The 57,671-nt window shown below is 51.0% G+C and carries 50 protein-coding genes (1 of these 50 running past the window's edge); 29 read left to right on the top strand and 21 right to left on the bottom strand.

Features of this window, described 5'->3' with window-relative positions; translation table 11 throughout:
• Positions 1 to 117: 117 nt before the first annotated feature.
• The 7 genes from ABD028_RS09570 to ABD028_RS09600 all read right to left on the bottom strand — a co-directional run bounded on the left by ABD028_RS09570 (position 118) and on the right by ABD028_RS09600 (position 6,773).
• Positions 118 to 726 carry a hypothetical protein gene (locus ABD028_RS09570; RefSeq protein ID WP_343844477.1) on the bottom strand — a complete coding sequence of 203 codons (609 nt, stop codon included), beginning with the start codon at positions 724 to 726 and terminating at the stop codon, positions 118 to 120.
• A gap of 6 nt (positions 727 to 732) precedes the next feature.
• Positions 733 to 1,383 (bottom strand): hypothetical protein, encoded by a 651-nt coding sequence (locus tag ABD028_RS09575; protein WP_343844478.1) that lies wholly within the window; start codon positions 1,381 to 1,383, stop codon positions 733 to 735.
• Positions 1,384 to 1,408: 25 nt separating this feature from the next.
• Entirely contained in the window at positions 1,409 to 2,917 is a 1,509-nt protein-coding gene (locus ABD028_RS09580; RefSeq protein WP_343844480.1) for a PKD domain-containing protein, read from the bottom strand.
• Positions 2,918 to 3,000: 83 nt separating this feature from the next.
• Entirely contained in the window at positions 3,001 to 4,005 is a 1,005-nt protein-coding gene (locus ABD028_RS09585; protein WP_343844481.1) for a helix-turn-helix transcriptional regulator, read from the bottom strand.
• Positions 3,989 to 4,879 (bottom strand): helix-turn-helix transcriptional regulator, encoded by an 891-nt coding sequence (locus ABD028_RS09590; protein WP_343844482.1) that lies wholly within the window; start codon positions 4,877 to 4,879, stop codon positions 3,989 to 3,991. Before ABD028_RS09590 ends, ABD028_RS09585 begins: the two co-directional genes overlap by 17 nt.
• A 198-nt stretch (positions 4,880 to 5,077) precedes the next feature.
• A complete protein-coding gene (locus tag ABD028_RS09595) occupies positions 5,078 to 5,761 on the bottom strand; it encodes a class I SAM-dependent methyltransferase (RefSeq protein ID WP_343844484.1) in 684 nt (227 codons plus the stop codon).
• 100 nt (positions 5,762 to 5,861) lie between these two features.
• Complete coding sequence (locus ABD028_RS09600) at positions 5,862 to 6,773, bottom strand: NAD(P)/FAD-dependent oxidoreductase (protein WP_343844486.1); 912 nt, start codon at positions 6,771 to 6,773, stop codon at positions 5,862 to 5,864.
• Between the two features lie 123 nt (positions 6,774 to 6,896).
• On the opposite strand from ABD028_RS09600, the gene ABD028_RS09605 reads away from it, so the two are divergent.
• Positions 6,897 to 7,325, top strand: coding sequence for an RrF2 family transcriptional regulator (locus tag ABD028_RS09605; protein WP_343844488.1), 429 nt, complete (start codon positions 6,897 to 6,899; stop codon positions 7,323 to 7,325).
• Positions 7,326 to 7,327: 2 nt separating this feature from the next.
• On the opposite strand, the gene ABD028_RS09610 is transcribed toward ABD028_RS09605, so the two are convergent.
• Positions 7,328 to 8,155 carry an aminotransferase class IV family protein gene (locus ABD028_RS09610; RefSeq protein ID WP_343844490.1) on the bottom strand — a complete coding sequence of 276 codons (828 nt, stop codon included), beginning with the start codon at positions 8,153 to 8,155 and terminating at the stop codon, positions 7,328 to 7,330.
• Between the two features lie 102 nt (positions 8,156 to 8,257).
• Here ABD028_RS09610 and ABD028_RS09615 point away from each other — a divergent pair, with 102 nt between their 5' ends.
• The 6 genes from ABD028_RS09615 (at position 8,258) to ABD028_RS09640 (ending at position 12,921) form a co-directional block, all read left to right on the top strand.
• The gene (locus tag ABD028_RS09615; protein WP_343844492.1) at positions 8,258 to 9,175 is read left to right on the top strand and encodes a LysR substrate-binding domain-containing protein; all 918 of its coding nucleotides are present in this window, start codon (positions 8,258 to 8,260) and stop codon (positions 9,173 to 9,175) included.
• A 131-nt stretch (positions 9,176 to 9,306) separates the two neighbouring features.
• Positions 9,307 to 9,930, top strand: a complete 624-nt coding sequence (locus ABD028_RS09620) for a CPBP family intramembrane glutamic endopeptidase (protein ID WP_425542095.1) — start codon at positions 9,307 to 9,309, stop codon at positions 9,928 to 9,930.
• A gap of 77 nt (positions 9,931 to 10,007) precedes the next feature.
• The gene (locus ABD028_RS09625; RefSeq protein WP_343844495.1) at positions 10,008 to 11,063 is read left to right on the top strand and encodes an agmatine deiminase family protein; all 1,056 of its coding nucleotides are present in this window, start codon (positions 10,008 to 10,010) and stop codon (positions 11,061 to 11,063) included.
• Entirely contained in the window at positions 11,056 to 11,943 is an 888-nt protein-coding gene (locus tag ABD028_RS09630) for a carbon-nitrogen hydrolase (RefSeq protein WP_343844496.1), read from the top strand. Before ABD028_RS09625 ends, ABD028_RS09630 begins: the two co-directional genes overlap by 8 nt.
• Before the next feature lie 192 nt (positions 11,944 to 12,135).
• The gene (locus ABD028_RS09635; protein ID WP_343844498.1) at positions 12,136 to 12,543 is read left to right on the top strand and encodes an SRPBCC family protein; all 408 of its coding nucleotides are present in this window, start codon (positions 12,136 to 12,138) and stop codon (positions 12,541 to 12,543) included.
• A gap of 72 nt (positions 12,544 to 12,615) precedes the next feature.
• Positions 12,616 to 12,921, top strand: coding sequence for an NIPSNAP family protein (locus ABD028_RS09640; RefSeq protein ID WP_343844500.1), 306 nt, complete (start codon positions 12,616 to 12,618; stop codon positions 12,919 to 12,921).
• 76 nt (positions 12,922 to 12,997) lie between these two features.
• Here the strand turns inward: ABD028_RS09640 and ABD028_RS09645 are convergent, their stop codons facing one another.
• The gene (locus ABD028_RS09645; RefSeq protein WP_343844503.1) at positions 12,998 to 13,933 is read right to left on the bottom strand and encodes an NADP-dependent oxidoreductase; all 936 of its coding nucleotides are present in this window, start codon (positions 13,931 to 13,933) and stop codon (positions 12,998 to 13,000) included.
• Between the two features lie 144 nt (positions 13,934 to 14,077).
• Between ABD028_RS09645 and ABD028_RS09650 the strand changes: the two genes are divergently transcribed.
• Positions 14,078 to 14,527, top strand: coding sequence for a DUF3592 domain-containing protein (locus ABD028_RS09650; RefSeq protein ID WP_343844505.1), 450 nt, complete (start codon positions 14,078 to 14,080; stop codon positions 14,525 to 14,527).
• 92 nt (positions 14,528 to 14,619) lie between these two features.
• Entirely contained in the window at positions 14,620 to 15,027 is a 408-nt protein-coding gene (locus ABD028_RS09655; protein WP_343844506.1) for a GFA family protein, read from the top strand.
• Positions 15,028 to 15,189: 162 nt separating this feature from the next.
• On the opposite strand, the gene ABD028_RS09660 is transcribed toward ABD028_RS09655, so the two are convergent.
• Positions 15,190 to 16,029 carry a LysR family transcriptional regulator gene (locus ABD028_RS09660; protein ID WP_343844507.1) on the bottom strand — a complete coding sequence of 280 codons (840 nt, stop codon included), beginning with the start codon at positions 16,027 to 16,029 and terminating at the stop codon, positions 15,190 to 15,192.
• Positions 16,030 to 16,139: 110 nt separating this feature from the next.
• Between ABD028_RS09660 and ABD028_RS09665 the strand changes: the two genes are divergently transcribed.
• Both ABD028_RS09665 and ABD028_RS09670 read left to right on the top strand, forming a co-directional pair.
• Complete coding sequence (locus ABD028_RS09665) at positions 16,140 to 16,838, top strand: FMN-dependent NADH-azoreductase (RefSeq protein ID WP_343844509.1); 699 nt, start codon at positions 16,140 to 16,142, stop codon at positions 16,836 to 16,838.
• A gap of 113 nt (positions 16,839 to 16,951) precedes the next feature.
• Complete coding sequence (locus tag ABD028_RS09670; protein WP_343844511.1) at positions 16,952 to 18,550, top strand: peptide ABC transporter substrate-binding protein; 1,599 nt, start codon at positions 16,952 to 16,954, stop codon at positions 18,548 to 18,550.
• A 35-nt stretch (positions 18,551 to 18,585) separates the two neighbouring features.
• Here ABD028_RS09670 and ABD028_RS09675 read toward each other — a convergent pair whose 3' ends face one another.
• Positions 18,586 to 19,653 carry a DUF3083 family protein gene (locus tag ABD028_RS09675; protein WP_343844512.1) on the bottom strand — a complete coding sequence of 356 codons (1,068 nt, stop codon included), beginning with the start codon at positions 19,651 to 19,653 and terminating at the stop codon, positions 18,586 to 18,588.
• A gap of 294 nt (positions 19,654 to 19,947) precedes the next feature.
• Between ABD028_RS09675 and ABD028_RS09680 the strand changes: the two genes are divergently transcribed.
• The 3 genes from ABD028_RS09680 to ABD028_RS09690 are packed head-to-tail and all read left to right on the top strand — an operon-like array spanning position 19,948 to position 24,234.
• Entirely contained in the window at positions 19,948 to 22,329 is a 2,382-nt protein-coding gene (locus tag ABD028_RS09680; protein WP_343844513.1) for a patatin-like phospholipase domain-containing protein, read from the top strand.
• 13 nt (positions 22,330 to 22,342) lie between these two features.
• A complete protein-coding gene (locus tag ABD028_RS09685) occupies positions 22,343 to 22,702 on the top strand; it encodes a hypothetical protein (protein ID WP_102795602.1) in 360 nt (119 codons plus the stop codon).
• A 5-nt stretch (positions 22,703 to 22,707) separates the two neighbouring features.
• Positions 22,708 to 24,234: a peptidoglycan-binding protein gene (locus ABD028_RS09690; RefSeq protein WP_343844516.1), complete on the top strand. Its 1,527-nt coding sequence runs from the start codon at positions 22,708 to 22,710 to the stop codon at positions 24,232 to 24,234.
• On the opposite strand, the gene ABD028_RS09695 is transcribed toward ABD028_RS09690, so the two are convergent.
• The gene (locus ABD028_RS09695) at positions 24,222 to 24,395 is read right to left on the bottom strand and encodes a hypothetical protein (protein WP_172449272.1); all 174 of its coding nucleotides are present in this window, start codon (positions 24,393 to 24,395) and stop codon (positions 24,222 to 24,224) included. The genes ABD028_RS09690 and ABD028_RS09695 overlap by 13 nt on opposite strands.
• 87 nt (positions 24,396 to 24,482) lie before the next feature.
• On the opposite strand from ABD028_RS09695, the gene ABD028_RS09700 reads away from it, so the two are divergent.
• Both ABD028_RS09700 and gloA2 read left to right on the top strand, forming a co-directional pair.
• The gene (locus ABD028_RS09700) at positions 24,483 to 26,387 is read left to right on the top strand and encodes a M1 family metallopeptidase (RefSeq protein ID WP_343844519.1); all 1,905 of its coding nucleotides are present in this window, start codon (positions 24,483 to 24,485) and stop codon (positions 26,385 to 26,387) included.
• Between the two features lie 50 nt (positions 26,388 to 26,437).
• Entirely contained in the window at positions 26,438 to 26,821 is a 384-nt protein-coding gene (gloA2, locus tag ABD028_RS09705; protein ID WP_343844521.1) for an SMU1112c/YaeR family gloxylase I-like metalloprotein, read from the top strand.
• 43 nt (positions 26,822 to 26,864) lie between these two features.
• On the opposite strand, the gene ABD028_RS09710 is transcribed toward gloA2, so the two are convergent.
• From ABD028_RS09710 to ABD028_RS09745, 8 genes are all read right to left on the bottom strand, one after another.
• Entirely contained in the window at positions 26,865 to 28,499 is a 1,635-nt protein-coding gene (locus ABD028_RS09710; protein ID WP_343844523.1) for a methyl-accepting chemotaxis protein, read from the bottom strand.
• A gap of 104 nt (positions 28,500 to 28,603) precedes the next feature.
• Complete coding sequence (locus ABD028_RS09715; RefSeq protein WP_343844525.1) at positions 28,604 to 29,098, bottom strand: lysozyme inhibitor LprI family protein; 495 nt, start codon at positions 29,096 to 29,098, stop codon at positions 28,604 to 28,606.
• Positions 29,099 to 29,166: 68 nt separating this feature from the next.
• The gene (locus ABD028_RS09720; RefSeq protein ID WP_102795594.1) at positions 29,167 to 29,556 is read right to left on the bottom strand and encodes a VOC family protein; all 390 of its coding nucleotides are present in this window, start codon (positions 29,554 to 29,556) and stop codon (positions 29,167 to 29,169) included.
• A gap of 43 nt (positions 29,557 to 29,599) precedes the next feature.
• Positions 29,600 to 30,403: a DUF6597 domain-containing transcriptional factor gene (locus tag ABD028_RS09725; RefSeq protein ID WP_343844528.1), complete on the bottom strand. Its 804-nt coding sequence runs from the start codon at positions 30,401 to 30,403 to the stop codon at positions 29,600 to 29,602.
• A 115-nt stretch (positions 30,404 to 30,518) separates the two neighbouring features.
• Entirely contained in the window at positions 30,519 to 31,403 is an 885-nt protein-coding gene (locus ABD028_RS09730; protein WP_343844530.1) for an EamA family transporter, read from the bottom strand.
• 147 nt (positions 31,404 to 31,550) lie between these two features.
• A complete protein-coding gene (gene ppk2 / locus ABD028_RS09735) occupies positions 31,551 to 32,318 on the bottom strand; it encodes a polyphosphate kinase 2 (protein WP_343844531.1) in 768 nt (255 codons plus the stop codon).
• Positions 32,319 to 32,517: 199 nt separating this feature from the next.
• Complete coding sequence (locus ABD028_RS09740) at positions 32,518 to 34,710, bottom strand: TonB-dependent siderophore receptor (RefSeq protein ID WP_343844533.1); 2,193 nt, start codon at positions 34,708 to 34,710, stop codon at positions 32,518 to 32,520.
• 168 nt (positions 34,711 to 34,878) lie between these two features.
• On the bottom strand, positions 34,879 to 37,902 hold the full coding sequence (locus tag ABD028_RS09745; protein WP_343844535.1) for a TonB-dependent receptor: 3,024 nt from the start codon (positions 37,900 to 37,902) through the stop codon (positions 34,879 to 34,881).
• A gap of 226 nt (positions 37,903 to 38,128) precedes the next feature.
• Between ABD028_RS09745 and recC the strand changes: the two genes are divergently transcribed.
• The 3 genes from recC to recD are packed head-to-tail and all read left to right on the top strand — an operon-like array spanning position 38,129 to position 46,847.
• Positions 38,129 to 41,416 (top strand): exodeoxyribonuclease V subunit gamma, encoded by a 3,288-nt coding sequence (gene recC / locus ABD028_RS09750; protein ID WP_343844537.1) that lies wholly within the window; start codon positions 38,129 to 38,131, stop codon positions 41,414 to 41,416.
• Entirely contained in the window at positions 41,413 to 44,946 is a 3,534-nt protein-coding gene (recB, locus tag ABD028_RS09755; protein ID WP_343844539.1) for an exodeoxyribonuclease V subunit beta, read from the top strand. The genes recC and recB overlap by 4 nt, the downstream gene beginning before the upstream one ends.
• Positions 44,940 to 46,847 carry an exodeoxyribonuclease V subunit alpha gene (recD, locus tag ABD028_RS09760; protein ID WP_343844541.1) on the top strand — a complete coding sequence of 636 codons (1,908 nt, stop codon included), beginning with the start codon at positions 44,940 to 44,942 and terminating at the stop codon, positions 46,845 to 46,847. Before recB ends, recD begins: the two co-directional genes overlap by 7 nt.
• Before the next feature lie 12 nt (positions 46,848 to 46,859).
• Here recD and ABD028_RS09765 read toward each other — a convergent pair whose 3' ends face one another.
• Positions 46,860 to 47,396, bottom strand: a complete 537-nt coding sequence (locus ABD028_RS09765; RefSeq protein ID WP_343844543.1) for a DUF2062 domain-containing protein — start codon at positions 47,394 to 47,396, stop codon at positions 46,860 to 46,862.
• Positions 47,397 to 47,588: 192 nt separating this feature from the next.
• On the opposite strand from ABD028_RS09765, the gene ABD028_RS09770 reads away from it, so the two are divergent.
• The 10 genes from ABD028_RS09770 to ABD028_RS09815 all read left to right on the top strand — a co-directional run.
• Positions 47,589 to 49,832 (top strand): DNA internalization-related competence protein ComEC/Rec2, encoded by a 2,244-nt coding sequence (locus ABD028_RS09770; protein WP_343844545.1) that lies wholly within the window; start codon positions 47,589 to 47,591, stop codon positions 49,830 to 49,832.
• A 121-nt stretch (positions 49,833 to 49,953) separates the two neighbouring features.
• Complete coding sequence (gene msbA, locus ABD028_RS09775; RefSeq protein ID WP_343844547.1) at positions 49,954 to 51,708, top strand: lipid A export permease/ATP-binding protein MsbA; 1,755 nt, start codon at positions 49,954 to 49,956, stop codon at positions 51,706 to 51,708.
• A complete protein-coding gene (gene lpxK / locus ABD028_RS09780) occupies positions 51,702 to 52,673 on the top strand; it encodes a tetraacyldisaccharide 4'-kinase (protein ID WP_343844812.1) in 972 nt (323 codons plus the stop codon). The genes msbA and lpxK overlap by 7 nt, the downstream gene beginning before the upstream one ends.
• Positions 52,663 to 52,860, top strand: a complete 198-nt coding sequence (locus ABD028_RS09785) for a Trm112 family protein (protein WP_102795583.1) — start codon at positions 52,663 to 52,665, stop codon at positions 52,858 to 52,860. The genes lpxK and ABD028_RS09785 overlap by 11 nt, the downstream gene beginning before the upstream one ends.
• Before the next feature lie 4 nt (positions 52,861 to 52,864).
• The gene (kdsB, locus tag ABD028_RS09790) at positions 52,865 to 53,623 is read left to right on the top strand and encodes a 3-deoxy-manno-octulosonate cytidylyltransferase (protein ID WP_343844550.1); all 759 of its coding nucleotides are present in this window, start codon (positions 52,865 to 52,867) and stop codon (positions 53,621 to 53,623) included.
• Between the two features lie 11 nt (positions 53,624 to 53,634).
• Complete coding sequence (locus ABD028_RS09795) at positions 53,635 to 54,297, top strand: SDR family oxidoreductase (protein WP_343844552.1); 663 nt, start codon at positions 53,635 to 53,637, stop codon at positions 54,295 to 54,297.
• A gap of 183 nt (positions 54,298 to 54,480) precedes the next feature.
• Positions 54,481 to 55,134 carry a PilZ domain-containing protein gene (locus tag ABD028_RS09800; RefSeq protein WP_102795960.1) on the top strand — a complete coding sequence of 218 codons (654 nt, stop codon included), beginning with the start codon at positions 54,481 to 54,483 and terminating at the stop codon, positions 55,132 to 55,134.
• A 150-nt stretch (positions 55,135 to 55,284) separates the two neighbouring features.
• The gene (locus ABD028_RS09805) at positions 55,285 to 55,920 is read left to right on the top strand and encodes a PilZ domain-containing protein (RefSeq protein WP_343844554.1); all 636 of its coding nucleotides are present in this window, start codon (positions 55,285 to 55,287) and stop codon (positions 55,918 to 55,920) included.
• Positions 55,921 to 55,993: 73 nt separating this feature from the next.
• Complete coding sequence (nagZ, locus tag ABD028_RS09810; protein ID WP_343844556.1) at positions 55,994 to 56,986, top strand: beta-N-acetylhexosaminidase; 993 nt, start codon at positions 55,994 to 55,996, stop codon at positions 56,984 to 56,986.
• Positions 56,976 to 57,671 carry the 5' portion of an SLC13 family permease gene (locus ABD028_RS09815; RefSeq protein WP_102795579.1) on the top strand. 672 nt of this gene lie beyond the right edge of the window, so the window shows 696 of its 1,368 coding nt (coding positions 1-696); its start codon is at positions 56,976 to 56,978; its stop codon lies off the right edge, out of view. Before nagZ ends, ABD028_RS09815 begins: the two co-directional genes overlap by 11 nt.

Genomic DNA, 57,671 nt, shown 5'->3' on the forward strand with positions numbered 1-57,671 from the left:
AAACTGCGCGTATTTGATCAGACTTTAAGATGATTTACAAAGTTTGATCCCGCCCTGGAATGTGCATAGTTTGGTAGACACGCATACAGATCAATAGATCTCACCTTATTAATCTATTTATGTCTTTGAGCTACTTTTCAGTTTACTTGCGCTGCGTCGGACGTGCAGTTTTTCAACTATGGACCCCAGAATCAGGATGAAAATTAAATAGATGCTAACTGAACCACCACTAGAACCAGTATGCGCACCGGTGTTTGTATCTCCTAGTTCCTTCTCTACATCTGCATCGGTATAGTTAACTGATTCAATTAAAAAAAGTTCGGCGACATCATTACCACCAGTGTTGAGGACAAGTTTAAGATTGCCGAATTGCATTTTTACGCTGCTTATGTCCAGGATCATATAATCAATATTATTAGATTGCTCCAATATGCCGGATTCAACATCAATTTCATTATTGTTGAAATAGGCGTGTAAAGTGACAACTTCTGGGTTACCTGTAAAGGTGAATGGTAAAATAAGGCTGTCCTCATCTGGCAGTGTTACTGCCATGACCAAAACTGCTTGTTCAGGAATACCATTAATGTCGAGTGCGGTCTGCATCATTATTCCATCAGCAGTATAAATATCCTGTGATTGTGCAACAGCATCGAATACATTGATTGAAATAAGAACTAAAAAGCACTGTGATAATTTAGAGTGCCAATGTTTGATTGTATCTAACATGTTTTTCTATCCTCTTATCCCAACTGAAATGGCTTTTTTTCTTACGGGTATGGTGTTGCGAGATTCTGTATCAATAAGAATCAGTCCGTGAATTTTCTGCAAAATAAGATTGATAACACTGGATGACACGGGTTTGGGCTCCGATGTCAAAGGATTTGATAATGTCATACTGTAGCGATAAGTGTATTCGCATCTGTAATTATAGTTGCCTGATTCATCTGAATAAGTGGCGTAAGCAGAATGTTTGTATGTGCCAAACACTTCATTTTGATATTTGTTGCTATCAAATAGCCCTGAGAATTCATACCTGTTTACATAGGTACTGTTGGGTGAACCAGTATCAGAGGGCCGTTCATATGCAGCGGATATTCTTCCTACGACCAACCCATCCGTGGCAACTAGTGAATAATAGCTACCTGTTGTACTATTCTTAGCGTTGAAGCGATAAAACTCTACTGAACCGGTTTGTGTATTGATGTCCAAAAAATCAGAGTCGGAATAAGTAGCACCTATGCTTTCATATCCACAATAATCTAAGTCACCACTTTGAGAGATTAGATGTATGTTTGAAAATCCACTGTCAATAATTTCAATGGCATGCAAGGAATCTGAAAAAAGTAATAGCATGAAATATATGGATCTTTTTACAATATTCATGTTCCGCCCCTAATTTTTAAACTTACTACTTAGCCTGCCTGACGCGACTCAAAACAATGGGGTCATCTCCTTCCAGCCCGATAACAAAAGAAATGGCGTCGTTGGAAAATGCCACCTTGGTAAAGGTGAGGGATTCGTTGCCTTCCTGCACGCCGCCGTTGGCATCGTCATATATATCTGCAACAAAAGACAGGGTTTGATTCTGGCTGTCGTAGTTATAGTGGCCCGCTTCCATACCGTTGGTTTGCAACTCGTCGTTATCATTGGTTATCAGCGCCTCATGCCACATAAATCGGCCGTCAGCCAATAAGGTCAGCGCGAACACTTCATCATCACCGTAAAAATAGGTGCCAACGACGTTGTTATTCAATGCATTGATCTTGGTGGCGCTGAGCGCACCTTCTTCAGGAATAACGAGGTTAAGTGCTGAGGATGTGGCTTGAACTTGGGTAAATGACAAGCCGCTGCCATCGGCATTACCGCTTTGCGAAATGCCGCCATCGCCGTTGCCATCCATAATATCCACCATCAGCGTGATGGTTTGTGTGGTGGCATCATAATTGTAGTGACCAGCCTCCATACCATTTGGTGCTTCGCCATTGGCCTCATTCCACAGAAAAATACCTTCGTTGGTTAGGGTAAGGGTGACAAACTCATCACCTGCAAAAAGCCAGGAGCCAACAATGGAGCCAAAAGCAGTGCCACTATTCATTAGCTGGGTTTCAAAGTGGCTTACCGCTGTTTGGCTATCAATAAGCTCATTGATGACATTGTCCTGCCCACCGTTTGAGACCACTGAAAGTACTGATGGCGACGACGCAAATTCCGCCACGGACAGCGTAAAATCCACTTGCCTGGCGTTATCTTTTGCCGTCTGTGTGATGGTGATGCCATTTTCTGTTGCACCGTCCTGATCCAAACTTTGCAACAGGCGGATGATATTAATCACCTCGGGATCCGATGTGTCCGAAGTATTCGCTAAATCAAGCGGTGTCAAGATAGCGGACGCATTGGCAGAGGGAAAGATGAGATCGCCAACATGGAATGTAACCGTCTCACCCGGTATGTACTCGTACTGCCCGTTTTCATCCGTCACACCAGACAAGGTTTCGGTTTGATAAGAGATATTGATGACTGGACTATCCAACAATACGCCTTTGGATTCAGTGTTGCTGACATTCACAACAACTGAATCGGTGGCGGTTGCCCCATCGTCGTCAGTCACTGTGACCGAAAAGGTCAAACTGGTATCCATATCGACGCTGGGCGCCATAAAACTCAGTTGGGCGCTGTTGTCACCATTTAAGGTCACAGCCTCTCCAGAGCTTTGCGACCAGGCATAAGCGCTGACACTGCCGTCACTGTCTGACGCTGTGGCGTTGATCGTCACGGTGCTTCGTTCATTCACACTCAGATCGGCACCGGCATCCACAGCGGGTGCCTGATTGGGTGTCGCTGTTTTAGGATCATCCCCGCCCCAACATGCACTTAACGAGCAGGCCATAGCGATATAGGTAAGGTGTTGTAGTTTCATTACATCAATCCCTGGTCGAATAGCGTTATGCAGCAAGTCTTGTGCAAAACCAGGGGATTGGATATAGGTAAAACTAGCTAGTGCTAATTCACATCTTTACTCAGTAACAGCGCAACGGTGGATAAGCGGTTTTTGGTGCCTAAGTGCTGATACAGTTTTTTGAGGTGATTGCTGACCGTAAACGGACTGATATTCATATGCTGGGCGATGGACTTGTCAGACAGCCCTTGTTTAAGAAAATGGCAGACACGGATTTGTTGTGGACTTAACCCGGCAAAGGGGATGGTTTCCAACTGCAGTTCAACAAAGGTATGACGCTTGATTGCCTTAATCGGAGTGCCATCCTCCAGCGCCAGGATAACAACCTCGCCCTCAAGCATAGCCGGTAAGGTAATTTTATCCTGACCTGTTCTTTGCAACATGGCCAGAAACGCCGTCTCGGCTTCCAAAATATTACCGCGTATATCGGTAATGGCCCGATACACTCCTTGATGATGCTGCTGACGGCTAAAACTGGACAAAATATTCATCGTCATTGCTTCGGCCAGGTGAGGGCTGACCAGTTGCTTAATGATTTTGTCCTGTGCGCTGAATGTGTAATTACCGTACCCCATCCGGTAAAGTGAAATGACATTTAATTTATCCTGACCATCGCATTGATAAATGGTGGTCAGGGTATTGTTCAGCTCGAATTTTTTGCCATGAATTTGATAAACCAGTTCTTGAATGTAAGTGTCCCAACTGGAGAATACTTCGGGGATCATTCTGAAGCTTTGATTTATATGTTCTACAGCGTATTTCGCTACGGGATCTTCATTCAGCATTTCGGTGGACAGCAAGCGGTTATAGTTTTCCATAAAACCGGCAGGAATATTAAAAAGATAGGTTTCTGCCCGGGTAAACGACTCCTCAACCCCTTTGCGATAAAACCAAACACCACTTTCAAACTGGATAAACTGTTGTAGTTCACTTAAGCAATATTGGCGAAATGCATCAGCATCCAGTTGCCCGGCCTGGCGATACACGCTGGCAATATAATGTGATAGTTGGACTTGTTGTTCATGAGTAAGCTCAGTGTCTTGTGGCATAGCCGGCCTTAATTGCTTGTACGCGATTATGTACGCCCAGTTTTCGGTAAAGGCTGGTGAGGTGGTTGTTCACTGTTGAAGCTGAAATATTCAGCGTACGGGCGATTTCTTTATTGGTTTGGCCTTGTGTAATACAAGCCAGAACGTTGTGTTCGGCTTGGCTTAACAGCTCGCCGCTATTGGCTTGTATTACCACACGGTAAAGCTCACCGACAGTGTCCACACAAAGGCAGTGCGCCAGCTCTGGTATTGGCAGGCGCTGCTGGGCGGCGTTTATCGGCAGCATAATGCGGTTAGCATTGATATGGTGTTTCAGCAGATCGGTAAAAGAGGGAGTTGCCTCAATAATGTGCAGGTGTTTGTCCAGCAGCGCTGTCAGCGCTGGCGCTTCATCTAAACGCTGAAACAACGCGCAGGACAGACTCTCTACCAGATGCGGCACCAACAGGCTTAGCAGTTGGATGTCATTGCCGCTGAATTCAGCGCTCTGGGGATTTCGTAGCAATTTAATACGTTGACTTGCCAAGCTTTCTGCACGCCGGATTGTTATGTCTATCTGGTGTGGTGTTTGATGCAAGGTTACACCTTGACCCATCAGGGAGTTGACAGGCTGGCAGATGGGGGCGCTTGAAAAAGTCGGAAGATGAGCTGCCAATGGGTTAGTGGGTGAGCTTAATGATTCAATCTGCTCAATGCGCCAACTGAGCACGGCGCCCAGGCTTTTGTTATTTTTATCGTGGTAATGCCAGTCAATATAATCAAAGGGCAGTAAATACGTTAACCACTGACATAGATGGAGACGAAAGTCCTGCATATCTCCATAATACGCGCGCTTGTATAACGCCTGGATATACGGATTACATTCAGTCAGCATGTTGCACCGTCCCCATCGAACTTGTTCATAATAATATGAATTATCGAATGAAATTCCAGTTTAACTGGAAGTTGGTTGAACCTGGTCCGGCCTGTTGCGGCGCAACCTATCGACATCAGGAATGACGAGTTTCTGTCGATGATGCTGTGTTAAAAGTATCGGTTCTATTCCCACCTGGACATTTGGCTTTTAAGTCAGCTAAGGGCTTTTTCTTGAGTACCATCCACAAATCAGCATGGCTTGGTAAAAAGGTATGCAATTCGCAAAGCCTGCGGCGGTGAGTAACGCCTGCATTTGTTGTGGCGACGCGACTGCAACCTGCTTCCCCAAGTAGGACGTATCGGTATGTAGTCCAGCTTGTTGATGCAGGGCTTGCCATTGCAGGCAGATATCTTTGAAGCTATCTGCCTGCAAATCCCAGCACAGATCGGCATTGATCATTATGGCACCGGGCTTTAAGCGCCGGGCAATGTGCTGGTAATAAGCCAGTCGCTCGGCTGCTGCGAGAATAAAATGCGAAACCAGAATACTGGTGGCAGCGTCAAACGGGGTTGTATCCGGCATGTCATGCAGGTAACCGCTAAAAAAAGTGCAGCGCTGCGCTATCCCTTGCTGTTGGGCTTTTTGCTGGCAGCGGGCCAACATGGCCGCCGCCGGGTCTACCAGGGTGAAATGCCAGCCGGGAAACGCCCTTGCCAGATACAGCAATTCTTCGCCGGTGCCAGCGCCCACACAAAGCAGGTGGGCATCTTCGGGTAAGCTGGCAAACAGCGCCTGCATCTGCCAATGCAGTGCGTCTTTTAGAGGCTGCATATGGGCGCGGCTACTATCATAGCGTGCCGCCATATCTGTATTAAATGCCTTATCGAGTATGCTTTGCATGGACTTTGTTTACCTGATTCAAATACTTGTTCATCGCCAAGGCGCACAGGGACTTAGCGTGGTTTCTGTTCCTGTCACTGTTACTCTTAGCGCTGACACTTTATTTACTGTCTAGCTGCATCTGGATCAGGGCATGGTGCACATGGACCCCGGTCATCACCCCTGAAGCGCTGGCCAGTGTGGCGTTTTGCATTGGAATCGCCATATCACCGGCGGCATAGACGCCAGCCACCGTGGTTTGCTGACATTCATCCACCTTCACCACCGGCCCCATAAAACCGGGCTCAAAGGCACAACCAAGCTGCTTTCCTAATGTACTGGCCATTTGTGTGTTAGGGCCCACATACAGGGCCTGTATGGGGAGCTCACGGCCATCGGCCAGTCGCACGGCGAGGATTTGCGGGGCCGTGCCAAGTAACTCAATTACCGGGCTTTCTTCTATCTGTACGCCGCGTTTTTCCAACATTTGGCGTGCGTCCGAATCCGGTGAAAACTGCCCTTGAGTAAAGTAGGTGGTGGGGCCCCAGTCGGGTGCCAGCTTAGCCTGGTGAATAGAAAACTCGCTGGTGGCCAGTACGCCCAAAGGGACGTTTTTATTTTCATAGCCATGACAATAAGGGCAGTGGATGACGGTTTTGCCCCAACGTTCAGGCAAGCCAGGGATATCCGGCAATTCATCCTTAACGCCGGTGGCCAGAATGACTTTGGCGGCAGCCATATGCTCACCATTGGCCGTTTCTGCACGAAAGCCTGTGCCGACTTTTTTCACATCGACCACTTCAGCTTCCAGTAAAGAAAACCCCGGATAAGCCTGCAGTTTGGTCAGGGCTTTATCGCGTATGGTAGCCGGGCTCTCGCCATCCAACGTGAAAAAGCCATGCGAATGAGCAGCAAAGCGGTTTCGGGGCTTGGCGCCGTCGATAACCAGTACCTGTTTTTGTGCCCTGACCAGCTGCATGGCGGCAGACAGACCGGCAAAGCTGCCACCGATAATCATTACATCAAATTTCATAACAAGACCTCTCTTTAAGTAACTATTAGTGTTACATGAAATGCTTGTATTGTTCAACACAAGAAACATTAAAGGTTACATAAGGCTGTGGTAGCATATGGAAAATTCTTTAAACAGCCAGTTATGCGCAAAGACAGCCGCCTTTCCCGGGTACTTCATGCCTTGATCCATCTGCATCACTATGGCAAACCCGCAACCTCTGACGACTTAGGTAAGATGCTTGGCACTAATCCTGTGGTGGTGCGCAGAACCATGGCGGCACTGCGTGAACAGGGCTATGTGAGTGCGTTGAAAGGGCACAATGGTGGTTGGTCGCTGGCGAAGCCGCTAACCGAAATCACTTTATATGATGTGCATAAGGCCCTGGGCGAGGGCTCGGTATTTACTATTGGTCTGACCGACGAACATAACAATTGCCTCATCGAACACGGCGTCAACCAAGCCTTGCGTGACGTGATGCAGGAAGCCGAAGCACTAATGTTGGCGCGTTTTAAGCAAGTAACGCTGGCCAATCTGGCAAGCGAGTTTGACAAACACAAGCTAGCTGTTTAGTTCTATGCAGGGGAGCTTGGAATGATTACTCTGGGCTCCCGCTCAAACGCCCGGCGTAATAACGCAGAAAATTCAGTGGAATCTGGTACGGCATGTTCATCTATCTGATAAACGGGCAGAGCCGGGGTCCAGGAATTCATCAATACTGCACCTTGCATACTGGCAAGATCGGTTAAATTAACTTTTCGCGTTTGCTGAGGAACATGCAATTCACTTAGCTGTCTTTGCACTATACCCATAGTTGTGCCAAGCAAATAGTCCGCTTTGGGCCAGATAACCGACTCACCATCCCAAAAAGCAATATTCCAGATAGAGCCTTCACTGATAAAACCCAACTGGTCGACAAATACCGCATCATTAAACCCCTGCTCTGCTGCCTGGCGCAAATAATAGGTTTTAGCGACTTCCCCCGAATGTTTGATATGTGCGAGATGCCGTTGGTGTATGAAGGATTTAAGTGCAAAAGGTCCGCTTGGACCATCTGATGGCGGCAAGGTGCGAACAAACAGGTGCAGCTGTTCACCTTGTATATTGGCGGTAAATTCTCCTGCACTTGAGTAGAGTGTGGCTAGCAGCGAACAATCAGTTGGGCTGGTACTCACAGCGTCGGCCAGATAACGGCAGATGCGTTTTTCCGACATCGTATTGGCAAAGAGTGCTAGGGATGCCTGTTGCAGGCGTTTTAGGTGTAAGTCCAACCCGCGGATACGGCCATCTCTGACCTGCATGGCAGTAAAATGGGCAAAGCCTGCAAAAGCAAGGCCTGTTAGTGGCTCGGCAGTTGCCGGTTGGCCGTTAAGGGTGGTGACAAATTCAGCCTGCGCAAACATACAAGAACTCCAAGGTGTAAATACAGCTGCCATGATGAGGATTTGACGCGACGAAGAGAAACGAGTATTTCTCAATACATCATTAAGTATTCTTTGAAGATCATGCTGAGTCGATTATTGCCAGGCACCGGTAGTTTGCGGATTTTAGACGCTGCAGCACGGCATCTGAATTTTACCCGGGCCGCCGAAGAAGTGGGCTTGACACCGGCCGCCGTCAGTTATCAGATTAAGGAAATTGAGGGGCGGCTAGGTGTAGTGCTGTTTGAACGGACCAGCCGCAGTATTAAAGTCAGCGAAGCCGGTAAACCGCTGTTGACGGCCGTCGCTGAGGTGTTAGCGCTACTGGATAAGGCAATTGCAGAGATAACAGCACCGCAGGCCAATAATGTTTTGCAAGTGTCACTGCCGGCGCGTTTGGCAACCAATTGGCTGATGCCAAAATTGGCCGATTTTAAGCAGTTACACCCTGAGATTCAGCTGGCTTTGGATATTACAGATGATGTGCGGGATTTGGTACCGGGAGGGCCTGATGTGGCAATACGTTTTGGGCGCGGGCAGTATTTACGGGGAGAAGCTATAAGGCTCACGCAGACCCGTTTGCTCCCAGTTGCAAGCCGGGAGTTATGGCACGCTGCCGATGATCTGGAGTCCTTGGCCGATTTAACAACTCAAGGCTTTTTGTATGTGGACTGTCAGGTGGAAGGGTTGCAATGGCCGGACTGGTCACAGTGGTTTGCGGCGGCCGGGCTGTCAATCGCCACCAGGGTAAGAACGCAGAAGTTTTCCGATACCAGTCACTTAATTCAGGCGGTACTGGCTGGTGGTGGAATTGGCCTGGTTGAACCTATGTTGGTGGGCGCTGAACTGGCAAACAAGCAGTTGATTGCGGTTTCCAAGGTGGCCGTCTCTTTACCTGTAAGCTATGCCTATTACCTGCTTATTCCGACGTCATCTGACCACAAGTTTGGGGTATCAGCATTCAAACAATGGTTAGTCGCGCAGTTGGCTGATACAGAATAGAGGCAACAAACGAGAGTTCATTGAATATTTTCTAGCGCATCCACTCGCCGGGTTGGTAATTTTTGTATATACCTAATAGGGGTATGACAGTTTTGTGACCAATAGGTGACAAGGTGAATCGCTGGCTGGAAATGTTCTGTTTGTTTGGGCTGGTGCCACTGTTGGTGGCGTTTTTTTCCGCTTATTCGGTTAAATGGCTCATTCCCATACTGTTGGTCATTGGATTTTTATGTTTATGGCTGCTGCTGAACGATCCAAGATTTAAGCGCTTCCGGCTCTGGCATCTGCAAGGATTAGGTCACTGTCTGCGTCATCAATTGTTGCTGTTTGCGCCCCTGGCATTAGTCATTAGTGTGTTGGTCTATCTTTGGTTGCCGCAGTTTTTTCTATGGTTACCAAGCAAAGATCATCAGCTTTGGTTACTGACGCTGGCCATTTATCCGTTGGTATCGGTGCTGCCGCAGGAACTGGTGTTTCGCACCTTTTTCTTTCATCGCTATAAACATATTTTGCCTTCCAAATTGGGTCGTTTGGGCTTAAGTACATTCAGCTTTGCCCTGGCCCACGCCGCTTACGGTAACTGGGTTGCGGTTGTGTTGTCCGGGGTTGGCGGCCTGCTGTTTGGTTATCGGTATATTCAAACCCGCTCTACCTTAATTGTGGCCATTGAACATTCGTTATGGGGGATGTTCTTGTTCACTATTGGCCTTGGCGTCTACCTGATGCAAATAGAGGGCATAGGCTTAATCAATTAGGCCATTTCCGATGGCATTGAATACGCTAACGTCTATAATCGGCGGCAATGACCATCCGTAGTGGAATAGCTGAATTTATGACCGATTCTCGTCGATTGCTGCCCGAATGGGCGCCGCAGGAAGCTGTGATTCTGGCCTGGCCTCATCAGGATACCGATTGGGCACCTTGGTTGGAAAAAGCCCGTAGCTTATACCTTGAGCTTATTGCTGCCATTAATCAGGCCAATTGCGGGGTGTTACTGCTGATTCGCGAAGCCGATATGGCCGACTTTCAAACCCGCGCCGCTCACTGCCAGCAAGTGTTGCTGCTTAAAGCCAATCCTAATGATACCTGGCTGCGTGATTATGGCTTTTTGACCTGTGCCTCTGAGCAGGGTATGCAGCCGGTGGAATACCAGTTTAACGGTTGGGGCAATAAATTCGATGCCCGCCGCGACAATCTGGCTAATCGCGATATTCTGGCCAGATTGTGTAAATTGCCATTAATCAGTACCGAGATGGTGGCTGAAGGCGGCGCGCTGGAGATAGACGGTGAGGGCCATTTGCTGTCCACTGCCTTATGTCTGCTTAACCCAGAACGCAATGGCGCGATGAGCCTGGACCAATACCAGGCGCAGTTTAAGGAGTATCTGGGAGCCAGCCGGGTCAGCATCTTCGAACATGGCCATCTGGAAGGGGATGATACCGACGGGCATATCGATACCCTGGTGCGTTTTACCCCGGATAAGGGCCTGGTCATTCAATCCTGCTTTAATCGCCCGCAGGATGCGCATTTTGACGGCTTGCAAGCGCTGGTGGACGAATGCCGCACGGCATTACCTGACCATCAAGTATTTGAATTGCCTCTGCCGGAAATCTATAGCGCCGAAGGCGACAGATTACCGGCATCCTATGCCAATTACCTGATTAACAACCAGCAGGTGCTATGTCCCATATACGGCCAGCCAGAAGACAAGGTGGCGCTGGAGGTGCTGACTAAAGCCTATCCGGCCCATAACATTGTGGCATTGGATTGCGCGGTGCTGGTACAGCAATACGGCAGCTTGCATTGCATTAGCATGCAGGTGCCCCAAGGTACATTAAAAGATGACGTGATGGCGCAATTGCGCAAGGGAGTAACTGTTTATGGCTAAACTTAAAGTCGGCCTGGTTCAGCAGGCCGTGGCAAATAACGACAAGCTCAGTAACTGGAACAACAGCGCCGCACAGGTGCGTAAGCTGGCCGCTGAGGGAGCCGAATTGGTGATGTTGCAGGAGCTGCACAGCACCCTGTATTTCTGCCAGGAAGAGAATACCGACTATTTCGATTTGGCTGAACCTATTCCCGGCCCTGCCACCGAGTTTTTTGCCGCCCTGGCTTTTGAGCTGAATATTGTGCTGGTCACCTCGCTGTTTGAAAAGCGCGGTTCGGGCCTGTATCACAATACCGCTGTGGTGTTTGACCGCAAGCAAGGCATGGTGGGTAAATATCGCAAGATGCATATTCCTGACGATCCCGGTTTTTACGAGAAGTTCTATTTCACACCCGGCGATCTGGGGTTTGAACCTATTCAAACCAGTGTCGGTAAGCTGGGCGTACTGGTGTGCTGGGATCAATGGTATCCGGAAGCGGCCCGTTTAATGGCTATGCGTGGTGCCGATATGCTGTTTTATCCCACTGCCATTGGCTGGGATATGACCGATACCGCGGATGAACGCGAGCGTCAGCACACCGCCTGGCATACCATTCAACGCGCCCATGCGGTGGCCAACTCGCTGCCGGTGATTGTAGCCAACCGTACCGGCTTTGAAGCCTCGCCCATTGAGGGCGACCCGGGTATTCAGTTCTGGGGCCAAAGCTTTGTGGCTGGTCCGCAAGGTGAATTACTGGCCCAGGCCAGCAGTGATAAAGAAGAAACTTTGCTGGTGGAGCTGGATCTGGCCCGTACCGAAAACGTGAAACGTATCTGGCCCTATTTCCGCGACCGGCGCATTGACGCCTATGAAGATCTGACCCGTCGCTGGCGCGACTAAACTCGCTTCGTGCTCCCCCTATAGGGTGGAGCACTTGTTTAATTTCAATATGCTAGCTTGCTGCTTGCTGCTTGTTGCAGAGAATATTGGGGGAATTTCCCCTGCCCAGTCGAAATACAGCATTTCCAGCCGACAATAATGGGATTAGAAGGGCACCACGGTGGCGCTCGTTGTTGATTAGCAGGAGATATGATGAAAATTACTATAGAAACTTTGGTAAACGCCTCTTTAGCTCAAGTTTGGCAAGCCTGGACAACACCCGAACATATTACTCAATGGAATTTTGCTATTGATACCTGGTGTTGTCCCAGAGCGGAAAATCAACTGGTGGTTGGCGGTGCTTTTAACTACCGGATGGAAGCCAAAGACGGCTCAATGGGTTTTGATTTCTGCGGCACTTATACGGTTGTTGAGCCTCAAAAACTGATTCGCTTTAATCTGGGAGATGAGCGTGAAGTCAGTGTGGCGTTTCTGCCTACAGAGCAGGGTATCAAGGTCACTGAAACCTTTGAAGCTGAAGATGAGAACTCTGCCGAACAGCAGCGTCAGGGCTGGCAGGGAATATTGGATAATTTTAAGGCCCATGTAGAGGCTAACTGACAACGCCTGAAGCGCTGACCTTATTTTGCCCTAAAGCAGCGTGTCGGCATGGAACTATAGAGGAAGAATAAAGTGGTAACTTGTTTTCTGCGTTATGTTATCGACCCCAATAAGCTGGAAGAATTTGAAGCCTATGCCAGGATGTGGATCCCGCTGGTCAATAAATTTGGTGGGCAGCACAACGGCTATTTTCTGCCTTCAGAAGGGGCTAATAATATAGCGTTGGCGCTGTTTACTTTTTCCAGTCTGGCAAGCTATGAGCAATACCGCCAGGACTCCTTTAATGATGCCGACTGCCAGGCGGCCTTTCAATACGCAGAGCAAACGCAGTGCATTGTTAGCTATGAGCGTAGCTTCTTCAGGCCGGTTTTGGCCTGAAGGGGCAATTATCAAATAACGCAATGCGTTAGCGCCCAGCCCGCCAGCGGGCCAGGTGACTATGTTGCTGTTGTTGTTACAGACTAAGGTCGAGCACTATTTTACCCAAGGCCTGATGTGACTCACAGCGTTGGTGGGCTGCCTGGATCTGCTCAAGAGGGTAGACCGAATCAATCGCCATCTGCAGTTGCCCGCTCTCAACAAGCGTGGTGATCTGCTCAAGATCGCCGCCATTGGGGTTGACCCACATACGATGAAAATGCACTCGCTTTGCTGCCAGTTGGGCTTCAGGCAGTTCATCCAGGGTGGAAATTAAAAAGCCGCCGGGTTTAATCAAGTCGACACTTTGCTGCAGTAAGTCGAGGCCGCCACGTGCCGCATACACCATGTCAACGGGTTCGATACCCTTATGCCAATCTGCCTGATGGTAATCTCTGACCTCATCTGCGCCTAAGGCTTTGATATAGTCTTGCTTGGACGCTGAGCCGGTAGCGATAACCGTCGCCCCTTTGGCTTTGGCCAGCTGTACTGCCAGGCTGCCTACCGCACCGGAGGCATTATGCACCAGCAAGCGCTGACCGGATTGTAATTTACCCTGACTAAACAACCCCTGCCAGGCCGTTAGTGCTGCCAGAGGCAGGGCAGCAGCCTGCACAAATGAAAGATTAGTGGGTTTGGGTCTGACGACATCGGCATCCACGGCTATCCACTGGGCATTGGTGCCCTGGGCCTGAATAGGCGTGTAGGCGTACACCTCGTCACCCGGTTTAAGATGATCAACTTTGTCTGCCACCTCATCGATTATGCCAGCACAGTCCCAGCCCAGGATCAGCGGCAACGTATGGGTTTCTGTACCACTGAGCATGCCGTTGCGGATATGAAAATCCACCGGGTTGACACCACTTGCCATCACCCGAATCAGTACCTGACCGGGTTGGATCACAGGTTTGGGCTGCTCGCTCACTGTCAGTACTGCGGCGTCACCATATTGACTAATAAAGGCTGCTTTCATTTTTCATTCCTTGTTGGTTTCAGCAGCCTCAGTATCAAGATTTGCCGGTATTCTGGATAATGAAGAAATTGAATAGCAATGATTGATAAAAACCATGTATGGCCTGCTAAGGTGTGTTTACCATCTCACAACACTTGGCCCCCTATGTCACTAAAACTGCCGATACCCTTGCTGTTTGGCGCTCTGGTATTTGCAGCTACCGGGAGTTTGCTTTTGTACTTAGCCATTGACGATATGCTGGACACCAGTCAGTTTCTAAGCGGCGCCAGCTATGGTGTGGGCACAGTAGAAGACGTTCGCCAGCATTATCAGGAGATTGGCAGCACTGCCAGGCGCTCCCGTACTCTGGTGAATAGCGCACTGATTCGCCTGACACTGGCAAGTGGCGAGACAGTGTTGGTTGTGCATGATTACGGATTGTGGGAAGCCGAGCTACAAACCGGCCAGCAGGTTAGGCTGGCTTATCAGGCTCAGGCGCCAGAACAGGCAAAACTGGTAAACTTTGCTGCGTTATGGGCGGGCCATATCGGGATGCTGGTGCTGGGAAGTTTGTTTGTCGGTGCCGCTTATCTTCTGATCCGAGTGTTTCGCTGAATTCACCTTGTCAGGGGTCATTCGGCTTTGTTAGATTGCCAGAATATTCAATGGCTTGATGTCGATGCCAAGCTCAGCTCACAGGGAACTGGATGGAATATCCGATAGCCGGTGCCTGCCAATGTGGCGAGGTAACCTACCAGCTTAATGCGGCACCGCTGATGGTGGTGGCTTGTCATTGCAAGGAATGTCAGAAGCTCTCGACCAGCGCATTCAGCATTACTGCGGTGGTGAAGGCCAAAGATGTGGAATTTCAAGGTCAGATGCAAAAGTGGCAGCGTAAGGCCGATAGCGGCAATATTAATGGTGCAATGTTCTGCCCAACCTGTGGCAATCGGCTGTATCACTTTAATCCAGAAGAGCCGGATATTATTAAGTTGAAGCCGTCTAATCTATCCGATACCCGGCTTATCCAACCAACCGCCCATGTATGGGTGAGTGAAAAGCAGGATTGGTTTAGCTTACCCGCTGATGTTCCTGTTTATGAGCGCCAGCCCTGAATTCGCTTAGCTCAGTCGTTTGCACTATTACAGAAGTTACGCAACCACCTGGTCGTCATTTGCACAGTAATAGGGAGCTGCAGAGCGTTGTGCTTATGTACCAGTTTGCTCAGAACAAGCCAGTAGCTGAGCATGGTTTAGGACAATGGCGACAGATCCCAACTATGCCAGCGCCTGAGTCAACCACGACAGTACAGGCGAGATACCGTTTGGCACATGGCCTTGCAGATAATATCCCAAACCAGAGCCGACGGGCTTGCCATCAGCTAACGGCTTAAGTTGTGCGGCGCCCTTTATCAGGGTCTGGCCACTAAACACCAGGCCCAGCCCGGCCTGAGCCTGCTGAATGGCAAACAGCTCTTGATCAAAATATGTCAGGCTTATGTGGTCAGTAGAGCTGGCCAGTTGTTGGCAAAAAGTTTGCCATGGGGCGGCTGGCAAGCTGGTGTTTTTCCATCTTGGTAAAAATATGGGGCAATCCTGCCCGGCCTCGAATCTGGCAAGTTGGCTTGCCGTGCCATACAGGTTGAAATGTTCATGGGTAACGGGCTGAGCCTGGTTTGCTACCAACCCAAATCTGATCGCCAGAGTACTGACAGACAGCGATGGCTCCAGTTGTTCGCCACTGCGTATTTCTATTGGCGTATCGGGTAATAACGTCTGCATCTCTGCCATTCGGGGCAGCAGCCAGAGCGCGGCAAATGACGAAGTACAACGTATCACCAGCCCCTGACTTTGCCCCTTCAACTCCTGAAGCGTCTGACCAATGGCGTGCAGGCTGGCGCGAGTGACCTTAGCCAATCGGATACCGGATTCGGTTAGTGCAACCTGGCGAACCTGCCGGCTAAATAGTGTTACGCCCAACCAGGCCTCCAGATTACGAATCTGATGCGATACCGCGGTTGGCGTCAGGTGCAACTCATCGGCAGTCAGTTTAAAGCTGAGATGACGGGCGGCTACGTCGAAAACCCGTAAGCTGTTAAGTGAAGGAAAGTCTGACATTCTCTTATGGATGAATAAATTTCACCTTAAGTGTAAAAAGCATCTTTTGTCAGAGGCAACAAAAATTTGCAAGATAATCCCTGTTAATTTGAACGAACGGAGCAAAAGCAATGAAAATTCTAAGATTAGATGCCAGTGTCAGGGGCGATAGCCATGAACGACTCAGCTACAGGTCAATTTCAAGACAGTTAGCCAATCACTTTTTGTCTGAACTTAAGGTGAATAATGTTCACTTTGAAATGAAGTTGAGAGATGTGGGCAAAATCCCCCCGGCTTTTATTGACGAAGCCTGGCTGGCAGCCTGTTTTACACCAGAAACCAAGCGTACGCCTGAAATGCAACAGGCACTGGCCCTGTCTGACAGCCTGATAGATGAGTTGCATTGGGCAGACTTGTTACTGATTTCCACCCCTATGTATAACTACGGTATGCCAGCGGCCCTGAAGGCCTGGTTTGATCAGGTTATTCGGGTGAACAAAACCTTCAGTTTTGACTTGCAACGTGGCGACTTTCCACTGGCCCCGATTTTTTCCGGAAAGCGCCTGGTGTTGGTATCCTCTACCGGGGAATTTGGCTTTGAGCCGGGTGGTGTGCGTGAGCATATGAATCACTTAACTACCCATATTCGTACCTTAAGCCATTATCTGGGGGTAGAGCAGGTGGATGACGTGCAGGTGCAATTCCAGGAATTTGCCGATGCACGACATGAGGCGTCCAAAGCCCAGGCTTTTGAGGCGGTGGCTGCACTGGCAAAGGCGTTTCTGCCGCAGGTGCCTAAACAGATAGAAGAGCTGATGCAGAGCGCTTGATTTTTTGTTTACTGTTCTGCAGCTATGCTTATCACTGGTAACAGCGAATCAAATTATCCAGAGTTGTAGTGAATAGTGCAGGCAAGGTTTTGACATTCTGGCGTGGTTCAATAATGCCCTTTTTAACATGGGGGCTTGCAACTGTATTACTTGCATCCCCAGCCGCGTTTGCTTTGCAGGGGCAGCCTGATGACAACCGGACATTAAGAAGGGGACTATCCAATTTACCTGGCTCGTTAGACCCGCAGCAGCATAAAACCACCAACGACAGTTTATTAGCCATTGAGCTTTTTGCCGGCTTAGTCCGGCTTGATCCCAAGGGTAGGGTGGTGGCGGACACCGCTTCGCACTGGCAAGTTAGTGAAGACGGTCAGGTTTATCGCTTTTTCCTACGCAAGGACGCCAGGTGGTCCGACGGGCAACCATTAATTGCAGAAGATTATGCACTGGCGTACCAGCGAATTTTGCAAGGAGGCCAAGGTACCCCTATGTTGTTTAGATCAGGATTGGAAAGTCAACCAGCAGATAGCAAGGCTAAAATGCCGGGCATGTTCGCCTTGTCAGAGACTGAACTGGAAATACGTTTGTCTGCAGCAACGGGCGAGCTGCTTTACTGGCTGACTGACACTGAAGCCATGCCTGTTCCCAGCCATTTATACAAGCATATGGGGGATGAATGGGTGGCAAAGCGGCCATTTGTCAGTAACGGCCCTTATACTTTGCAAAGCTTTAGCCCGCACTTAATCCAGTTGACCAAAAACCCTCTTTATCATGCAGCCGAGGAAGTGGGTATTGAGCATGTTCGCTATGAAATTTTGCCAGCAAATTTAAGCATGGGCCGTTACATTGCCCAAACCCAGGCCGACATTGCCACTGGTCTGGCGTATTATCAGCTACAAAGCGCCGGGCGCATGGCGGGATACAGGGTCATTCGACAATTAAACAATGCGTTGTTGATGTTTTATTTAAACCCACAGGTAGAAGGCCTTACTGATATTCGGGTTCGTCAGGCACTGAATCTGGCTATGGATCGTCAACTTATGGTGAATATGCGGCAAAAAGGGGAACAGGCCATGTTTGGCCTGGTGCCAGAGCAAGCCGATTACCCTTCGGAGCCGGAGCCCGCCCAAACCTATCCGCAAATGCTGGCGCAGGCTAAGCAACTTATGAGTGAAGCTGGATACAGCCACCAGCAACCACTTAAACTGGAGTTGCTTACCTCTGATCGGGATTTGAGTATCAAGGATTCGGCGATGGCCATCCGGATTTGGGCCGAGCTGCCGATTGAATTTACCTTAAACAAGCAACCTTTTAGTCAGGTAGTTAAGCGTATCTACGCAGGGGACTTCCAGGTGGTCAGGCGAATCTGGCAGACTAATCATGGCGATCCTTTGGGCATGTTGCAGATTTACCTGCCGCAATTTGCGCCTCTTTTGTATCCAACGGCAGATGCGCACATTGAGCAGCTACTGGCATTGAGCAGAACAGCGTCGCAACGTCGCTTTCAACATATTAAAGCGTTGGAAAGGTACCTGCTTCAGCAAGTACCGAGTGTACCAGTATTGCAGAATGCCAAATTTCAACTGGTATCAAAACGCGTTGCCGGTTGGTCAGATAATAGTCTGGCCCGTAACGAAAGCCGCTGGCTGACACTCAAGGACGGTGACCAATCTAGCACCTTAAATGAGGTTGTTAGACCCGTTGGTCATTAGATTCAGGGGCTTGCTAAGCCCCTGAAGGTTTATGCTCAGGCAATATAGCTAATATGCTGGTGGAAGCGTAAGGTCAGCGCGGTACGCTGCGGATCAATACCCAGACTTTTGGCAAAGCCATCCAGCGCTTCTTCCACCCGGTTCATAAAGTGTCCGTAACCAAACTCGGTATTGTCTTCCTTACCGGCGACAATAATAAAGTGGGCGGTTTCCACCAGGTTGTTATTGTCCCAGTAAGCGACAAACTGCTGGCCTGGCGCATCCGGATCAAAACTGATTTTTTGCAGCTCCGCATTGTGCTGAGACTGATCCACCTGACTGTTACGTACCAGCGGTGTCAGACCATTGGCAACCATGGCCAGACGATCCAATTTTTTATTGCGGGTGGCAGTTAAAAACTGCTCTTCCAGCGCCAGATACAGCGGTGCAAAGTGCTCGCTGCTGGTGGCTTCAAACTGCTGCTTTAGCTGCCTGGTCATAGGCAGGCTCAGCGTTACATAGCTGATAGCAGAATGCTGCTGAGGCAGTTCGCACTGTCTGGCTTTGTATCTGGGATACAGGCCGCGCAGTTTGTATCCATAACTTTCTTTATGACCTTTTTCATGGGCGAACAAGTCATAGGACAGATGCTGGTGATCACGGATTTTTATCTGGCTGTCGGTCTGAGGCAATTCGGCTTTAAGCTGGCTGATAACGCTCATGACCTGTTGGTGGAATTGGGCAGCATGTGCACGCAGCTCAGATCCTGTGGCTAAAAACAGCAGGCGGATTTTTCGTGCCTGATAATCTGCTGTGGTGAACAGATTCTGCCCTTCATGTACCACAGGGTCATAGAAGAACAGGATCTGCTTGGCGGTTTGAAAATGCATAGCTTCATTGTGATAGCGCACCACTGGCAATTTGTCATTGGCGATCATATGTACATTGTGCAGGCCCGCAGCATCGGCCAGGGCAAAGAAGCGCTGACTCAGTTTGTCGTAGCAGGACTTGGCGCTGTCAAAGTGCTGATAAAAGCTGTTGTCGGTTTTGATCTCTGCCAGCAGATACTGGTTGGATCTGGCGTTAGTGGGAATATATACCCGGTGTTTGGAATGACTGGCCATGATGTCTCCTTGGACTGAATGACTTAGATGGCCAGATGTTAGCGGCTGCGCATGTCAGAAAAGTTGTTCCAGATTAAGTTTTTTGCCGACTGTTTAAAGCGGCTGGGCAATTCAGGTACTTTTTTGATCTGAAACAAAAATTCTCTGGCAAGCCACCATTTTCAAACTACCTTTTATGCTTAGGGGCTGAATTTGAACAGAAAACTCTGCTCAGTTGCTACATAGCTCTGTGTGAAACCAATATGGCTTTCCGGTGAGGCGGTACGGAGACAAAAACAATAAAAGGTTCGTAACATGCCGCAGTCCCGCACGCCAAGCACTAATGCCTGGGATACACCTGTAGGGGATTCAACTCAGGGCCAGTTTGCCCAGGTTTATGCCGAAGAAGCTAACCTGATTGCACTGCGTCGCCGCAATCTTGGCGTACAGGCTAACGCCGATGCCAGCAAACTGAGCCTGCCAGAGAGCATTTTTCCCAGTAACGGTTTCGTTGCTGCACCAGTGCTTGACGGGGTGCTGACGGAACTGGAACAGACGCAACCTGCCTGGCAGCATGAAGAGGCTGAAAACCACTGCCAACCCCGGCAAGGTCTGATTGGGCTGGCGTTATCCGGAGGCGGAATTCGTTCTTCCACCTTTAATCTGGGGGTGATGCAGGCGGTACAGCGGGCGGGCTTATTTCCTTATATGGATTATCTGTCCACCGTATCCGGCGGTGGCTATATCGGTACTTACCTGACGACCTCGATTCAGGAAAATCTAAGTCTGGGTGAATCCCCAATGATTGATTCCACGACGTCCGAGCAGGATAGGGCGGACCCATTTCCCTTTGTGCACCAAACCGGCCAGGTAGAGAACAGCCGTTTTCGACATCTGCGTAATTATGCCAGCTATCTGACCCCACAGGGGCGGGCACAATTGCTGTTTGCGCCGCTTATCCTGTTGCGTGGATTTTTGATTAATCTGCTGGCTATTGCCCCGCTAATGCTGGGAGCGGCCCTGTGTTTATTCGTGCTGTTAGACTATCAAAGTGCAACTGGTAATTTTGTTTTTGCCTGGGAACCCTGGTTAGCTGAGCAGTTATTGGCTGAGGCGGCAGGGGTCTATGATCTGAAGCAGCGCGTGTTGCTGCGCTTTCCTCTGAGCCTTTTGGCGCTGGCGCTACTTGTGGGGTATTTTTTCAGCTATCCGTTAGTGCACTTTCGGGATTTTTGGCGTGGAGTGACAGAAAACACCCGCCGCGGCGCCCGGATGGCCAGACTGAAAAGATATCGGGCGTTTTTTCTGATTTTTGTAGCTGCGGTGGCATTGGAATCTATGCCGCTGTTGATGGAATGGTTGCACAAACCGCATTATTGGCTGGCATGTTTAGGTTCGGTCAGTCTGCTGCAATCGGCTCTGGCGCAAAGGGTGCTGGTGTGGCTCAAAGCCAAGCTGGCCAGTATGGCCATGTTGCTGGCGGCTTTGATTCTGATGCTTTTACTGCTGGTGGCTGTATTGTTTGTGGCCAAAATGATGATACAGATGCGTTTGCATTGGCAGTGGGTGTTAGTGTTTGGCGGCCTGGCGTTTGTTTATGCACTGGTGTTTGTGGATATCAATGCCACCTCTATCCACAAATATTATAAAGATCATCTGGTCAAAGCCTTTGTGGCACAAGCCGCCGCAGATGATGCGCCAGACCCCAACAGGCGGGGGCAGTGGGTGCCGAGACTCAGCGAATTAAAGCAAACCCATCAGCCTTATCACTTGCTCAACGTGACCCTGAATATGGACTGGGGCGATAAAGACAATCAGCTGTTTAAGAATGGCAGACGGGCCAGTTTTTTTATCTTCAGCAAGTTCTTTTGTGGTGGTCCGCGTTGTGGCTATGTGCCTACCGAACAACTTGAGAAGGTCGAACGGGACCTGGATATTGGCACGGCAATGGCCATTTCCGGTGCTGCGGTGGCGCCGAATATGGGGCGAGTGGGCAACCCCTGGCTGGGCTTTCTGTTTGCCTTTTTCAATGTGCGCCTCAACTATTGGTTGCGCAATCCCATGCAACTCGACAAGCAAGGCGATAAGGTCAGTGTCTGGTATCGGCCCGGCCCTTTATATTTGCTGCGGGAAATGCTGCAACGTTTAGGCAGCGAGCGACCCTTTGTGAATCTCTCGGATGGCGGCCATATTGAAAATACCGGCATCTATGAGCTGTTGCGCCGCCAGTGCCGCTTGATAATTGCCGGTGATGGCGAATGTGATACCAGACTCACCTTTGGTGGGTTGGCTGAGGTAATTCGTCTGGCCAGAATTGATTTTGGTTTTCGCATTCAAATGGATGGCCTGGATGAACTGCGAGCCGGTGAACAACGCTATGCCATTGGCACGATTTATTATCACGAAGACTGGCAGAATCCGCAGAACAACAGAATTGGCAAACTGATTTATCTGAAATCCAATCTCGGTGGTGACTACAATCTGGCCGCCACCTTAAATCAAGAGCTGTATCGCACTTCTGCCGGCAGGGACGATGATTATCTGTTTGACCGCAATGCCTATCTGGCCTTCTACCGCAGTATGCACCCCGATTTTCCCCATGAGACGACCGCAGACCAGTTGTTTGACGAGGCCCAGTTCGAAAGCTACCGGGCGCTGGGCTTCCAGGTGGCAGCGTCTGCCCTACTTAACCCCTGACAGGAGATAAGCGATGAGTTTTGCATCCGCATTGAAAAGTATTGGCAATGGTATTAAGGATTTGTCGCAACTGAATGTGCGCACTTATACGGGTAATATTGATGCGCAGATTAGCGGTGAAAATGCCGAGGAAATGCTCAATCTGGCGCGCCAGAATGGCCAGCTAAAACTGGTGGGGCTGACCACCATTAATCTGGACGGTGACGTTAATCAGTTCATTTCCAGTGATCAGGAGATCAATGAGAAATTGCACAACGCTCACCAAAGTGCGGTACAGGCCTCACAGCGTAGTCGTGAAGTCACGTTTAACCTGTTTGCTTCGGCAATTCGTGAGGCGGTGGGCAAAATCAGCATCGATCCCAATCAGGACTGAACAGCATGCTGGGGCCCGCGCAGCTCAGGCAGATGGAGCAGGGTGACTTCAGCCTGTTGGGCGTTACGCTGGATGCACTACCAGATGACGGGCATCTGCATCTGGCCTGCCAGGACAGCGATCTGCAAAAAGCCCCATGGCTGGGTATTGCCCGCACCTGGCTGTGGCTGCTTGGCTACCTGAAACGGGATACGCAGAAACAGCAGGCTGATAGTGATTTTATTCAGGGGCTGATGCGCTTTCAGCAAGAAGTGGGCTTAACTGCCGATGGCGTGCTGGACAATCTGAGCTGGCAGGCGCTTAAATCTCTGGCGGCGTTTGATTCTGATACTCAGGTGGAAACCTGGGACCCGGCTAATCCAGCCTTTCGCCGGGCAGTACAGCTAAGGTTATTCAGCTATGGCTTGTGCAAAACAGCGCCGCCCTTTGCTGAGTTGCCAAGCGATCAGGATACAAAGCTGCAAAAACACCTGCATCAGGCATTGGAAGATTTCACCCGCCTGGTTGCCTGGTATGGTTTGTCCGCTGAACCATTGGACAGCGGCTGGAACCGGCCCTTGCTCAGATTACTGTTTGCCCACCAAGAGCTGATAACCCTGTTACCTTTTGACGGAGAGGGATTCAGGCTATCTGGCGGACATCCGCTGCTGCCCATGGCAGCCCCTCAGGCGAAAGCACTTAGACGACGCTTTGTCGGAAATCTGGCATTGGTGGAGTTGTGGTTGATGGGGTATCCGGTAAGGCCTGGCAACTTTAAGGCCGATGGCCCCCATGATGGCCACGCAAAAGGCACATTGTACTGGGCGCTGAAACAATTTGCCAAAGACCGGCAACTGCCCATCGCCAATACCCATGCAATTCAATTAGGGGCCTGGTTTTTCCATGAAAGCCGGCAAATTTTGTCGGATGATCCGCCATTGCCTGCAGAGCAACTGGATGCGGTCATGGCCGATAGTCATCAGCGCCACAAGCTGGAGAAAGGCTATAAGAGTCTGGGGGCCAGGATTGTGGATGGAGTCAAGCGCTTGCTACGCTGGTTTGGTGCGCTACTGCGTCAGGTGCTGGACAGGGCTAAACAGTGGTTTATTAACCTGGCCCGGCTACTGCACAAAGGTGCCAGCGAGATCTACGCAGAATTTAAAGCGCTGATAGAGATATCCGCCCGAGGCTGGCATTACTGGCAGGATAATCCATTGCAACTGTCGGACCGCCAGTCACTGATGATTTTCAAGCAACGGGATTTTGATTTGGATTTGATATTCAATCCACAGCCGAACAGCACTCAGATAGCACGTCTATTTAACACCATGCAATTAAATATCCAGTCCATGGCACTGGGGGGACAAGTGCTGGTGCAACTGATCGCCCTTATCCGGCAAATAATGTCACTGGCCAACATGCTGATTAACTGGCTGGGTGTGGTGGTAGCGCTATACCGGCTGGGACTATGGCTGAGGGCCAACCTGCCGCTGTTGGCAGAAGCCGGTGAATTACAAGCAGCTTTTAAGCAACTGGATGGTCAGACTAAATAACGAATCAACTGCACAACCGCCAGGATTATCATCAGTGGCCAGATCCAGCGGCTCATTTTGGCCACCTGCTCGGGTGAAAAGCGGTGACGTGAGCGTTCCAGTAACGGGATCAGTATCACCAGTGCCAGAAATAATCCACCAAGAATATATAAAACGGTCATCCATTCATCCCATTGTTATGCTAGGGCACTTTGGACCCTGACATAAATATGCCACAATCGGGGCAATTATAACTACAAGGAACCTCGATGGAATTCAGAATTGCCTCAGTTGTCCTGCTTGGGCTCAGCCTCAGTGCCTGTAATCCGGCCCCCCAGCAAAACGTTAAATCAGAGCATCAGGCCGGTGACAGCGCAGCGGTTGCGTCGGCAACAACAGAAATGCTGGCAGGTAAGGACTACCATTCATTTGCCAACCCGGAGCAGTTAAAAGTAAAACACCTGGACCTGGATCTGGATGTGAACTTTGCCACTCAGGTTATTTCCGGTGACGCCAGTATTCAGTTTGAGCGTGTCGAACCTAAAGCCTCGACCCTGGTGCTGGACACCAGAGATCTGACCATTGAACGGGTTACGGCCATGGGCAAAGACATTCCCTTCAGCTTGGCCGCTGCTGATCCGCATCTTGGTGCTGCGCTGAAGATTGAGGTGCCTGCTGATATTGATGTGGTGACGGTCACTTATCATACGTCACCGGATGCCTCTGGCGTGCAGTGGCTGACGCCGGAGCAAACTGCCGGCAAGCAGCACCCCTTCTTGTTTACTCAGGCTCAGGCAATTCATGCCCGTAGTTTTATCCCGCTGCAAGACTCTCCACAAGTTCGAATGACCTACCAGGCCACCATTCGCACTCCGGCGGATTTGCTGGCGGTGATGAGTGCTTCCAACGATCCGGATACCGAGCGGGACGGTGAATACCATTTCTCTATGCCGCAGCCCATTCCTTCATATCTGATTGCCCTGGCCGTTGGCGATTTGGCATTTAAACCCATGGGTAAGCGCACCGGTGTGTATGCAGAACCTGCCATGCTGGATGCGGCTGCGAAAGAGTTTGAAGACACCGAAGCCATGCTGGAAGTGACCGAAAAGAAATTCGGCCAGTATCGCTGGGATCGCTACGACTTACTGATTCTGCCGCCGTCCTTCCCATTTGGTGGTATGGAAAACCCACGTTTGTCCTTTATCACTCCCACCGTGATTGCCGGTGATAAGAGTCTGGTCTCACTGATTGCCCATGAGCTGGCGCATTCCTGGTCTGGTAATACGGTGACTAATGCCACCTGGCGTGATCTGTGGTTGAATGAGGGGTTCACCACCTATCTGACCTACCGGATTATGGAAATGATTTATGGCCCAGAGCGTGAGCAAATGGAATTTGTATTGGGCCAGCAATCTTTAGAGGCAGACCTTGCCAGCTCGCCGGCACAGGATCAATTACTGGCTATTGATCTGCGCGGTCGCGATCCGGATGCGGTGTTTTCTGATATCCCTTACGAAAAAGGTGCCTTGTTCGCCCGCGAGCTGGAGCAAAAGGTGGGACGTGATGCGTTCGATCAATTCCTGATGGGCTACTTCGAGCACTTTGCCTTTGAAAGTATTACCACCGATCAGTTTGTTGCCTATCTCAATGACACGCTGCTTAAAACCCATGGTGACAAACTGGATGCCAAGCGCATTCAGCAGTGGATTTTTGAACCGGGCGTTCCGCAAGGCGCACCCATGGCGCATTCTGATGCCTTTACCAAAGTCGATGCGGCCAGAGACAATTGGCTGTCCGGGGAGCTGCCCGCCGATAAGATTGACACCCAGGACTGGAATACCCATCAGTGGCTGCATTTTCTGAACAATATGCCAGAGTCGCTGAGCGCCCAGCAAATGGCTGAATTGGATAAGGCATTTAACCTGACCCAGGCGGGCAATAACGAGATAGCCCATAGCTGGTTGTTGATGGCTGTTAATAACTGGTATGAACCGGCTTTTGGCCGTTTGCACGATTACCTGCTACATATTGGCCGTAACAAACTGGTTAAGCCACTGTATCAGGCCTTGTCGAAAACAGAACAGGGTAAAGCCTTTGGTAAACAAGCCTTTGAGCAGGCCAAAAGTGGTTATCACCCACTGACGGTTAAGGCTAATGAAGGGTACTTCGAATAACATCCAAGGGCCGTAAGGCCCTTATTTGTGATTATGTTTAAAGAGATATAATGCTGCTAAACATTCATCATGTGGCGATAATCTGCTCCGATTATGCCAGGTCTAAGTACTTCTACTGCCAGGTTTTAGGCCTGTCGGTTATTGCTGAACATTATCGCCAGCAGCGGGATTCCTGGAAGCTGGACCTGGCTTTACCCGATGGTGGTCAACTGGAGCTGTTTTCATTCCCTGAGCCGCCTGCCAGACCCAGTCGCCCGGAAGCCTGTGGATTGCGCCATCTGGCTTTTGCTGTGGCCCGGCTTGATACCGTCATTGCGCATTTGACCAGTCAAAGCATCGAGGTGGAACCTGTTCGTGTGGACGAATACACCGGTCGGCGTTTTACCTTTTTCGCCGACCCTGATGGCCTGCCTTTAGAACTGTATGAAATATAGAGGCTGCATCACTGAGATGACAGCCTCAATGTCTGATAAGGGATTAATCCAGGCGGAATTTTTCTACCTCGCCATCAAGTTGCACAATGAGTTCTTTAATTTGATCGGTGGCCTGGTGCGCCTGCTGCGATAAGTTTGCGCTGTTTTGTGCAATACCTGCTATTTCATCCACCCGGTTACTGGTGCTTTGTCCGGCTTTGAGCTGGGTGTCTGCGGCTTCGGCGATATGCTGACTCATTCCCATAATCGCGCTCAGGGACTGACCAATATTGACCAACTGCTCAGACACCTGGGTGGCATGTTTTACCGCCTGTTCACTGGTGTCGATACTGGCATTGACGGAAGACTTGGCCTCTTTGGTGGCGGTTTGCAGTTTTCCGATAGTTTGCTGAATTTCGCCGGTACTGGCCTGCGTGCGCTGGGCCAGTTGCCTGACTTCATCGGCAACCACGGCAAAACCCCGGCCCTGTTCCCCCGCCCTGGCGGCTTCTATGGCGGCGTTTAAGGCCAGCAGATTGGTCTGTTCGGCTATGCCCTGAATTACAGACAAGACACTGGCAATCTGACTGACTTCATCTTCCAGTACCTGGATATTGCTGCCAGCTTGCTCAATTTGACGCTCCAGCAGGGCGATAGTGGCGGTAGACTGAGCGGTAAGCTCATTGGCCTGTTTACCCTGATTTTCAGCCGTACTGACAGACTGTGAGGTGAGATCAGATTGTTCTGCCACTTGCTGGGCAGAATGGGTCAATTCACCAATGGTGGTAGCAACCCGTTGGGCCTGGCTGTTGAGCGTATGTGTCAGCTTGTCCAGTTCCTCAAAACGTGATTGTGAATCCTTGCTTTGACTTTGCAAGCTGCTGGCCGCTGACTTGATGCTTTGCACCACTTCCTGCAATTTCGTCTGCATATATAATACTGCACCGAGAATACTGTCTCTTGGCACCTGACCGACATTTTGCGCCAGTCGCAAATCGCCTTTGGAGACCCGCATAACAGACTCGCGCACTTGTTGGATTTCACCGCCAAGGGCATGGCTTATGCCAAAGCCAAAACGTGCCAGGGCTGCGGCCAGCGCGACCGCAATCACCACCGACAACCCAACCAACCAGATAGCGGTATCCCAATAGCGCTGATCCACTTCTTTGTAGCTAATGCCGGTGCCCACATACCAACCCCATTTTGGGGTTTTCTGCACCACCGACGTGAGATCGACCACTTCCCCCTCACGTTCTGAATTCCAGTTATAGGTGAGGATCTCACCTGTGCGACTACCAACCAGGTTCTTCACCATCTGGCCGATACTTTTGCCCTGCGCATCGGTGAAATCATTAAAGCTGGTGCCATGTAATTGCGGGTCATGGGGGGTGGCGACAAAGTTCAAATCAGCATCCACCACATACACGTATTCAGAATCGTGGTACTTATTTTCACGCAGAATTTGAGTGGCCAGGCGTTTTGCTTGATCTTCGTTAATAGCACCTGAGGTTACCATCTGTTCAAACTGCTGGATAACGTTGACGGTGCTTTTCATTAACTGATTGATTCTGGCTATATTGTCTTCTTCACTGGCAATACGCAGTACCTGCAAGCCAATAAAAGAGACTGCCAGCAAAGACAGAAAAATCGTGACGGCAAACGCAATGATTTTGGCGCGTAAACTAACAGAACTAAACATAAGTCCCCCGAAAATTGAACAATATTCCGTGTTACTTGTTGTGGTTATATTTCATGCATCCTTGTGACAATTTACCAAATGCAGAAGGCTTGGCAACAGCTTGTTTACTTTTGTGTGCTGTCAGCCGACATTTGCTGCAATTCTTGAATTCGGTTTTGATAGGCTTGTTTAATGCAGGCGCGTCTGTCCGGGTCTTTCCAGCATTCATCCCGGCCTTTTAGCCAGCCTCTTTGCATCGCGCGCAGTGTATTTCTGCTGGGTTTTTTCGCCTGACGCCAGGCTGCCTGATAGACATCGGCCAATTGCTTATCCAGTAAGGCAAGTTCAGCATCGCTGCATATTATTCCTTCACTGGTACCTTGTGCGGCTTTGCTACAGTCAAATGATGGGTTGATAGTTCTTGGCTTGGTGTAGTCAACACTGTGATCGCAACTGCCGTCCTTTTCGCAATCATTGATACCGTCGTTATCTAAGTCCCAGCTAGGGTGCATGCCAGGGCGAAGCTGACTACTTTGCTTCTCTACGGGGGGAGTAGAGGAATGGACAAAAGGCGGCAGAGCTGCCAGCCCTGCCACAAGTATGGCAATTAGTCTGCGCATCTTGTACTCCAATATGGTGATGCCATGACTATAGCCTTTGTTGACCGTTTAGATAAAAATAAATAGTCCTACTGTGCCAGGTGTTGTACCACATCCACCTTAAAGCCACCCGGATCGGTGAGCATAAAATGAATCTGGCCCCAGGGCTCTTCTTTCAGTTCCATGGCAATATTCAACTGCATTTGCTTGGCCTGTTCAAAGGCGGCGGCAGCGTCTTGCACTTCCAATGAAATGACATAGCCCTGTGTTTGCATCATGGGGTGCAGGAAGTCCGGTTGATTGGCCAGCTCTGGCAACATAAAGCCTAACTGTATGCCGGTACCTGGATGTAACAGGTGTAAATAGAAGGCGGAATCAAAAAATACCGCTTCGAAACCAAACACGCTTTGGTAAAAGGTTTTAATGCTGGTCAGGTCGCCGGTGACCATCACCGGAAACATGGCTTGGATTTCTATCATGCTTATCTCCTGTTGGTTGAACGGGATAAAGCATGCGGTTTTATCAGCCGGAGATATTGTACAAAACGGACAACTTACCGAATTGCCCTGGGCTGGTGCCACTCATGGTTTTGAATTCACGGATAAAATGGGCCTGATCGTGGTAATGGCTTTGCCATAAGCCCGGATTCTTCTCAAGCTGCTGCAAATGAAACTGGAACCGCCAGACTCTGGCAAAGGCTTTGGGGGACAGGCCCAAATACAACTGACTGAGCCGGCGCAACTGGCGGGCGGACAGGCCAAATTCACTGCATTGACGATCGCCCAGATGATTAAATGCGCCATGCTGCAAGCGGCATTTATGCATAAAGTGCAGCAGACGGCGATCGGTATCAAAACCTTGAAGCCTTGGCAGCAACAGTTGGCTGATAAGGGTGCAGCGCTGCTGGAAGTCCCGGGTGCGATGTAAGCTTTCAAACAATTGCAGTGGCAGGCTATCAGCCAGCAGTGCGTCAGCATGTACAGAAGATAAGCCCGCCCATTCACCCAACGCAGTCTGGCAAAGCCCGCCAAGCCCTAAAGGAAAGAAACGAATCCCAAAATATTCAACGGGGCCTTGCATGGTAAAAGTCTGGGCTTGGGTAAAGGGACTTAACAGAAAACTGTCATTGAGATTGGCACTACTGATTATCCAATCCACACAGTTGTCAGGCAGGCTATTGTAGCCATATGCGCCACAGGGAATAGTGAGTTGCCAGAAGCTTTGCACCCAGTTTTGCAGTTCCGGCTTGGCCGCTTGCTGCTGGTAGGCGCCCTTTTGAAAAACCGGGCCCTGGGTAACAGGGTAGGGGGCTATAGGGCCTGGCATTGACTTTCCTGCTCGTTATATCTGCGCCCGTTATGATGACCTGACATCCGCTGTGCTCCTTTGGCAAGGTTGTTCCATGCTAATCACAAATTCTCGGTCTTGCCAGTTTTATGACCTAGTTGAGCTGGGGGGCTGGACGAAGCCCGGGCAGATTTTTGCCGAACACACATAGTACCAGACCAGCCATAATCGCCATTGCAGCGTATAGCTCATGGGATTGTAACTGTTCGCCCAATAGCCAGGCTGAGCAGGCAATACCGACAACGGGCACCAGTAATGCGAAAGGCGTAACCGTGGCAGCCGGGTAATTGAGCAGCAGTTTCCCCCACCAGGCAAAGGCCAGTAAGGTGGAGATATAGCTGACAAATCCCAGGGACAACCAGGCGTCTAGTGAGGCATTGGCCAGCAATGTCAGCGGTTGGCTGGTTTCCAGCCACAATGACAAGCCCAGTAGTGGCAGGGGCGGTACCAGGCAAACCCAAACCAGAAAGTGCAGGGCGTTAACGCCTTTGACTCTTTTGGTAATCAGATTGGCGATAGCCCAGAAGAGTCCGGCCAGCAGTATCATGCCCAGACCCAGCGGCGTAACGCCACCGGTGGCGGTAAATATAAATACGGCAAAACCGGCCAAGGCCACGCCGATGCCTGCAACCTGATGGCGGCCGATGCCTTCTCCGAGCAGCAGCATACTCAGCAAAATGGTAAAAAACACCTGAGCCTGTAGCAGTAATGACGCCAGCCCTGCGGATATCTCTGATTGCATGGCCATAAATACCAGACCAAATTTCAGCACACCGAGGAACAAGCCAACGCCAAGGATATTCCACCAACTGGTTTTCGGACGCGGGATAAAAAATACCGCGGGTAGGGCGGCAACAGCAAAACGCAGGGCGGAAAACAACAGCGGTGGAAGTTCCTGTAAGCCAAACTTAATAACAGAGAAATTCAATCCCCAAATAGCCACAACGCTCAGTGCGAGTAACAGATCCCGAAATAACATGGTGTGCCCTTCTAATGCCTGGCCGCCATACTATGAAGATTCACAAAATCGCACCAGCAATTTGTCCTAATGGTGACAATAAGCAAATCTATTGTTCCGGGGCTGGCTCGAAATAGGGGGGCAGGTGTCACTTACAGGCTATTTGAGCTAAACACTGTCAGGCACCCGCTGGACTGTCTGCGGGATAGGCAAGTCACGGTGCTTGTCATCCATACCCGGCAGCTCTACCTTGGGAAAGCTGAACTCTTTATAAGGCATCAGCGACAATAAATGGCTGATGCAGTTAAGCCTGGCCTTTTTATCATGATCACCGTCAATCACGTACCAGGGGCTGTTTTTACTGTTGGTATGTTCGAACATTTCATTGCGGGCCTGGCTGTATTCGCGCCAGCGGCTGCGCGAGACCAGGTCCATGTCGGAAAATTTCCAGCGTTTTAGTGGGTTATCCAGGCGCTCCTGAAAACGCTGCTCCTGCACATCGGCAGACACACTGAACCAGTATTTCACCAGACGGATCCCTGAACGGATCAGCATCAGTTCAAATTCCGGGCAGGCACGCAGAAATTCCTGATGCTCGCCATCGGAACAAAACCCCATGACTTTTTCCACTCCGGCACGGTTGTACCAACTGCGGTCGAACAGCACGATTTCGCCAGCGCTTGGCAAATGCTCCACATAGCGCTGAAAATACCACTGCTGGCGTTCCTTGTCGGAAGGTTTGCCCAGTGCCGCGATACGCACCACCCGAGGATTGAGCTTTTCACTGATGGCTTTGATGGCCCCGCCTTTACCTGCTGCATCGCGGCCTTCAAAAATCACCACCAGCTTCTGGCCGCTGTTAACTACCCATTGCTGGAGCTGAATGAGTTGCACCTGGAGGGTTTTAAGCTGCTGTTTATATTGCTGTTTGTCCATAGGGATCACCTTGTTCCTGCTGTAAGCCTTATAGCAAGCACTTGGGATTCTGTCATCTACAATCAGCACAAAAACCGTCCTGGCAGGACGACACTTAGCAGATGAGTTGGCTTTTAACGGATTTTTCAATGCTGCTTAAAAAAGGCAAACAGGGGCCGGACGGTATTAGAACCTGCTGTACCCCTGTTGTATTGAGAGCTTAATACTGCCAGGTCAGGCTCAGTGATACCTGACGCGGCTTTCCATAGTTGGCGTAGTCGATATTGGCCCAGTAAACCTTATCAAACAGGTTGGTAACACTGAAGGTAGAGCTGAGTTTGTCGGTAAACTGCCAGTTTACATACAGGTTTGCCAGTACATAGGGGCTTTGTTTATAAGTTACGCCGTCGGCTTGCTGAGGATGTGCAACCCCATAGCCAATGGTTTCGCCCTGCCAGTTAAAACCGCCACCTAAGGTCAACCCGTTTACCCAGTCACCCAAATCGTAATGAGTGGAAAGCTGAGCAGAATGTTCCGGCAGGTTAGTCCAGATTTTATCGTTATTGTGCCGCTTGGTATCTACATAGGTATAGCCAGCATTCACCAGCCAGTCTTGGTTAATGTGGCCGGAAACACTCATTTCCAGACCTCGGCTTTCGGTGCCATTGACACCTCTATAAGCAGAGCTGCCATCTGGCAACGAATTGTCAGGTTGGCTTTCATCGCGCACCGCGTAGTTGTCCTGACGGGTTTTAAAAATCGCCACAGTGGCAGACAACTGACCGTCAAGCAGCTCGCTCTTGATGCCCAGCTCGACGTTGGAGCCCAGCACAGGTGCCAGCAGGTTGTTGTTTTTGTCCTTGTAATTCTGTGGGGTAAAAATATCCGTATAACTGGCGTAAAGCGCATGATCTTCATTCAGATCGTAGACCAGCCCCACATAAGGCGTGACTTCCTTACTGACTTTGTATTCGCCGGTGGTGGCGGCATAACTGCCTTCGGTGTCGAAATTGTCGGTACCGGTGCGCCAGGAACTTAATCGTGCGCCGCCAATCAGGGACAAATCGTCTGCCAGTCTGAAACGGTTGGCGATATACAGCCCCTGCTGTTTGGTGGTGGCAATACGGTAAGCGCCGGTGCGGCTATATTCCGGCATGGGCGCCTGACCGTCATAATGCCAGGCATCTGGTACTTGATAGGTCCAGCCAGACAAGGAGGTAAAGCCTAATGTAGTGGATTCCAGTTCAGACCAGGTGGCACCCAGAATCAGATCATGCTCCAGACCAAATGCCTGGTAACTGCCGGTCAGATACAGATCCACGCTGGTACGGCTGTCGTCTCCGGCCCCGATACCTGCTCTTAACAGCATGCCTTGACCGGTGTTTTTATCGGGAAAACCACTGGCGTAAACCCGCAAACTGGATACCTCGCCATCGGTTTTCTGCACCGACACTTTGGCCTGCCAATCCGTGTTGAAACTGTGCTGCAGGTCAGCAAACAAGGTGCTGGATTCACGCTGCCAGTGCGTCCAGTTAGGCGCAAAGCTGGTAGACACCGGCATATTGGCTTCGCTGCCATCGGCAGCATGAATGGGGATAGTGCCCCAGATAGTCCCTTTTGGGTTGTTATCCTGACGCTGATAGCCTATCGCCGCCGTGGTGTTATCGCCCAGGTCGCCTTCTATGATGGCCAGGTAAGCGGTTTTATCTTCACTGTATCGGTCACGGAAACTGTCTGAATTCTGGTGGGCCAGTACCAGGCGACCACGGATTTGCCCTTCACTGTCAAACGGACTGGAAACATCCGCCACGCCACGACGCATATCCCAGGAGCCTGCTGTGGCAGAGACCGATGCCGAAAATGCATTGCCGGGGCGCTTGCGCAGTAAGTTGACGGTGGCAGAGGGGGAGCCAACACCGGAAAACAAGCCATTGGCACCGCGGATAACTTCAATACGCTCATATAATGCGGTGTCGTACTCCTGGTTGGTGGAACCGCTATAGGTGGGAATGCCGTCAACCTGAAAGTCGGTAATCTGAAAGCCGCGAGCAAAATACAGCGGACGCTGGCTGTCATATAAGGTGACGTTCACGCCTGGTATATTCATCATAACATCGTTGATATCCAGCATATTGGCAGCGTCCATCAAGGCACGGGAGACTTCGCTGATCGATTGTGGGATCTCCCGCACTGTCAGCGGCAGACGGGTAGGGGTGCCCTGGTCCAGTTGCTTACCTACTACAGAGATCTTTTCCATGCGTTCCAGTGCCGAGCCTGGCACATTTTGTTCGATTTCCTGCTGGGCAATTGTCTGGCCAGACAATACCAGCCCCATAAACAGTGCCAGCGACGTTTTTGGCAAAGCCATTGGCAGTTTGGTGTCGAAGGTGACTAAAGAATCTGTGCATTTCATGTAGATGAGTCCCTGTGTTTGTGGTTGAATTTTGTGTGCAAATGAGAATGATTATCGATGGCGTGCGAGTGTATAGAAAGCCAGAATGAAACGCAACCCACAGGGACAGAGCTAAGAGCAGATATAAAAAAGGCGCCCGAAGGCGCCAGGAGGGCATTAAACGTATGACTAAAACTTCACGCTGACGTAGGCGCCAAAGCGACGATCAGTCTTAAATTGGGTGCCGGGTGTGGTTTGTCCGGCCTGGTTGTAGATCATCTTGGTTTTGATGATCTCATCCAGCAGGTTAGTGGCTTCCAGACCAATCTTGACATTGTCGGTGAGGTTATAGGCCACCGACAAATCCAGTTGCCCGGTGGCCTCGGCCATCACTGGGGCAAACAGGTTGGAGTCACGACGGGTCAGCAGATATTCAGAGCGCCAGTTATATGCAATACGGGCTGAGATACCATGCTTTTCGTACATAGCCGTCATGTTGACGGTGTCATCGGAATAACCTGGCAGCGGCAGATTATTAAAGGCGCGGAAGCGGTTACGGCCGTCTTCGCCACCACTGCCTGTGCCAAAGCCTACCTCATCGTTAATATCGGACTGATTGATATAGGTATAGTTGAGCGACACCCCTAAGCCTGACCAGATGCCCGGCAACTGGTCAAAAAACTGAGTATACGCCAACTCAAAGCCCTGAATCGTACCCGACCCTTCATTGGTGTCGGTCTGGAAATTGACCGGGAAGGTGACACCGGCCAGCTCATTGGTGATCTCTTCGCTATACAGACGTTTGCGGATAATATTTTTCAGCTCTTTGCGGAACAGACTGGCGGTCAGTGAGTTACTTTCACTCATATACCACTCATAGGTCAAATCAAGGCTAAGTGCTTCCTCCGGCTCTATATTACGTGGATTGCCGCTGATGCCGTCAAAACCAATATTCTCATAGGGCAAAGGCTCACCGTTTGGCCCGCGCGGCTCGGAATGTGACTCGGTAATGGAACGGAAATAGCGGAAGTTTTCAAACTTCGGCAAAAAGATATTCTGCGAGGCGGCAAAGCGCACTACACGCTCGTCATCCAGCTCCACACTCAGGTTAAAGCTGGGCAGCACTTTGCTGTATTTATCACCTTTGACGTGCAGTGGTTCCGTATTCAGCCAGTTTTGATAGGCAAGCTGGTCGGCGGTATACATGGCCTGTTTGGCGGTATCCCAGCCAGGAATAGGCTCAGGGAACAGGGTGGCACCGGTGGATTCCACCTGCCAACTGACATAACGCAGACCAAGGTTACCGCGAATAGGGTAAGCCAGTTCAAAATTGTCGTAGTTCAACTGGGTGTAGAATTCGCGCCGGGTTTCCTTACTGCTGGAAATCTCGGATGGCAGGTAAGCCCCGTCAATTTCGCAGGTGCCGCTGATGGTGACACAATTACGGTCCCTGAGCTGGACAAAATTGTTGTAGCCACCGGCTTTGGTGGTGTCGTGGAAATTCTGCCAGTTGTGCAGGTCAGCAAATCGGGCAAATAGGATAGTTTGATCCTTGGGCAGTACGCCACCGCCAAAGAAATCACCGGCATGAAAACTATAGAGTTCATAGAGTTCGGGGTGTCCAGGACGGTCTGCGGTGCCGGTATAGGAGGTCGCCTGTCCTCCATTAACATAATGATTCCAGGAGCCGTCGGCCATTTCGCCCCAGTTCCAGGCAGAATCCCGCTTAATCTGCTCTTTGCTCGACGCATAAGCACCGAACTGGATGGACTTAATCCACTTATGCTCAAGTTGATAAGTGGCATCAAAGGCGTAAGAATCTGATTCGGCGTCAGTATCGTCCTCCTTGTCCATGGCTGAGTTCAGATACATGTCACTGACAGGATCGGGGGCCAATGGGCTGGTCAGGTTCTCGCCGACAAAGTTAACCACGGTTTTGTCGCCGCGCACATCGAAAAACACATCGTTGTGTTCAAAACTGTTATTGATGGTGTAGTCGTAAACATCGTATTCGGACTCAATGTGTTGGTAATCAAACTCCAGCTTCCAGGCATCGCTGGGTGAAAAGGTAAAATGCACACTGCTGTCTTCCACCAACTGCTCAGCATAGCGCCAGCGCGACTGAGCCAGAGAACGGTAGTTCATCAGCAGCGTGCCCGAGGTCATAAAGCCGTTTTCATCAAAGGTGGCGTCATCTGCCACCTGAATCTGATTTGGGTTAACGTTAAATCCTTGCTCACCCAAGGTAATGACCCGCTCATCCCAGGTTAACGAAGCGTTGGAGCGCAGATATTCCGCTGTTACCTCGAAGGTTTGCGAGGGATTTCTGAATTGCAGCGAGGTGGCCAGGCCGCGGCGTTTACGCTCAGAATCAGCACTGCGCATGTTGGCATCGGCTGGTACGTATCTGGTTTCACCGGGGAATTGGCTCAGCTCAGTGCCATAGTTACCAAACTGCGGCATTTCCCGGGCGGTGGCACTGCGTTCATAATAATTCCCCAGGGCCAGACCATCACCTCGATCCTTATAATCAGAACTGGATGCGGATAACAGCACACCAAATTCACCGATATCGCTGTTCCAACGGTTACTCACTACTGCTGAACCGATGGGGGTCCACTCACCACGGTGATCGCCATAGCTACCCTCTAACGTGGTACTGGCGAAGAAGCCGGCACTGTCAAAAGGCTTACGGGTGACCAGATTGACGGTGCCGGCCACACCACCGGCAATTAAATCGGCCGTATGGTTTTTTACCACTTCCACATAACCCAGTAATTCGCCAGGAATATCCTGGTAGCTCAGACCGCCGCCGGTACTGGCGCTAAAGGCATCGCGGCCGTTGATTTCGCTGCGTACCCGGTCAAGGCCTCGCACTACCACGCCGGTACCTTCAGCGGCAAAGTGATTTGGGTCGTCGGATGAAGCAAAGCGTTCAATCGTGACGCCTGGTACACGCATCAGTGCTTCGGTGACGCTTTTATCCGGCAGTGCACCAATGTCATCGGCACTGATGACATCTTTCACTGTATCGCCTAAGCGTTTCAGTTCCTGAGCAGTGATAACACTGCCGCGAATACCCACCACGGCAATTTTCTCTACCGATTCTTCAGGGTTAGTTATGTTTTCCTGCTGTTGAGCGACAGCAACGCCAGGGGTGAAAGACGACAGTGCAGCGGCTACCGAAAGGCAGGCCAGGGATTTATTGTGCATAAGTAAACTCCATGTTAATTATTATCAGAAAATGTTGAGATGCGTGATAATAAGTACCAGGAATTGTGTGTTTTGCAATCAATTTTTGTATCAAAAAGGAAAATATTTTGTAAAAAGTCCTGCGGGGTAGCGTTGATGACGGTGTTGAAAAACAGCACATGATGGCAATGTGGGCATTGCGTTTAGCTGTGATACCATTGGCGCAGGAAGAAAAAAACAACCACTTATGCTGCATCTTGTTCAATCAAATAAAATGGAAGTGCTGGCGGCGCAGCTTTGCCAGTATCTGGCCGAAGATCAGGGCGATATTGAGCAGTTATTCGAGCCGCAGCCCATTTGGGTGCAAAGTCCGGGTATGGCCCAGTGGCTGAAACTGCAGGTGGCCGAATCGCTAGGGATTGCCGCTAATCTGACTTTTCCACTACCGTCCAGTTTTATCTGGAATCAGCTTTATTTGCGGTTATTACCTGAATTACCGCAGGAGTCGGCGTTCAGCAAAGATAATATGTGCTGGAAGCTGATGGCGATTCTGCCGTCATTGTGTGATGACCCCAACTTTAGTGCCGTGGCCAGTTACTTAAAGGTGTCTGAGGCAGGACAGGAGTTAAAGCTGTTCCAACTGTGCCAGAAAGTCGCCGATTTGTTTGACCAGTATCTGGTATATCGCCCTGACTGGCTATTGGCCTGGGAGCAGGGGCAGCAGGTTGATATGTTGGCCGCATCGCAGCAAGCGTGGCAGGCACAGCTTTGGCGTGAATTAAAACGGTATACCGAGGTGCTGCAGGAGTCGCCATGGCACCGGGGCAATTTGCATCAGCGCTTGTTGGAATGCCTGAGTGACAAGGATTGCCGCGACGTTTTGCCGCCCAGATTACTGGTATTTGGTATTTCCGCTTTGCCGGTTCAGCAGCTTGAAATCCTCGGCGCCCTGGCCAAACAGATTGAGGTGGTGATCTTTTGGTTTAACCCCAGTCAGCACTACTGGGGAGATCTGGTGGATGAAAAACGCAAAGCCCGTGCTGAGTTACTCAAAGCACAGGCTGGCGATGAGCTGGCTGATTATCTGGAAGTGGGTAACCCCTTGTTGGCGTCCTGGGGAAAACAAGGTCAGGATTTCCAGGATATGCTGCTGGAACAGGGGCCGCAGCAGCATGATTTGTTTGTGGATGTGCCGCCACAGAATCTGCTCGAACATATTCAGCATGAAATTCTGAATCTGACTCAGCGGGGGAGTATGCTGCCGTTGTCGGCCGAGGCGCTGCTGGAACAGGACCCCAGCTTGCCCAAAATTGTGATTGCCGATAACGATGACAGCCTGGTATTGAGCAGTTGTCACTCCAGACTGCGTGAACTGGAAGTGCTGCATGACCATCTGCTGGGCTTTTTTAAACGGCATGCCGACTGTCATCCCGGTGATGTGATTGTGATGATGCCGGACGTGGCCGATTATGCGGCATTGATCCACGGTGTATTTGGCGGACACAGACAAGAGCTGGCCATTTCCTATGCTATCTCAGACCGAAGTCTGGCCCAGGAATCGCCGCTGCTGGGCAGTTTTGTCAGCTTGAACAAATTACAGTTGTCGCGGCTTGGTCTGGCCCAAGTGTTGGATATTCTGGAGGTACCGGCGGTGCTGCGCCGTTTTGACCTCAGTGAGGCGGAGTTCAATCAACTGCGTCATTATCTGCAGGATGCCGGGATACGCTGGGGACTGGATGGCCAGGACAAGCGTCGCTGGCATTTGCCCGAGGATGAACAAAATACCTGGCTGTTCGGACTAAAGCGCCTGATTGCTGGCTATGCCATGCAAACTGAGCTGTATGCTGACTCAGACCAGGCGCCCGGTGCCTTTATTGCGCCTTATGCGGAGCTGGAAGGCCAATCCAGCCAGGTGCTGGGCAAGCTGCTGTTATTTGTTCATCAGTTGTGTGACTGGCTAGTATTCTGTCAGACACCAATGCCCTTGCAGAGCAGAACCGCTTGGGCGCTTGAGCACATTGAGCGAATGTATCTGGCCGATGACAATGACGAACAGTATTTGCAGGGCTTAAGAAATGCACTGAATGCACTTAGCCGACACCAGCATCAATATCAGGGCGATATCGAGCAGCGGGTGTTTTGTCAGGCTCTGGAGCAGCAGTTGCAGGAGTCTGGTGTTGGGCAGCGCTTTTTGGCCGGTAGCGTGAATTTTTGTACCCTGATGCCCATGCGCAGTGTGCCCTTTAAACTGGTGTGTTTGCTGGGCATGAATGATGCTGATTATCCCCGCCAGGTTACCCCGCTGGGCTTTGATCTGATGCAGCAGTCTGCTCCCAGAAAAGGCGATCGGTCCCGTCGTTTAGACGATAAATATCTGTTTCTTGAAGCGCTGTTGTCGGCGCGTCAGCAGCTGTATATCAGCTACCAGGGCCGCAGTGCCAAAGACAACCAGCCTCTGGTGCCTTGTGTGCTGTTAAGTGAACTCGTGGATTATTGCCAACTGGTGTATTGCCGTGCCGACGGCGGGCCACTGAGCGACAGCCTGACCCGGGTTCAGCATTTACAACCTTTTCACCCGGATTATTTTGACGCCAGACATCCGCTGAGTTTTGAGCCTCAGTGGCTGGCCCTGGCAACGGGGCGTCACAACGAGGCCGAACCCTTTATTGTTGGCGAGTTACCCTATCTACCTGCGCAAAGTAGTATTGGTGTTGAAGAACTTATTGGCTTTTTTATCCAACCGGCCAGGGGCTTTTTCCAATTGCGCTGGCAGGCCAGGTTTGCTTATCAGGACAACAGCCTGGAAGAAGATGAGCCCTTTTTCCTCAGTAGTCTGGACCGTTATCAACTGCTGGCAAGACTGGTTGACAATACGGCTTCTGTAACAGACAAAGAGATTCTGGCCACGCGTTTACATGGCGAAGGGGTGCTACCTGGCGGTCATGCCGGGGTGCTGGCCCTTGAGCAACTGCAGCAACAGGCCGAATCTATCCGGGATAGCTTGCTGACCTATCGTCGTGACTTGTGCGCCCGGCGTGAAATATTGCAACTGACAATTCAGGGGGTGGACATCAGTGGCTGGCAGGATCATCTGTATGGCGAACAACTGGTGCTGTGGCGCTCAGGTAAGGTTCGCGCCAAAGACAAGCTGCAATTGTGGTTGCGTTTGCTGCTGCTGTGCGCTCAGGGGGTAAAACTCAATCAGGCGGTATTCGTCGGCACTGAATCCGAGCCCTTTATGCTAAACGGGATGCCGCGCGACCAGGCAGTTGCCGCCTTGAATATCTACATCCAGGCCTGGTGCGATGGACATAATCAGCCTTTACTGCTGTTACCCGAGTGTGCCTGGTTGTGGCTGGATAAAGGCGACTGGGACAAAGTGCTGAAAAGTTTTTCAGGCAACGACTTTGCCAAAGGAGAAGGGCAGGATGTGCATGTGGCCCGCATTTGGCCCGAGCTTGCCCCCCATCAGCAGGAATTTATCCGGATCAGTGAATCCTTGTTGGGGCCCCTGTATCAATGGAGTCAGGCATGAGGCCCTTACACATTCCTTCCTTTCCGCTGACTGGCCAATCCCTGATTGAAGCTAGTGCCGGGACCGGCAAAACCTTTACCATAGTGCGCCTGTATCTGCGCCTGCTGCTGGGGCTCGGCTGCGAGCCCTTGTCGGTGGACAAAATACTGGTCGTCACTTTTACCAATGCCGCCACTGCGGAACTGAAAAGCCGCCTGCGTACTATGTTGACCAAGGCTCATCATGATGTGCTAGTTGGCCAGACTGACGAAGCCGTGCTCCAAGATCTGATATGTAGCGAGGAACAACGGGAATTAGCCTGCAGGCGTCTGCAACTGGCACTCAGGCAAATGGATGAAGCGGCGGTGTTTACCATCCACGGCTTTTGTCAGCGGGTGCTGACCCGTCATGCATTTGAAAGTGGCAGTCGTTATCAACAGGAATTGATTCTGGATGAGTCAAGCCATCTGCATCAGGCCATTAAGGATTTCTGGCGAGCCAGAATATTGAGACTTCCGGCGCCGTTGCTGGAACTCAGCCTGAAACTGTGGTCCGAGCCGATGGCGCTGCTGCGCCAGGTGAGAGGTTTACTCAACCAGGATTTTGCCTGTCAGGATAAAGCCGCGCCGCTGGAAAAATTACTGCAGCAGTATCAATGGTTATTGGCCGACAGCAAAAGCTGGTGGCTTGAAAATCAGGTATTCGAACGTCTTTGGCAAGCTAATCTGAATAAGCGAACCCGTCTGGGTAAGGGCGAATTGCTGACCCAAATGGAAGCGTTTTGTCAAAGTGCAGAGCTGTTTTTGCCACAGGGCAGCAGTTTTGAGGACTTTCTACCGGAAAAGGTGGCTAAGGCGTTAAGTAAGGCCAGCCCGGATCTGTCTGATCTGGATTTTGCCCGTTTTGAGCAATTGCAACGTTTGCACACTCAGTTGGTGGAAGGCCTTAAAGTTACCCTTTACATGGAAGCCATTGACAGCCTGCGCAGCAAACTGGCGATAAGTAAAGATAGCGCCAATCAGCTCAGCCCCGATGATTTACTCAGCCAACTGGCCAATGCCTTAAATGGAGCGCAGGCCGACGCTCTGATCAGCGCAGTACGGCAGGCCTATCCGGCGGCCATGATTGACGAATTTCAGGATACCGATGCCGTGCAGTATGGCATTTTTAATCGCCTGTATCCGCCCACAAGCCATGACTGCCTGATTATGATTGGTGACCCGAAACAGGCCATTTACGCTTTTCGCGGGGCGGATATTTTTACCTATATCGGTGCCAAGCGAGAGGTGGGCGAGTCTCGCTGTTTCACTCTGGAAACTAACTGGCGATCAGAGCCTGTGATGGTGGAAGCCATTAATAAGCTGTTTATGCAAAGCCCGCAGGGCTTCTTGTATAACCAGGATATTCCGTTTTTACCGGTCAAGGCCGGACAATCCAATAAGCAGTTACTGTTAGATGGTAAAGGGGTGGCGGGACTGGCCTTTGAATACCTGAATTGTGCCTCGCCACAGGGCTTTTCGGCCGTACAAGGGCCGCTGGCCGAACATTTTGCCGGACAAATTGCCGCATGGCTGGCCTGGGGCCAGCAAGGCCGGGCCCTGTTATGCCATGGGCAGGCACAAAGCCCGGTAAAACCTAAAGATTGCGCGGTGCTGGTGCGCGATAGGTTCGAAGCACAATTAATGCGCGATGCACTGGCGAAACTAAATATTGCTTCGGTGTTTCTGGTACGGAAAAGTGTGTTTGCCACCCAGATTGCAGCTGACCTGTTGTTGCTACTACAGGCCATGCAAAATCCCGGCGACGAAGCCAAAGTGAAAGCCGCCATGCTCACCGAACTGGTCGGATTGAGCGCGCTGGAGTTTGAAACCTGGCTGGCCGATGATAGTCGCTGGCAGGAACTGCTGGGGCAGTTTTTCCATTGGCAGCGGCTCTGGCAACGTCAGGGTATTGCCAGTGCACTGGCGCAGATGCAACAGCAGCTCAGCCTGATGGCCTCTGTTCAACGGCGTTTTGCCGACCATTTGCGGCGTATCACCGACCTGCGTCACCTGTTTGAGCTGTTGCAGCAACACAGTCTGGAAGTGCAAGGTGAAAGTCAGCTTGTACATTGGTTTGCGCAGTGCTTAAGCGAGCCAGATGACAATCATGAAGGTCAACAACTGCGTTTGGAAACCGACGACAATCTGGTGCAGATCGTGACCATGCATGCCGCCAAAGGGCTGGAGTATCCGCTGGTGTTTATGCCCTTCGCCTGTCGCTATCAAAAACGTGTAGATCCTCTTTATCACGACGATGAACGCAAACTGTGGGTAGACTTTCTGGGCCGCCAAGAGAATCTGGCCCGGGCTGCAACAGAGAAGCTGGCAGAAGATATTCGCCTGCTATATGTAGCCCTAACCCGGGCCGAGCATTGGTGCAATGTTGGGGTGTTTGACACCACGGCGGGCGGGCAGAGCCGCAGCCGAGCTATCAGCGGCACGGCACTGGGTGCGCTGTTGCTGGGCCCCGGTGCTGAGGTGCAGGAAGGAACACTGCAAACCGCCTTGCAACATCTGGCCGATAGCCAGCATATCCACTATAAGCCAATTACTGAGCAGGACATTCAGCCTGGTCAAATGCCGGTTGCCGAGTTACAACCACTGGAATGTGCTCGCCTGGGCAGGAGCTTGCGACAGACGTGGCGGCTGACCAGCTACTCGGCTATCAGCTTACAGCAGGACCATTTGCCGGGGCCCGGGCAGGATGAAGGCGTCACTGCTGTTGTGTCTGTCAATCCGCCCGGTTTGGACCGATTTGCCTTTACCCGCGGCGCCAGGGCCGGTTCATTCCTGCATGGCGTATTGGAAATACTGATGTCTGCGGAAACGATCGCTCAGGGGGAGATGAGCCGGGAATTGCTGGCGCGTTGTATCGAAGAACAGGCACCGCTATTTGCCATTGAAAGTCAGTGGTTTGATGTGCTGCAGGAATGGCTATGGGATGTCGTCAATGCCCCCATTCTGGCAGATCAACCGCTGCGCTTGCTGGACATACGTCAGGCCAAGGTGGAGCTGGAGTTTCACCTGCCTTTGCATCAGGTACAGGCGCATAAGTTCAACCGGATACTCAACCAATATATGCCGTTTATGCAGGCCCGTTACGACTTTGACAGTTTAAATGGCATGCTCAAGGGGTTTGTCGATCTTATCTTTGTTCATCGCGGCAAACTTTATGTTGCCGACTATAAGTCTAACTACCTCGGTGCTGATTTCGGTGATTATCAGCACACTAATATGGCGCAGGCCATGGCCGAGCATGATTACTACTTGCAAGCGGTACTCTACAGTCTGGCACTGCACCGCTGGCTGCAAAGCCGCTTACAGCATTACGATTATGACCAGCATGTGGGCGGAACCTGTTATTGGTTTTTGCGCGGTATCAGCTCGTCTCACCCTGGACGGGGAATTTTTCAGTTAAGGCCAGACAAAGCCATGATTGAGGCGCTGGACGCCTTATTTAGCGGCGAAAGTACCAGCGGCGGCCAGATGGAGCAATTAAGCCTATGCTAGACAGCCGTTCATACCTGAAGCCTTTACTGGCGGCAGAACAGCTTCCTGTGTCTTTTACCGGCTTGGATGTGGGGCTGGGTGACTTTATTGCCACCCGGGAAGCCGCATCTGGTGATCAGTTTGCCCGCCAACTGGGGGTGTTTGCCGCAATTGTCAGTCAGCAACTGGCCAGTCAGCATGTGTGTGTCAGGCTGGGCGAGTTAACCCGCCTGTATAACTTGTGTGTGCCGATGCTGGATCAACCCTTACCTATGCTGTTCGTGTCACAGGTGCAGGAACTGTTGAGTCAAGCCGCTACGGTGCATCTGGTGACAAACAATGCTGTTGCAGCTGCCAGGCCTTTGGTGCTGGATGGGCAGGGCGTGTATCTGCAGCGTTACTGGTGGTATGAATATGCACTGGGCCAAAGCCTCAAGCAACTGGCGCAGGGACAGATCAGGCTGGATACTCAAGGCTGCAAAGCTCAGCTGGACCAGCTATTTGCCGGCACTTCAGAGCCGCGCGACTGGCAGAAACTGGCGGTGGCGCTGGCCGCCACCCGCAGGCTATGTGTGATTACAGGTGGCCCTGGAACGGGCAAGACCACTACGGTCACCAAGTTGATGGCGTTAGTGCAGGGGTTAAATCTTGCAGCGGGGTTAAGCCCTCTCAGAATTGTGCTGGCCGCGCCAACCGGAAAGGCTGCAGCCCGACTGGCTGAGTCGATTTTGCAGGCCAAATCAAGGCTAAATGACGAGCTGGCCGCCCATTTACCAACACAGGCTGCCACCTTGCACCGACTGCTGGGGTTTCAGCCCGGCAAGGCCGCGTTTCGTCACCATGTGGATAATCCGCTGGCGCTGGATATGCTGATTCTGGATGAGGCGTCCATGGTGGATTTGCCACTTATGGCCAAGCTGCTGGCCGCGTTGCCAGGTCATGCCAGGTTGGTGCTGCTGGGCGATCGCCAGCAACTGGCCTCGGTGGAGGTGGGTTCGGTATTGGGGGATATTTGCCAGAGCCTTGCTGAAACCGACTGGTTGGATGAAAGTGGCCAGTACGATGCTGATACAACCGCATTACTTAATGACCTGACCGGGGCAAATCTGACAGCCAATGGCAAACCGTCCAGTCTGCTTCAAAACAATTTGGTGATGCTGAGAAAAAGCCATAGATTCAGCAGCGCCAGCGGCGTCGGGCAATTAGCGCAGGCTATTAATAGTGCAGATATGCGACGGATGCTGGCTTGCCTGCAAAGCGAAACCAGCGGCGAGGTTGACTGGTACGCCAAACCTACTCAGGGCCAGGTGGTGGAACTGGTATGCAGACTATTACAAGACTACTTTATTGCTGTTGAGGCAGGAGATGTAAGGGGCGCATTCACAGCACTGATGCGCCAGCAACTGTTATGTGCCACGCGTCAGGGGCTTTGGGGTACCGAGCAATTTAACGCCAGAATTGAACTGGAGCTGACTCGCCGCGGCTGGGTTAAGCCGACCCAGGAACTGTATCCTGGTTGCCCGTTAATGGTCAGCCAGAATGATTACCAGGTTAAGCTCTTCAATGGCGATATGGGCATCTGTCTGGCGGATCAGGACGGTTTACTGAAAGTATGGTTTATGCAGGCCGATGGTGAGCTTCGGGCTGTGCTGCCCAGTCGTGTTCCGGCCTGGCAGAAACTCTATGCCATGACCATACATAAAAGCCAGGGCTCGGAATTTGAACATGCCTTGATTTGTCTGCCGGATGGGGCCTCGAGTCTGGTCAGCCGGGAGCTGCTGTATACCGGGGTGACCAGGGCTAAACAGAAAGTCAGCTTATTCGCCCCGGAATCGCAACTCAAAGCTGCGTTGACCAGTCATTGTCAGCGCGGCTCTGGACTGGCCGACAGGCTGAAAATCAGCACAAGCGAAGCAGACTGAATTGGTCTACTGTTAGAGTCTGTGGGTCATGCGGTTAAGGTAGCGCTGCTGACGTTTTTGCCAGGCTTTGCGCACGGAATAGCGCCACAGCAGGTTCATGCCGAAATAACCGGCCAGGCCAAATACCACGGCGCAAATCCCGCACCCCACTAAAAAGGCCGGACCGATGGTTTCCAGGCTCTGTACTACCCAATCCCAACTTAGTTGAAAGGTAAACGCCTGAGGTGGCTGACCAAGTACCCATACGCCGACAAGATAAGCGCCGTAGAATATCGGGGGCATGGTGAAGGGGTTCGTGATCCAGACGGTGGCGACGGACAGCGGCAAATTGACCCGCAACGGAATGGCGCAGGCCGCTGACAACCACATCTGAAAAGGGACTGGCCAAAAAGCAAAAAACAAGCCCAGGCCAAAGGCACCGGAAGCAGATTTACGATTGAGATGCCAAAGGTTGGCATCGTGCAGCAAAGTGCCGAAAACTTTCAGGGCTTTTTGGTCTTTAATAGACTGATGATCAGGTAAAAAGCGCTTTATAAATTTCTTCGGCATAAACATCTCTGATTAGTTTCTCCCTGAAACGGATTCCGTACCGTTTCGTGGCGTTGCCAGAAAAATGCGGCTTCTGGCTGACAAAATCAAACTGGCTGTTGTTTGATTCTGGCGGTGCATCCCTGCGCCGCATGGGCACCTATGTTACGGGTGCCTTAATTTAGCGAATCCGGACTATCAGGCGGCATTACTATGGATGGTTGGCTTTTCAGTTTTATGACAGCTGCAGCGCTTTGTCTGTTACTGCCTGTGCTGCCTTCAATCTACCTGTTGCCAGCGCTGCTGTTTGGCGCTCTGGCGTTTGGCTATCAACGCCATTTTATCCTGTCTGGCCTGTTGACCGGATTGGTTTGGATGGCGAGTGTAGGTCATTGGCAGCTAGCCTGGCAACTCCCGGATTCGAAGATCCGACAAGTGGTGGTGTTGGAGGGGCAAGTGGAAAGCCTGTTGCATGAGCAGTCTGTGCAGCGCTTCAATCTTAATGTAAGCGGATTTGATCATCAGCCGGTTTGGCAAAACTTAAAAGTACGCCTGGTCTGGCGAAAGCCGGATTGGCCCGTTAAACAAGGGCAAAGGGTGCGTTTAGCGGTTAAGTTAAAACCGCCCCATGGCAGCCTTAATCTGGGCGGTTTTAACTATCAGCAATGGCTGTTTGCCCACAGCATTCGGGCGACCGGCTACGTAGTGCGCTCAGAACAAAACCTGTTATTGGAACAAGGTCAAAGTGTTCGTCAGACCTGGCTGGATGAATTTGCCACATTGGACTTACAGCACAGCGCCTGGCTGGCGGCACTGAGTCTGGGTTATCGGGGCTGGTTGGCAACGCACGACTGGCAGTTGGTGCAGCGCACAGGGATTGCTCATCTTATTGCCATATCGGGGTTGCACCTGGGGATGGTGTCCAGCTTCAGTTATGGTCTGTTGGTGATTTTTCTGGGGCCTGTACTGGGGCGATTTTATCCGCACTGTAATCTGCATAAACTGGCGTTATCCGGGGCATTATTGGTGGCTTTTGGCTATGCCGCTCTGGCCGGATTCAGTCTGCCGACGGCCAGGGCCTGGCTGATGCTGGCAATGTTCGTGCTGCTGCTGAACCTGCAACTGCACTGGCGGCCCAGGCGGTTGTTGCTGGTGTGTCTGGCTTTGTTTATTTTACTGTTTCCCCTTAGTTTGCTGACCTTAAGCTTCTGGCTGAGCTTCGCCGCCGTTCTGATTATCTACCTGGTATTCTGGCGCTGGCCAGCAGGTCGTGGTTTTTCTGTCATGACCTTTATCTCGGCATTGGTGCGGATGCAACTGGCTCTGAGCTTATTAATGTTGCCACTGGTGGCCTGGCAATTTGGTTTGGTGTCACTGGTCTCGCCGCTGGTGAATTTGTTAGCGGTGCCCTTTGTAACTATGTTGTTGCTGCCTTTATGTCTGCTTGCGTTGTTGGCCCTGGCGCTGCAGCCTGACTGGGGACAATGGCTGTTCAGTTGGGCAGACCGACTGCTTGAGTATGGGCTGTCTGCGCTTTTGAGGTTTGATGCCTTAAGTCAAAGTGCATTTGCGGTACCGCATTTGTCGTTGTGGATTTGGCTGTGTTTCGCATTGGCTCTGATCTGGCTGCTATTACCTAAAGGATTGGTGAATCACGCCTTTGGTTTTGTGTTGTTATTGCCACTGTTATCGGCGTTTTTGCCATCGCGGGATCTATCCTGGCGTATCGAAGTGGTGGATGTGGGCCAGGGCCTGGCGGTATTAGTACACCGGCATGGACGGGCACTCTTGTATGATACCGGGCCTGCTTATCCATCTGGTTACAGTGCCGCCGAGGGGCAAATATTGCCCATGCTAAGAGCGCTTGGGATAACACAACTGGATTATTTGTTGGTCAGTCACCAGGATAACGATCATGCCGGTGGCACAACGCTGTTGCTTGAACAGATTAATGTTGAGCAGTTACTGACAAATCTGGGCCGATGCCGCTATCCTTGGCAGACGGTCTGGCAAGGACTGAGGCTGCAAGTGCTTTGGCCTTTGGCGGATTCTGAGGGCAGCCAGAACAATCTTTCCTGCGTGGTTAAGATTACCGACGGACAAGTCACTGTGCTGTTGCCGGGCGATATTGAAGCGGCTGTAGAGCGCGAGTTGGTGGCTAGAAACACACTTTCGGCACAGATTCTGATCGCGCCCCATCATGGCAGTGCCACCTCGTCTTCCAGTGAATTTATTGCCGCCGTTAATCCAGAATATGTGGTGTTCAGCCAGGCCTATCTGAATCGTTGGGGCTTTCCCAAACAACAGGTTCAACAACGTTATACCGATGCGGGTGCCACGCTGTATTTGAGTTCAGCGTCCGGGCAATTACGGTTTCGGATTGACAATGGCCGGATTGAGGCAGAAGGACTGCGCTCCAACGGCTTAAACCCTTGGTATATGGAGCAGCCCAAATGATGTGGGTGACCGAATTTTAGGCAAAAACCTATTGATAGTTGGGGAATTATTGCCTGGCGGTTACAATAGTCCGATTGGGCCCGGTTGAAGCGGGCGTTAAACGGATACCCTGACCACTGTCATGAGTCGAAAAATCAGCGCTTCGGTCTTTCCGCGCTTTCTTCGTTACCTGCGCGAATTTAAGCTGGCCTTTGTGATGGCCATTATTGGTATGATTGGCTATTCGGCCGTGGATGCCTTTGTGATTTTCCAGATGCAGCCGCTTATCGACGAAAGCCTGGTGAAGGGCAATGTGGATTATCTGCGTATGGCGGCCTATCTGGTGCTGCCGCTGTTTATTCTGCGTGGCTTATTTAACTTTATGGGCAGCTACAGTTTGTCCTGGGTGGGTAATCAGGTGGTGATGCGCATGCGTCAGCAACTGTTTAACCAGTACATTCATTTACCTGTCTCTTATCACGACCAGCATTCTTCCGGGCAGATGATCTCCAAAGTTATCTATGACACCGAGCAGGTGGCTAATGCTTCGGGCAAAGCAATGTTAACCCTGGTGCGGGAAGGTGCGCTGGTGGTCTACCTGCTGGGGATCATGTTTTATCACTCCTGGCAGTTGTCGCTGATATTCCTTTTGATTGGCCCGGTGGTGGCGGTGATTGTGTCGGTGGTAAGTAAAAGGTTTCGTCTGGTCAGCCGCAATATCCAAAAGGCCATGGGCAGCCTGACCAATGTGGTAGAGCAGGTGATCAAGGGCCATAAAGTGGTACTGATGTTCGGCGGCCAGAAGCTCGAAGAAGAACGTTTTGCCGAAAGCAACAACCATAACCGCCAGCAAAATATGAAGCTGGTGGTGTCCCGCCTGTTAAGTGAATCCACGATTCAGATTATTGCCTCCGTCGCACTGGCGGTGGTGCTGTATCTGGCCAGTACCCCAGGTATGATTGAAAGTCTGACGGCAGGGGTATTTACCTCTGTCGTGGTCAGTATGACCATGCTGCTTAAACCCCTTAAACAGCTGACCACTGTTAATGCCGAATTTCAACGCGGGATGGCCGCTTGCAGCAGTGTGTTTGAAGTGCTGGATGAACTGCGCGAGCAGGATAGCGGCAAGGTCCGTCTGGGTCGGGCCAGAGGTGAGATTGCCTTTGATAAGGTCGACTTTGCCTATCCGGGTAAAAGCAATAATGCCCTGAAAAACATCAGCTTTCATGTGGCACCGGGGCAGAGCCTGGCTCTGGTGGGGCGTTCCGGCAGCGGTAAGTCGACCATTTCCAGTTTGTTGACCCGTTTTTACCGGGTGGAACAAGGCGGTATCAGTCTGGATGGGCATGAGCTGAATGATATTGGTCTTAAGGATCTGCGTCGTCAGTTTGCTCTGGTGTCCCAGCATGTCACGCTGTTTAACGACAGTATTGCCAATAATATTGCCTATGGTGCGGAAGATTCAGTGAGCCGGGCGCAGATTGAACAGGCCGCGCGTATTGCTCATGTGATGGAATTTGTGGAACAACTACCTGAAGGCCTGGATACCAATATTGGTGAAAATGGCCTGATGCTGTCTGGTGGTCAGCGGCAGCGTATCGCTATTGCCCGGGCAATTTTGCGTGATGCACCTATCTTGATTCTGGATGAAGCCACCTCTGCGCTGGATACCGAGTCTGAGCGTCTGATTCAGGATGCGCTGGATAAGCTACAGAAAGATCGCACCAGCATTGTGGTGGCGCATCGGTTATCCACTATAGAAAACGCCGACCAGATCCTGGTGATTGATCAGGGGCGTATCCTGGAGCAGGGCGACCATCAAACCCTGCTGGCCAAAGACGGGGCCTATGCGCAATTGCATAAATTACAATTCAAGGAAGGGATAGCGGTATCGTGAGCTGGCTGGAGAAACGCTGGTACCGGCCCGACCCACTTATCTGGCTGTTGTTACCACTAACTGTGCTGTTCTGGTTAGTCTCAGCTTGCCGTCGCTTACTGTTTCGCCTGGGGATTAAACGCAGTGTCAGGGTTAATGTACCGGTGATTGTGGTGGGCAATATCTCGGTAGGGGGCAATGGTAAAACCCCGATGGTGATCCGCCTTTGCCAACTGTTGAAGCAGCAAGGTTTTCATCCTGGTGTGGTCAGTCGCGGTTATGGTGGTAAAGCACCCTATTACCCTTATAGCGTGGCGGTCAACAGTGACCCTCGGGTGGTGGGCGACGAGCCGGTTATGATGCGCCACCACCTGGGCTGCCCGTTGGTGGTCGATCCGGACAGGGTGCGTGGTGCCCGTTATCTTATCGATGAACATAAGTGCAATATCATTGTGTGTGATGACGGTTTGCAACATTACCGCCTGGCCAGGGACATTGAAATTCTGGTGATGGATGGTCAGCGCCGGCACGGCAACGGTTATCTGCTGCCCATGGGGCCACTGCGAGAAGGGGCCTGGCGACAAAAGACGGTGGATTTTGTGGTGGTCAATGGCGGGGTAGCCAAGGCCGGTGAGCATTTGATGTCGCTGGAGTCGGGCCAACTGGTCAATGTTAAATATCCCAGCCAGACCCAGTCTATCAGCGAGCTGAGAAAGCCTGCCATTGCATTGGCGGGGATTGGTAACCCGGAGCGTTTTTTCAAGCTGCTGGACAGCCGTCAGGTCAGGCTTAAGCAGAAACTGGTGTTTGCTGATCACCACCCATTCCGGGATGGGGATATTCCCGATGATTTAGTGCTGATGACCGAGAAAGATGCCGTCAAGTGCCGGGACTTTGCCCGCTCGCAATGGTGGTATCTGCCGGTAAGTGCTAAGTTAACCGAACAATTTAAACAACAACTGCTGGAAAAAATCCATGGCATTTGACAAGAAGTTACTGGACATTCTGGCTTGCCCGGTATGTAAGGGAAAGCTGCTCTATCAGGCTGAAGCCGCTGAGCTGGTGTGTCGTTTTGATCGCCTGGCGTATCCCGTTCGCGACAATATTCCGGTGATGCTGGAAAACGAAGCCAGAAGTCTCAGTCTGGATGAGCTGGAAAGCATAAAGGGCTGACAAGATGAAATTCACCTGCATCATTCCGGCCCGCTACGCGTCCACGCGTTTTCCTGGCAAACCCTTGGTGGATATTTATTGCAAACCCATGATCCAGCATGTGGTGGAACGCGCACAGGAATCCGGGGCCAGTCGCGTGGTGGTGGCCACAGATGACGAGCGAATTGCCGAGGTGGTGGAGGGTTTTGACGGCCAGGTCTGTATGACTGGCAGGCAGCATGAATCCGGCACCGAGCGCCTGGCAGAGGTGGTAGATTTACTGGCGCTGGACAGTGATGAGATAGTGGTGAATGTGCAAGGCGATGAGCCTTTTATTCCCGCTGCCAATATTCAGCAAGTCGCGGAAAATCTGAATTTACACCGGCAGGCTGAAATGGCCACCCTGGCCGTGCGTTTAAGTGACGTGGAAGAGCTGTTTAATCCCAATGTGGTCAAGGTCGTGACCGACAAGCTGGGTTATGCACTGTATTTCAGCCGTGCCACTATTCCTTACGACAGAGCGCGTTTTCTGGATGCTGATAGCATTGACGAAATAGGCGATTACTACTTAAGGCATATTGGCATCTATGCTTATCGTGCTGGCTTTATTAAACAATATGTGAACATGACCCCATCCGGTCTGGAACAGATTGAATCCCTTGAACAACTCAGGGTGCTTTGGCACGGCGAAAAAATTCATGTGGACGTGGCGGTGCAGACGCCACCCACTGGCATTGATACGCCTGATGACCTGGCCAGGGTACTCAGCCAGCTAAAGCGCTAAAGGAGAAGACGATGGCAACGGTTGTGATTACCGGGGCGGGCCGGGGCATAGGTCTGGCACTGGTTCAGCAATATGTACAGCGTGGTGATAAGGTGTATGGCTTGTGCCGACGCGCAAGCCAGGAGCTGCAACAAAGTGGCGCAGAAGTGCTGGAAGGGGTGGATGTGGCCGATGTTGCCAATTTGGCAGATGCCCTCAAACCGCTCGCCAATGTGCAGGTTGATATCTTGATCAATAATGCTGGAGTGCTGGGCAACGAGCGCTTCGACCTGCCGGATCCTGCCAGTGTTGAACATCAGTTTCGTGTCAACGCCCTTGGGCCGTTGCTGGTCAGTCAAATGCTGGCGGTACATATGCAAAAAGGCAGTAAGATTGCCATGATCACCAGTCGCATGGGCTCCATGGCCGATAACGGTTCCGGTGGGTATTACGGCTACCGAATGTCAAAGGCTGCCTTAAATGCCGCCGGTGTGTCAATGGCCAGGGATTTAGCCTGCCGTGGTATTGCCGTAGCGTTGCTTCACCCTGGTTATGTGCAAACACAAATGGTTAATTTTGGCGGTGATGTATCGGCACAGGTCTCTGCGCAGCGCTTGATACAACGGATTGATGATTTGAACCTGGAAAACTCAGGATGCTTCTGGCATGCCAATGGTGATGAGCTTCCCTGGTAGGTGGATAGAGCCTGTTGACCTTTTGAACAAAAATATATTTGAAAGATAAACAGCCCTGGAAATAAAAAATTCCTAACGCCTCTTGTTCTGCTGTAAATCCTGCTATAACTTAACAATTGTGTCACTTCTTGGTGACACCCTTGTACAAGTTCTCAATGCACATCAGCCAGCAGGGTGTCCAGATTGCAGAAAGTTATCATTCAGGCCTGCTCTGAGCAGGACAAGGAATGGCTAAGCCATGTCCACAACGGCACCCGTATTGATGTTCAACTGCTGGATCAATACGACAGCCGTTTTCAGAGCGAGTTGGTAGGGTATCGCTTTGGGCGCTATCTGATTATTCGCTTTGATGAGTTTGTGCTGCCGCAAAGTATGAACTGTACCGGTCTGATAGCCGTGTGTCGCTTTTTGGTGGAAGACAGTCTTGGCGAATGTTTTGCCTTTAAAAGTGAAATCGTTAACACCTTACGCAGGCCCGACAAGTTACTGTTTATTGCCTTCCCCAATGAAATACATCGCAGGCCGTTGCGCGCCAGCAAAAGACTAAGTCTGAAAATCCCCGCCAGCATCGCATTGCGCAGTAATCAAACGACAGGCGCCGCATTTGATGGCGTGTTAATTGATGTATCCGGCGATGGTTGTCGTTTCCAGTTTGATGCTTCTCATACCGGGCGAAAGGTAAATTTGTTGCCTATTCTGGTTTGTATTGACTGGCAGGAAAAAGGCATAAAAAAAGAGGTCAGCGGTATGGTGCGTAATTCCAAGATGCAAGATGGTTTTTTAACGGTTGGCATACAGTTCGACGAGCAACAACCGGACTTGGACAACTTAGTCTGACTGCTCTTTACTTACTTCAGGGGCCGGATTTAACTTAATCTGTAAAGCAAGATACAACGCCCTCAGGGAAGTGCTTCATCTTTTTAGCATCGCAGGCATGCCGTCTCTTTTCGCCAAAACCAAAGCGGCATAAAGCAATGGGGACCTATCATGGCAGGTGAGCAGCAGGATACTGATAAGGCGGAACAGGAATATTGGATAGATCACCTGAAATTTGGTGTCAGGGTTGATATTCAGTTACTGGAGCTGCAGAAGCGTCGTTATCATGCCGAGCTAATGGGCCTGCGTATTGGCCGCTATATTGCCCTTCGTTACGATCCAAACAACTGGCCTGTCGGCGAGCAGACTACCGGTATGATGGTGGTATGCCGTTATCTGGTGGAAGAGACATTGGGTGAGATATTTGCTTTTAAGGCCGAGATACTGCAACTGATTCGACACCCTGATCACCTGATATTTCTGGCCTTTCCCAAAGACGTGTTTAGGCGCAGTCTGCGCGATACCGCGCGTAGCGAAGTGAATTTGCCAGCCACCGCCAGCATAGGTGAGCACTCTTTTGTTGGACAGATTATTGATATTTCCGAAGGTGGCTGCAGACTGGTGTTGCCGCAGGAACCAGCGGTGCACGAATGGCAGCAACAAGTGCTGAAGCTTGTGATTGATTGCCCGCAAAGTCAGGGCGCTACCCACACTGCCAAAGTACGCAATCATCGCGAAGAAGAAGAAGGATTCTGTCTGGGGTTGCAGTTTGAAGCGCCGCAAGCCTGGGTACAGACTTTGCCCTGAGCATTGCCTTTTATTTACATTTAATTAAAGTGATGGCCTGGTTTAGGCAAAGAGGAATGCCATGGGGCCCCTGATGCTCGATTTGGCCGGTCATGAACTGAGCGCCGAAGAAAAAGAAATCATCGACCACCCACTGGTTGGTGGTTTGATGCTAACCGGTCGGAATATTTATGATCTAAAGCAGCTTGCGGAGTTAATTCAGCAGGTTCGTCAACATGCGCGTAATAAGATACTGGTAGGTCTGGAGCAGGAAGGCGGCAATAAACAAGTTTTGAAATCTGGTCTCAGTCCACTGCCAGCCATGGCATCGCTGTATCGAAGTGCTGAAGGTAATCTGGACAAAGCCTGCGAACTGGCGCAGCAACTGGGCTGGCTGCTGGCCGCCGAGCTGCTGGCCCTGGATATTGATTTGTGTTTTGGGCCGGTTCTGGATATTCATGGCCATTCCCCGTTGGTGGCGGACCGGGCTTTTCACAGCAAGTCTCAGCATGTGATTGAATTGGCTGGTCACTTTGCTAAAGGCGTACATCAGGCGGGCATGAAAACCGTAGGTAAGCATTTTCCCGGCCTGGGCTATGTTCAGGATGCTGAGCAGCCAGTGGATAAACGCAGCGAAGCGGAAATCCGCAATCATGATATGCGGGTGTTTAAAGCCCTGCATGAACAAGGGCTGCTGGATGCGGTTATGCCTGCTCATGTGACATATCCTGCAGTAGACAAGCTGCCAGCCTGTTTTTCCCGGCGCTGGCTGCGTGACATTCTGCGTAAGGAGCTGGATTTTGACGGTGTGGTGTTTTCCGGCAACTTGTCAGTAATGGCTGCTAAATCCGTCAAAGAGTTTGGTGACAGAGCCAAACAGGCCATGGATGCGGGCTGCGATATGGTGCAGGTGTGTGGGCATCGCGACGGCGCCATTCAGGTGCTGGATGCCTTGCCATCCACTTATCAGGCCAGCGAACGGCTGCAGGCCTTACAAAAAGGACCTGCATCTGATCTGACCGACTTGCAGCGCAAAGCACAATGGCAATCAGCCAACAGGATGGTGGAAAGCCTGCATGCCGGTTAAAACATTACTACTCTTCAGCGGGCCGGGCCTTGCCACATTGTTGTGGCTTTTTTTGTTCCAACAGGGACTGCCGTTACCCATTGTGTGGACCGCCAGCATTACCTTGCTGACGGCATTTTACTGGATCACTGAAGCCTTGCCGATTCCGGCTACCTCTTTAATTCCTTTTGCGGCATTTCCGTTAACCGGGGTGCTGAGTCATCAGCAGGCGGCCTCGTCGCTGGGCAGCCATGTGATTATTCTGCTGATGGGCGCTTTTATGCTGTCCAAGGCCCTGGAAAAATCCAATGTTCACAGTCGGTTTGCCTTCTATATGGTCAGTCTGACCGGTGCACAGAGCGCCAGGCGCCTGGTACTCGGCTTTATGCTGACAGCAGCTCTGTTGTCTATGTGGATATCCAATACCGCGACGACCTTAATGTTGCTGCCCATCGCCCTGGCGGTGTTAAAGCGGGTTGAGGATGCACGCCTGTCTGCCGCTATTTTGCTGGGAATTGCCTATTCGGCCAGTCTCGGCGGCGTGGGTACTCCGATTGGCACGCCACCCAATATTATTTTTATGAGTGTATATAGCCAAAGCCAGGGACAAGAGGTGAGTTTTTTAGACTGGATGGCCTTTGGCTTACCCATTGTGTTAATCGCCATACCGCTGATGGCTTTGTGGCTGACAAGAGGACTGGGAAAG

The sequence above is a fragment of the Bowmanella denitrificans genome, assembly GCF_039522935.1.
GTDB classification, from domain to species: domain Bacteria; phylum Pseudomonadota; class Gammaproteobacteria; order Enterobacterales; family Alteromonadaceae; genus Bowmanella; species Bowmanella denitrificans.

What these genes read in the sequence shown, in the direction of transcription:
- ABD028_RS09650 (WP_343844505.1), top strand. Translation starts at nt 14,078, where the DNA reads ATGTCACTAAAACTGCCGATACCCTTGCTGTTTGGCGCTCTGGTATTT.
- ABD028_RS09795 (WP_343844552.1), top strand. Translation starts at nt 53,635, where the DNA reads ATGGCAACGGTTGTGATTACCGGGGCGGGCCGGGGCATAGGTCTGGCA.
- ABD028_RS09585 (WP_343844481.1), bottom strand. Translation starts at nt 4,005, where the DNA reads ATGCCACAAGACACTGAGCTTACTCATGAACAACAAGTCCAACTATCA.
- ABD028_RS09575 (WP_343844478.1), bottom strand. Translation starts at nt 1,383, where the DNA reads ATGAATATTGTAAAAAGATCCATATATTTCATGCTATTACTTTTTTCA.
- kdsB (WP_343844550.1), top strand. Translation starts at nt 52,865, where the DNA reads ATGAAATTCACCTGCATCATTCCGGCCCGCTACGCGTCCACGCGTTTT.
- ABD028_RS09785 (WP_102795583.1), top strand. Translation starts at nt 52,663, where the DNA reads ATGGCATTTGACAAGAAGTTACTGGACATTCTGGCTTGCCCGGTATGT.
- ABD028_RS09720 (WP_102795594.1), bottom strand. Translation starts at nt 29,556, where the DNA reads ATGATAGAAATCCAAGCCATGTTTCCGGTGATGGTCACCGGCGACCTG.
- ABD028_RS09695 (WP_172449272.1), bottom strand. Translation starts at nt 24,395, where the DNA reads ATGACCGTTTTATATATTCTTGGTGGATTATTTCTGGCACTGGTGATA.
- ABD028_RS09805 (WP_343844554.1), top strand. Translation starts at nt 55,285, where the DNA reads ATGGCAGGTGAGCAGCAGGATACTGATAAGGCGGAACAGGAATATTGG.
- ABD028_RS09580 (WP_343844480.1), bottom strand. Translation starts at nt 2,917, where the DNA reads ATGAAACTACAACACCTTACCTATATCGCTATGGCCTGCTCGTTAAGT.
- ABD028_RS09715 (WP_343844525.1), bottom strand. Translation starts at nt 29,098, where the DNA reads ATGCGCAGACTAATTGCCATACTTGTGGCAGGGCTGGCAGCTCTGCCG.
- ABD028_RS09700 (WP_343844519.1), top strand. Translation starts at nt 24,483, where the DNA reads ATGGAATTCAGAATTGCCTCAGTTGTCCTGCTTGGGCTCAGCCTCAGT.
- ABD028_RS09610 (WP_343844490.1), bottom strand. Translation starts at nt 8,155, where the DNA reads ATGTTTGCGCAGGCTGAATTTGTCACCACCCTTAACGGCCAACCGGCA.
- ABD028_RS09645 (WP_343844503.1), bottom strand. Translation starts at nt 13,933, where the DNA reads ATGAAAGCAGCCTTTATTAGTCAATATGGTGACGCCGCAGTACTGACA.
- ABD028_RS09630 (WP_343844496.1), top strand. Translation starts at nt 11,056, where the DNA reads ATGGCTAAACTTAAAGTCGGCCTGGTTCAGCAGGCCGTGGCAAATAAC.
- recB (WP_343844539.1), top strand. Translation starts at nt 41,413, where the DNA reads ATGAGGCCCTTACACATTCCTTCCTTTCCGCTGACTGGCCAATCCCTG.
- ABD028_RS09625 (WP_343844495.1), top strand. Translation starts at nt 10,008, where the DNA reads ATGACCGATTCTCGTCGATTGCTGCCCGAATGGGCGCCGCAGGAAGCT.
- ABD028_RS09590 (WP_343844482.1), bottom strand. Translation starts at nt 4,879, where the DNA reads ATGCTGACTGAATGTAATCCGTATATCCAGGCGTTATACAAGCGCGCG.
- ABD028_RS09605 (WP_343844488.1), top strand. Translation starts at nt 6,897, where the DNA reads ATGCGCAAAGACAGCCGCCTTTCCCGGGTACTTCATGCCTTGATCCAT.
- ABD028_RS09595 (WP_343844484.1), bottom strand. Translation starts at nt 5,761, where the DNA reads ATGCAAAGCATACTCGATAAGGCATTTAATACAGATATGGCGGCACGC.
- ABD028_RS09710 (WP_343844523.1), bottom strand. Translation starts at nt 28,499, where the DNA reads ATGTTTAGTTCTGTTAGTTTACGCGCCAAAATCATTGCGTTTGCCGTC.
- ABD028_RS09745 (WP_343844535.1), bottom strand. Translation starts at nt 37,902, where the DNA reads ATGCACAATAAATCCCTGGCCTGCCTTTCGGTAGCCGCTGCACTGTCG.
- ABD028_RS09660 (WP_343844507.1), bottom strand. Translation starts at nt 16,029, where the DNA reads ATGTCAGACTTTCCTTCACTTAACAGCTTACGGGTTTTCGACGTAGCC.
- ABD028_RS09570 (WP_343844477.1), bottom strand. Translation starts at nt 726, where the DNA reads ATGTTAGATACAATCAAACATTGGCACTCTAAATTATCACAGTGCTTT.
- ABD028_RS09675 (WP_343844512.1), bottom strand. Translation starts at nt 19,653, where the DNA reads ATGGCCAGTCATTCCAAACACCGGGTATATATTCCCACTAACGCCAGA.
- ABD028_RS09685 (WP_102795602.1), top strand. Translation starts at nt 22,343, where the DNA reads ATGAGTTTTGCATCCGCATTGAAAAGTATTGGCAATGGTATTAAGGAT.
- ABD028_RS09615 (WP_343844492.1), top strand. Translation starts at nt 8,258, where the DNA reads ATGCTGAGTCGATTATTGCCAGGCACCGGTAGTTTGCGGATTTTAGAC.
- recD (WP_343844541.1), top strand. Translation starts at nt 44,940, where the DNA reads ATGCTAGACAGCCGTTCATACCTGAAGCCTTTACTGGCGGCAGAACAG.
- ABD028_RS09725 (WP_343844528.1), bottom strand. Translation starts at nt 30,403, where the DNA reads ATGCCAGGCCCTATAGCCCCCTACCCTGTTACCCAGGGCCCGGTTTTT.
- ABD028_RS09620 (WP_425542095.1), top strand. Translation starts at nt 9,307, where the DNA reads ATGTTCTGTTTGTTTGGGCTGGTGCCACTGTTGGTGGCGTTTTTTTCC.
- ppk2 (WP_343844531.1), bottom strand. Translation starts at nt 32,318, where the DNA reads ATGGACAAACAGCAATATAAACAGCAGCTTAAAACCCTCCAGGTGCAA.
- ABD028_RS09670 (WP_343844511.1), top strand. Translation starts at nt 16,952, where the DNA reads ATGCCCTTTTTAACATGGGGGCTTGCAACTGTATTACTTGCATCCCCA.
- ABD028_RS09765 (WP_343844543.1), bottom strand. Translation starts at nt 47,396, where the DNA reads ATGCCGAAGAAATTTATAAAGCGCTTTTTACCTGATCATCAGTCTATT.
- ABD028_RS09740 (WP_343844533.1), bottom strand. Translation starts at nt 34,710, where the DNA reads ATGAAATGCACAGATTCTTTAGTCACCTTCGACACCAAACTGCCAATG.
- ABD028_RS09770 (WP_343844545.1), top strand. Translation starts at nt 47,589, where the DNA reads ATGGATGGTTGGCTTTTCAGTTTTATGACAGCTGCAGCGCTTTGTCTG.
- ABD028_RS09680 (WP_343844513.1), top strand. Translation starts at nt 19,948, where the DNA reads ATGCCGCAGTCCCGCACGCCAAGCACTAATGCCTGGGATACACCTGTA.
- ABD028_RS09730 (WP_343844530.1), bottom strand. Translation starts at nt 31,403, where the DNA reads ATGTTATTTCGGGATCTGTTACTCGCACTGAGCGTTGTGGCTATTTGG.
- ABD028_RS09655 (WP_343844506.1), top strand. Translation starts at nt 14,620, where the DNA reads ATGGAATATCCGATAGCCGGTGCCTGCCAATGTGGCGAGGTAACCTAC.
- ABD028_RS09600 (WP_343844486.1), bottom strand. Translation starts at nt 6,773, where the DNA reads ATGAAATTTGATGTAATGATTATCGGTGGCAGCTTTGCCGGTCTGTCT.
- ABD028_RS09665 (WP_343844509.1), top strand. Translation starts at nt 16,140, where the DNA reads ATGAAAATTCTAAGATTAGATGCCAGTGTCAGGGGCGATAGCCATGAA.
- recC (WP_343844537.1), top strand. Translation starts at nt 38,129, where the DNA reads ATGCTGCATCTTGTTCAATCAAATAAAATGGAAGTGCTGGCGGCGCAG.
- nagZ (WP_343844556.1), top strand. Translation starts at nt 55,994, where the DNA reads ATGCTCGATTTGGCCGGTCATGAACTGAGCGCCGAAGAAAAAGAAATC.
- msbA (WP_343844547.1), top strand. Translation starts at nt 49,954, where the DNA reads ATGAGTCGAAAAATCAGCGCTTCGGTCTTTCCGCGCTTTCTTCGTTAC.
- ABD028_RS09635 (WP_343844498.1), top strand. Translation starts at nt 12,136, where the DNA reads ATGAAAATTACTATAGAAACTTTGGTAAACGCCTCTTTAGCTCAAGTT.
- gloA2 (WP_343844521.1), top strand. Translation starts at nt 26,438, where the DNA reads ATGCTGCTAAACATTCATCATGTGGCGATAATCTGCTCCGATTATGCC.
- ABD028_RS09690 (WP_343844516.1), top strand. Translation starts at nt 22,708, where the DNA reads ATGCTGGGGCCCGCGCAGCTCAGGCAGATGGAGCAGGGTGACTTCAGC.